Origin of the sequence: Paraburkholderia sp. UCT2, from assembly GCF_014397665.1 — a bacterium.
Lineage (GTDB): Bacteria > Pseudomonadota > Gammaproteobacteria > Burkholderiales > Burkholderiaceae > Paraburkholderia > Paraburkholderia tuberum.
In genome coordinates, this window is sequence record NZ_VZQO01000022.1 from 1 (window position 1) to 57,229 (window position 57,229).

The following is a 57,229-nucleotide window of genomic DNA, read 5'->3' on the forward strand; positions in this document are numbered from 1 at the left end:
TTAACCTGCCCACGCCGCTGAAGCCCACGCCATCAAAGGCTTCCCGCTTCTCCGCACCCCGGCGTCCGGAGCGCGAAAGAGCGGAATTCTAGTCGCCGACATCGGGACTTGCAAGCGATATTTTGACCGCTCGGCGCGCAACCTACCGCGACCCAAAACACCTCGACTCACGCAGTCGCATGCGCGCGCATCGCCCGTTCGACCACGGCCAGATAATGGTCGATCCCCGGCGTCGCGCGATCCTTCTCTTTCGCGCGATCGTCCCATCGGCGCAAACGCATCGCGTCTTTGGCGTACGGTTTCTGCATAAACGCCTGCGCCTCTTCCCTGCTGAAGACCCCGCCCTGCAATTGCAAGCTGCGCACCGAGTCGGCGGACAGCTGGCCAAAATAGGTAGCGTCGATCGCGCACAGGCAGCGCTTCGCGTCGACGTGCAGACGAATCGGCTCCAGCACCGCATCCGACAACACCGGCCGCAAAAACGGCAAGGCGAAATACTGATGCAGATCGTCGACACCCCGTTCCGTCGGCGTCTCCCCTTGCAGGTTCAGCAGATGGCCGAGGTCGTGCAAGAACGCCGCGGCGACGAGTTCGTCGCTCGCGCCTTCCGCCGCGGCGAGCGCGCCGCTCTGCAACGCGTGCTCGAGCTGCGTCACCGGCTCGCCGCTATACGCGAGGCTGCCGTGTCGCTCGAAGAGCACACGGATATCGTCGAGACTCAATGCCACCTGTTACTCCCAAGGTAATGAAAACGTCTTCAGATTGGTAAAGCTCTTCATCGCTTCCTGAACGCCTTCCTTGTAGCCTAGCCCCGAATCCTTGATGCCGCCGAACGGCGTCAGCTCGATCCGATAGGCTGGCACTTCCCACACGTTGACGGTGCCCTCGCGCAGCTCATTAATGAAACGCGTGATCGCGTCCTGCCGGTTCGTACACACGCCCGACGACAGCCCGAACGGTGTTCCGTTGCTGACGCGAATCGCATCGTCGAGCGTGTCGAACGCGATGACCGGCGATACCGGCCCGAAGGTTTCCTCGCGCACGAGCGTCATCGACGAATCGACGTTATCGAGCACGGTCGGCGCATACAACGCGCCGCGGCGCTCGTTGCCGAGGCGCAGGCGCGCGCCCGCGGCCACCGCCTCATTAGCGCGACCTGGTTCATCGGATGATTGAACGGCGTGATCGCGACGATCACGCCCGCGAGCGGCTCGCGCTGCGAGAACACGCGACGCCTTTTGCCATGCGGCGTCAGATCGCACGAGAAACTCTGACCGTCGTCGCGCAACGCCTCGAACGAGGCAAAGCGGAACACGTCGGCGACGCGGCCGATCTCGTAGCCCGAGTCCTGCTTCGACAGACCCGACTCGAGCGAAATCAGATCCGACGCCGGTTCGATCCGCTCACGCAGCAGCACCGCCGCGCGCTCGAGAATCTGCGAACGCTCGTAGCGCGACAGCGTCGGCCGATACGCGAGCGCGTAGTCGAACGCGGCGCGCACATCGTCGATGCTGGCGAAGGGCACCGTGCCGACGCGCATGCCGGTATAAGGATCGAACACGTCGAGCGTCCGGGCGCGCGTCGCGCGCTCGCCGCTCAGCCGCAGCGCTTCGGCGCGGAACTCAGGATGGTCCCGCGGCGCCGTGTTCACGATGTCGACACGCGATTGAGCGCGACGTCGAAGATATCGAAATTGCGCAGCCGTTTGCCTTCGCTGCCGGTGGCTGATGGCTGAACGCGCCGGTTGAACAGCAGTGGCACTTCCTGCTCGGAAATCCCGCCGTGCGAGCGCAACGGCACGGTGAGCCCGGACAGGTCGTGCTCGTCGCGCCGCGTGCCGAGCACCACATGCTTCGTGCCGATCACGACCAGATCGCCGATGCGATCCTCAGGCAGCCCGAAGCGCGCACACGCGGCGCGTCGATCGAGCACGACTTCGATTCCCGGCAGGCGGCCGATCCGCGCAATCACGGACGCAGCATCGACCTCGCGCGGCAAATAGACCGTCGCGAACGAACCCAGCGCGCCATGATGCACGACGTACGGATCGGTGATCGGCAGAATCACGCGCGCCGTCGACGCCTCGAGCCAGTCGTCGAGCAAGTCCTGCAGATAGATCACGTTCGGCTCGCCGGTCTGCGGATCGTGCTTCGCGTTCATGCCGTGATCGGCGGTGAGGCCGATCACCCAGCCGAGCGCGTCGAGCTTCGCGAGATAGCCGTCCATCATCGCGTAGAACGCGTTCGCGCCTTCGGTGCCGGGCGCCCATTTGTGCTGGATATAGTCGGTCGTCGACAGATACATGAGGTCGAGCTTGCGTGTCTGCGCGAGCCGCACGCCGGCCGCGAACACGAATTCCGACAACCCCGCGCTATACACGTCGGGCAATGGCAGGCCAACCAGATCGAGCACGTCGTCGATGCCGTTTTCCTCGCGCGTCACCTCGTCGGCTTTCTCCGCCGAAAAGCAGATGCCCTTCAACTGCGAGCCGAGCAGCCCGCGCAGTTTGTCCTTCGCGGTGACGACGGCGACCGCGGCGCCCGCGTCGGCGGCGGCCGCGAGCAGCGTGGGCGCGCGTAGGTAGGCGGGATCGTTCATCATCACCGCCGCGCCCGCGCCGTCGTTCGCGTGGGTGTCCCAGAAGTAGTTGCCGCAGATGCCATGCACGGACGGCAATACGCCGGTCACGATCGACAGGTTGTTCGGGTTCGTGAACGACGGGATCGCGCAGTCGCCGCGAAACGCCGCGCCGCCCTCGAGCATCGAACCGATGAACGGCGCGACGCCGGCCGCGGCCGCCGCTTCCAGGTACGCAAACTCGCAGCCGTCGACACAGACAACGACCGTCGGCTGCGAAGGCAGCCGGTAACTCCGGCCGTTGACTTCGATCGTGCGTTGCTCGGGGTGTGTCATCGCGTGGTTTTCCATTGCCGGGGTTGTCATTGCAAAGTCTTGATCGCCGGGTTGTCTGTTCGTGGGGCGAAGCTGCCGCGGCGTTTGCCGGTACGCTTGCCTCGGCTTCATCGCCGCGCCGTCATCGCCCGCGCGAGCCAGCCGCACCCGCGCCTGCCGGGAGGTGCTGCTCGTGCGCCGCATCGCCCGCCGCCTCGCAGGCCGCATGCGCGCGCTGCAACCCGCCCTGCACATGCGCGCGCATCAACTGCGCGGCCTGCTCCGCATCGCGCGACGCGAGCGCTGTCAGAATCGCGCGATGCTCGGCGAGCGAGCGCGCCATCGCGTCGGCCTGCCCGACTAGCGCCGCACGCCGAAACAGGCTCAGCTCGCTGACGAGCCTGCGATACGTGTCGTACAACTTCGTGTTGCCCGCCGCCGCGACCAGCACATCGTGAAACGCGACGTTCGCGCGCGCATACGCATCGTGATCGTGCGACGCGAGCGCCGCGCGCATCGCGTCGACCCAGTCGCGCAGCACCGCGAGTTTGCCCGCATCGATGCTCGACGCGAGCATCCGGCACGCCCCCTCTTCGAGCACCGCGCGCACCGCGTAAATCTCGTCCGCCTCCGCGAGCAACACCGTCCGCACGAACACGCCGCGATTCTTCTCGGTGCGCACCAGACCCGCCTGCTCTAGCGCGCGAAACGCCTCCCGCACCGGCCCGCGCGACACCTGCAATCGCGCCGCCCAGTCGGCTTCGTTGAGCTTGTCGCCCGGCGCCAGCATGCCGCCGACGATCTGCCGCTCGATCTCGTCGCGCACCAGCGTCGTCAGCGAATGGCGGCGCAGGACCTCGATCGGATCGACGGAAGCAGAGTGCATATATTCGGTCATTTGGACAACTTTTGCCACATCTACATCGATGCTGACCGGTTCGCGCGCGTGCTTCAGATCAACGAAATCGCTCGCCGATCACTCGGATCACTCGGATCACTCGGATCACTCGGATCACTCGGATCACTCGGATCACTCGGATCACTCGGATCACTCGGATCAGTCGGCTCAGTCGGCTCAGTCGATCCGGCGCCGCGGAGCGCGCGCCGCGATCAGCAGCAGAGCGACCAGCGAGACCAGCAGCAGAATCAGCGACAGCGCGGAAGCCGGCAGGTAATAGCCGCGTTCCACCTGCCCGACGACGACGATCGGCACCGTCGCGAAGCCTGGCGGATATACGGTCAGCGTCGCGCCGAGTTCGCCGAGCGACAGCGCAAAGCCGAGCGCGAGACTCGCGCGTATCGCCGGCACCAGTTGCGGCAACACGACGCGGCGCAGCACCATCGACGGCGGCGCTCCGAGGCTCGCGGCCGCTTCGCGCAACACGGTCAGCTCCGGGCGCAGCGCGGCGGCCGCGCAGCGGTAGCAGAACGGCAGTACCAGCGCGAGCTGCACGAACACCACGATCGCCGCCGAGCTCGACAGATCGAGCGGCCGTTTGTGATACGCGATCAGCACCGCGAGGCCGAGCACGACGCTCGGCACGCCGTTGGGCATCATCGCGATCGTGTCGATGACGGCGCCGAGGCCGCGCCGGTCGCGTCCTTCGAGCGCGAGCGCGAGCCACAAACCGAGGATCGTGCCGAGCACCGCGACGCCCATGCCGACTTCGAGGCTGGTGGTCAGCGCGTCGAAGTCGCTCGAACCGAGACGCTCGAACCAGCGCATGCTGAAGCCGTCGGGCAGGATCGTGCCGGACCAGTGCGACGCGACGCTCGATAGCGCGACGACCAACACCGGCAGCACGAACAGCCAGAAGCACAGCAGCGCGGCAAAGCCGAGAAACAGACCGCCGAGCAGTCGCACCGCGAGGCTGTGCCGCACCGGCCGGCCCTTCTTGTGCATGACCGGCAGCACGGTCGGATCGAGTTCAACGGCCATGACCGGCTCCTTTCACCTTGCGACGATTGACACGCCGGTACAACGCGTACAACGACAACGACATCAGCAGCATCACGACCGCGCCGGCGGCGGCGGTCGGCAGGTCGAGATCGACGGTGGCGGCGCTGTAGATCGCGACCGGCAGCGTGATCAGATGGGCGCTGCCGAGCACCAGCAGAATGCCGAACTCGTTGAGCGTCAGCAGAAAACACAGGATCGTGCCGGCCGCGATGCCCGGCCACGCGAGCGGCAGGATCACCTTGAACGCGACCATCAGGCCGTTCGCGCCGAGGCTGCGCGCGGCTTCGATCAGTCGCTGGTCGAGCAGCGCGAACGATGCCAACGTCGGACGCACGACGAACGGCGTATAGAACACGACTTCCGCGAGAATCACGCCGCCGATGCCGAACAGAAAATCGAGCGGCGGCGCCTGCAGATTGAACAGCCGCTGCAGCCCGATGCTGACCGAGCCTTGCGAGCCGTACAGAAAGATCAGCGTGAACGCGACCAGAAACGACGGGAACGCGACGAACAGTTCGAGAAAGCGCGTGACCATGCGCGCGCCCGGAAACGGCTTGAAGAACAGCAGCGACGCGAGCGCCACGCCGAGCAGTGACGCCAGGCTCGCGCTCGCGAACAGGATGCCGAGCGTGGTGCCGATCACGCCGCGCGTTTCGGGGTTACCGAAGAACGTTACGTACGCGTGGCCAGACAGGCCATGCGCGCCGGTCAGACTCAGCATCACGAGCCGCACCAGCGGATAGATGACGAGAGGTCCGAGCACCACGACTGCAATGAACAGCAGATGCCATTGCGCGAGGCGCTCGCGCCGCTTGACGGCGGCCGCGTGCGCCGCCGCGCTCGCGAGACGGCGCGCGGCGGCGGCTTCGGCCTCGGCTTGCGCGGCTAGGTCGAGTGGGTTGGACGTATCAGGGCTTGATAAGGACGACATCGCCAGCCTCGTAACGCAGGGAAACACGCGCGCCCTTCTCCGGCGTCATGCCGAGACCACGCTGCAGCGTGACGAGCAGGGGGTCGTTCGGCAGCGCATCGAGCACGACCGATACCGACAAGGCCGCGCCGTACCACTCGACCGACGCGATCGCGCCGTGCAACTGCCCCTCTCCGAGCGGCACGATGCGCAGCGCCTCCGGACGCAGACACGCGACACGTTCGCGCTCGTTGTAGCGCGCGTCGTCCATGCCGAACGCGACCTGCGGCGGCAGCAGATTGGCCGCGCCGAGGTAGCGCGCGACGAAGCCGTCGGCCGGCGAGTCGTACAGCTGCTGCGGCGTGCCGAGCTGCGCGATATGGCCATCGCGCATCAGCAGCGTGCGATCGGACAGCACGAGCGCGTCGTCCTGATCGTGCGTCACGCAGACGATCGTCAGATTCGGCAGGCGTTCATGCAGCGCCTTCAGTTCGGAGCGCACCGACGCGCGCAGATTGGCATCGAGCGCGGACAGCGGTTCGTCGAGCAGCAGCACGTCGGGCTCGATCACAAGCGCGCGAGCGAGCGCCACGCGCTGCTGCATGCCGCCCGACAGTTGCGCGGGCATCACGTGACCGGCATCGCCGAGCTGCACGAGCTTCAGCACCTCGGCGACGCGGCGCGCGACGTCGCGCGCCGGAATACGCCGCGCGCGCAACCCGAACGCGACGTTCTCGAATACCGTCAGATGCGGAAACAGCGCGTAGCTCTGGAACAGCAGTCCGAGGTTGCGCTTGTGCGGCGGCATGTGCGTCAGATCGCGGCCGGCCACCGTCAGCGTGCCGGCCAGACCGTCGGCCTCGATGAAGCCCGCGATGAAGCGCAGCAAGGTCGTCTTGCCGCAGCCGCTGCGGCCGAGCACGGTGAGCAACTCGCCGCGCCGGATGGTCAACGACAGATCGTCGAGCACCGTGCGCGCGCCGAAGCGCACCGTCAGGTGATCGATCTGCACGCCGCCCGGCGCGTCCGAACGCGCGGCGTCGAGCGCATCCAGCGGAGCGCCAGGCGCAGTGGGGTGAGCGAGACTGGCCGTATTCACCGGAGTCGTCCTCCAACAGGATTAATGCTGATGCGGCGCCGCGCATTACGTGCGAAGCGCCGCCTGAATCGACTTACTTCGGCTTGACCACTTCGATCTCTTTGCCCGACGAACCGATCACGTCGCTCTTCCAGCGCGCGGTCCAGTCGGCCTTCTTCGCCATCACGTGGTTCCAGTCGACCGGAATCAGCTTGACGCCGCTGATCGCCTGCTTGACCGCTTCGCCGTTCTTGCCCGCGAGCGGCACGTCGCTGCGACCCGGAATGCCGAAGATGTCCGGCACCTTCGACTGCACTTGCGTCGACATCAGATAGTCGATCAGCTTCTTGCCCTCGGCCTGGTTCGGACCGTTCTTGATCAGCGCGATCGCGTACGGCAGCTGGAACGTGGTCGGCTGACCGCCGGGCGTGGCGGCGAGGAACACCGGTTTCAGCGACAGGCCGCCGTTGGCCGCGTCGTCGAGATCCATCTGCAGATCGCCGTTGGCGACCGCGATCTCGTTACGCGACAGCAGCACGTCGAGATAGCCCGTGCCCTTGGTGTGGAACTTGGCGCTCTGCTCAAGCTTCTTCAGATAGTCGAACGCCTGGTCTTCGCCCATCAGCGACGAGGTCAGGATGATCACCGCCATGCCGTCGCCGGCGGTCGCCGGATTCGAATACGCGACCTTCCCGGTGAAGTCCGGGTGCAGCAGGTCCGCGAACGTCTTCGGCTGGGTTTTCGTGACTTCGGGGTTGATCGCGAACGAGAAGTAGTTGTTCACGAAGGTCGCCCACGCGCCGTTCGGCGCCTTCGCGATGGCCGGCACGTTCTTGTAGTTGGCGCTCTGGTACGCCTGCAGCAGGCCGCTCTGGTCGGCCTGCTGAATGAACGGCGGCAGGGTGACGAGCACGTCGGCCTTCGGCTGATCCTTCTCGATGGTCGCGCGGTTCACGACTTCGCCGCTACCCGCCGTGACGATATTGACCTTCACGCCCTCCTTCTTTTCGAAGGCCGGCAGCACATCCTTGTACAGATTTTCGAGGCCGTCGGCCGTGTACAGCACGACGGCATCAGCCGCATGAGCCTGCATCGCGGCACCGCCGAACGCGGCCGCGGCGACCAGCGCCGGCAGCAGTTTGCGCGCGAGGCCGGCCGCGGCGTGAAGGGAATTCGTCTTTTTCATGTCGCTCTCTCCGAAGCTAAAAACCAGACGGTCGGGATAACCCATACCTGTAGTGATTGAACGGCGGCACGCGCCGCTTGCGTGTTGCCCGCTGCGGTTGCCGCGCCGGTCTGTCGTGGATTGCAGATTGCCGACAACTTTGCCGCTTCTCGCCCAGCCTGACTGACAGCCCCCTACCACACCCGCGCTGCCTGCCGCGCCTGAGCGGGCACGGCAAGAATCACAGGTTTCGATGACAAGGCCATGACGACTGTGCTGAATTCCAAAAAAAGACACAAATTGCCAACTCAGGCCAACCGATGGAATTCGTCGCGCCATCCAAAAACGGAGCCCCGCGCGCCGATCCCGTGTGGATCGTACATGGCGAAAATGACGATGTATGCACGGTGCGTCGGGAAAATGCGGAGGGGGCGGGTGGCTTTTTTGTATTTAGATTTTGGCGGGCGCGAAATGTCGCTCAGCGCGGGCGGCGTACGAACGCGGCGGGAACCGCCCCGCCAGCCCGTCTCAGGCGATCAGAATCTCCGGACCATGCGCGGTGATCGCCGTGCCAAGCGCGCGCTCGGGCGCCAGTTCGGTGACCAGATACCGCGCCGACTCGATCCCGTTGATGCGCACCGGCGTCACGCGTCCGAATTTCGAATGATCGGCGACGACGACCACCATGTCGGCCGCGGCGATCATGCGGCTGCGTACTTCGGCCGCCATGCGGCTGTAGTCGGTGAGATAGCCGTCCGGCGAAATTCCGCCCGCGCCAATGAACGCGAAATCGGCGTGGTACTGCGTGAGCTGCTGAACCGTGTCGAGGCCGAAGGTCGCGTCTTCGATATCGGACAGCTCGCCGCCGAGCAGCGTCACGCGATTGTCGTTGCGTCGGCCGAGCAGCAGCGCGATGCGCCAGTCGTTGGTGTAGACCGTCAGCCGATGCCGGTCGAGCAGCGCGCGCGCGACCGACTGCGTGGTGCTGCCCGAATCGATGATCAGCGACGCGCCGTCCGGCACGAACTCGGCCGCGCGCTCGCCGATCGCGCGCTTCGCGCCGGCGTTCTCGGCTTCGCGCGTATCGAGATCGGGCTCGCGCCGATCGCTCGACAACGCGCCGCCGTGTGTCGTCACGAGCAGGCCGCGGCCGGCCAGCGCGTTGAGGTCGCGACGGATCGTTTCGCGCGATACGTTCAGTTCGCGCACCAGTTCGGCGACCGACAGCGCGCCGTGCTTTGCGACCTGCGCGAGGATGTATTGATGACGTTGTTCTGCGAGCATCTGAGAAGGCCGGAAGCCGGCACGCTTGGGTTTCGCCGTGGTTGAGGAAGGCCGCCGTATTGTATTACGCGTATTGCGCGTCGTCGGTGCTGGCGTGCAGGTGGCGCTCAGGGTGGCGTGGCGGCGCGTTCACGGCGCGCTCGGCTTGCATCGAGCCGCCCTTGCGCGCGAACACGCCAGCCATCGCGCCGACCTGCTAACCTTGACGGCTGGACTCGCCGGCCATGCGGCGAACGCAACGCCGCCGCCCGGCCGAGTCCCGCGCACAACGCCTCGCCCGTCAACCGAACCGCCGATGCCGCCACTGTTTCGCCGTCTACTGCTGCTGTTCCATGCGCTGCGTTACGGGGCGCGCCTGATCTGGCTCGCCGCCCCGCCCGACCACAAGCTGCACTGGATGATCGAACTGATCGGCCGCGTGCATGCGTCGGAGCGCAGCGGCGCGCAGTTGCATGGTCTGCTGCCGGCGCTCGGTCCGCTCGCGAGCCGCTTCGCGCAGACGCTCGCCAGGCGCCCCGAGCTAGCGAGCGGCACGCTGCATGACGCGCTGGACGCCATCGATCACTTGGAAGTGCCGCTGTCGCCGGACGACTCCGCGCTGGCTTTGACTCGCGCGTTCGGCCGGCCGCTCGGCGAGCTGTTCAGCGCGGTCGACCTCGTGCCGGTACGCAGCGGCTTCGCCGAGCAGACCCATTTCGCGCGGCTCGCGATGCCGCTCAAAGGTCATCACGAAGTCGCCGTCAAGCTCGTGCGCGCGCAGCAGTTGCAGCAGATCGGCGATGAACTCGGCCTGTTGCGCTGGGTCGCGCGCTGGCTCGAAAAGCTGTCGCGCGTCGCGCGCCGGCTGCAGTTGCGCGCGCTCGCACAAACCTTCACCGACGACATCCTGCGCCGCTTCGACTTGCGCGCCGAAGCCGCGAATCTGAGCCAGACCGGCCACCATTTCGACGGCGACAAGCGCATCGTCGTGCCGGACGTGATCTGGGATCTGTGCACCGACCACACGCTGACGATGCAGCGCATCAACACGCTGCCCGCGAGCGACCTGCCCGGTCTGCACGCGCACGGCATCAAGCTGGCGCCGCTCGCCGCGCATATCGTCGAGGTCGTCACCGAGCAGGCATTCGAGCATGGCTTCTTCCACGCGACGCTCGATGCGCGCCGCGTGCGCGTCAGCATCGAGCCGGACACGCTCGGGCGCCTCGTGCTCGCGGAGTTCTCGATCATGGCGACGCTGTCGAGCGACGAGCGCGAATTTTTCGTGCACGGCGCGACCGCGTTGTTCGACCAGGACTACGGGCGGCTCGCCGACATGCATCGCGAGGCCGGCCACGTGCCGGACGACACCCGCGCCGAGCTGCTCGAAGCCGAGTTGCGCACGCGCGCCGAAGCGCACTTCGCGGCGGCGCCCGAGGATCGCTCGGCGGGTTCGCTGTTTCACCATCTGCTGCACGGCGTGCAACCGTTCGACGGCCACGTGCCGGGCGCGCTCGCGACCGCGCAGCGCTCGTTCCAGCAGGCGGAGATGCTCGCGCGGGCGCTGCATCCGGGCATCGATACATGGAACATCGCGCGCGGCGTGCTCGCCGATATCGCGCGACGAGATCTCGATCATCGGGGCTGGCTCAAGCGACTGTCACACGAGCTGCCGCATCTCGCGCATATGCTGCCGCGCGTGCCGCAACTGGCGGTGCGCTATCTGCAGCAGCACGATCGCACCGTCACCCCGCAGCAGAACGCGCAACTGCTCGCGGATCTCGCGCGCGAATACCGGCGCACGCGCTGGCTGCTGTGGGCATGCGTCGTCTGTGGCGGCGTGCTCGGAGCGGGGATGACGCTGCTCGCGTGGTGACGGTCCCGCGCGCGCGTTGCAGCTTTGAACAAGACGCGCGCCGCCCGTGCCGCCAACATGGCGGCTTTTTCACCCCTCCCGCCTCGATGCTCGCTTCTTTTCTTGCCGCCGTCTTCGTCGTGCTGTGGTCGACCGGTTTCGTGGTCGCCCGCGCGATCACGCCTTATGCCGATCCCAATCTGTTTCTGCTTGCCCGCTTCGGCGGCACCGCGCTGGTCTTCGCGCTGGCCGCGCTGGTCGCGCGCGCAGCCTGGCCAACCGGACGCGACTTCGGCAAGCACCTGGCCGCGGGCGCACTGCTGCAAGGCGTCTATCTCGGCGCCGGCTACTGGGCCGTCGCGCAAGGTCTGAGCGCGGGCGTGATGGCCTTGCTCGGCGCGCTGCAGCCGCTCGCGACGGCCGCCGTCGCCGCGCCGCTGTTCGGCGAGCGCTTGTCGCGGCGCGGCTGGAGCGGCATGGCGCTCGGCCTCGCCGGCGTCGTGCTGGTGCTCGCGCCGAAGCTCGCTGCCGCGACGCCGCCCACGCACGGCAACGCACCCGCGTGGCTGGTCGTGCTGATATCGATCGTCGCGGTGGGGGCGATCACGGCGGGCACTCTGTTTCAGAAGACCTCGCTCGCAAAGGCCGATATTCGCAGCGCGAGCGCCGTGCAGAACGTCGGCGCGGCGATCGTCGCGGGAGTGCTGGCGCTGGCGCTCGGTGAGCATCGCTGGATCGCGTCGCCGACGCTGTGGGCATCGCTCGCGTGGGGCATCGTGATGCTGTCCGGCATCAGCGTCACGTTGCTCGTCTGGATGGTCCGGCGCGGCGATGCGGCGCGCGCGACTGCCCTGCTGTTTCTTGCGCCGCCGCTTGCCGCGCTCGAAGGCTATCTGGGGTTCGGCGAAACGCTGCTGCCAGTGCAGATCGCCGGATTTGCGGTCGCGCTGGCCGGCGTGTTGTTGGCGAGGTCGTGAGGGGCGCCGCGCGCCAGTATTGCCACCAAGCGCCCGTCAGTCGGCCGTATCCGCGCGCGCGGGCATTTTCGCTCGCGCAACCGCGCCCGGTGCTGGCGACCACGCCGGCCGACTCTTGCGCTGCGAATCGACCACGACGATAAAACGCCCCGCCCACGGCATGATCTGCCGGTCGCTTTTCAGCACCCACAGCGATTGGCCGGAATCGACGAGCTGCGCATAGGCTGCGTCGAGAATCCCGTAGTGATCGAGAAACGTGTTCAGCGATGCGGGAATCCGCACGCAGCCCTTCGAATGACGAATGCCGAGCAGCGGTTCGAGCCGCTCGGGGTCGGTCGCGTGCATCTGGAAGCGCATCTGCGACATGCCGCCCTTGCCCCAGCCGCGTTCACCCTGCGCCCAGCCGAGGTCGAAGATGCGCATATCGCGCCGTCCGTAGCCACGAATATGGTTTTCGTTCTGCGTGCCCTCGGAGCGGAAATCCATGTTGTCGGGCGTATGTTCGAACACGCCGAGCGGCGTGATGAAGTGGTCGTACTCGCCGGGCCGTCCCGTGGATACCGGCGATGCGCCGATCATCTGCCAGTTGTCGGCGGGCGCCGGCCGGAAGTAAATCAGGAGCGCCTGCACGTTCGCATTGCGATCGACGAGCGCCACGTACTCGCCCGACAGATTGCCAAGCTCGTTCTCATTGAGCGCCGTCTCCAGACGGTCGGCGTACGCTCGCTGCGCCGCGACGGGCAGTCTGAGCCGGCGCGTCACGTCCCGCGCAAATACGTCGCGCAGCAGGAACGCGCGGCGCGGATCGACGACGCCAGCCGCGTCGGGCGCGGCGATGGTGGCGGCGTCGATCGTGGGCAACGGCCGGCTCGCGCCATTCCATGCGTTGGCCGGATTGGCCAGATTCACCGTATGCGCCGCTGATGTCGCGGATGCAGGTGACTGAGCGCTACCGGGCGCCGCCGCATGAACCGGCGCCGCCATCGCACCGGCACTCGAGACGACGGCTGCGCAAACCCACGCGCAAATCCTCAGGCGGTTCAATCCAGGCTGGCCAGGCCGATCTGGGTATCTCATCGCGTCTTGGAGCAAACATGATTATTATTGATCGCACGCCGGGTCCCTGCGGCGTTCGGCACGACCGATGTTACTCAGCGAAGCGAGGCGTGTCGATGAAAATACCTTCTAACCTGCGAACTCTTCAAAAATGATCGGCTATTTTTCGACGATCGACATGCCAGCGAAAATGCAATTAATACGCAATTAAATCGGTCATCGGAAAATCAAACCCCAAAAGGCAATATACGATTTCGTTCGACGAAAGGTAGACCGAAGACGGCGGCACGTGCGGATACTCACGCCGTTTTTCAACCTGCTTGCAATCTGTTTCAAGCCACTTCAATCGCTTTTTCTCTCGCGAGGACAACAACGATCATGGCTCAATCCGATCCAGCCGCGCGCCAGGCCCGCATCGCGACCGAAATGCACGTCGCCGCCGAATTCGACGCAAGCCGCGAAATCGAGCGCCGGGTCGATTTTCTGGCGAACTATCTGCGCAACAGCCACCTGAGAACTTATGTGCTCGGCATTAGCGGCGGCGTCGATTCGACTACGGCCGGGCGTCTCGCGCAACTCGCGGTCGAGCGTTTGCGGGCGAACCATTACGACGCGAGTTTCGTCGCCGTCCGTCTGCCTTACGGCAAACAACGCGATGAAGCGGATGCGCTCGATGCATTACGCTTCATTCGCGCCGACGAAAATCTGACTATCGATATCAAACCCGCAGCCGATGCGATGCTCGAATCGCTCGATAAAAGCGGCGTGTCGTTCAAGGACGAATCCCAGCGGGATTTGGTGCACGGCAATATCAAGGCGCGCCAGCGGATGATCGCGCAATACGCGGTGGCTGGCGCGCGCTCGGGCGTCGTGATCGGAACGGACCACGCGGCCGAATCGGTGATGGGCTTTTTCACGAAGTTCGGCGACGGCGGCGCCGACGTGCTGCCGCTCGCCGGGCTCAGCAAGCGCCGCGTGCGTGCGGTCGCGAATACGCTCGGCGCGCCCGACGCGTTGGCGCATAAGGTGCCGACCGCCGACCTCGAGATGCTGCGGCCGCTTCGTCCCGACGAAGAAGCGTATGGCATCCCATACGACGCGATCGACGATTTTCTCGAAGGCAAGCCGGTCAGCGATACCGTGCGTGACGTGGTCCTGCAGTTTTACAACGCGACGCGTCACAAGCGGGCGCTGCCGTATACGCCGTTCGATTGGCCGGCGTCGCCGGATGAGCAATGATGCGCCCGCGAACGGCGCTCTCAAACGAATAAAGGCGGTGGACATGCGCGCGTCGTCGCGCCTGTCCACCGCCTTCGAAAACAATTGAGCTTACTGCGCCACCCGCGGCGCTTACTGCTCGGGCGGCGGTTCGTCGCTGAACAGATCGGCGCTCGCTTCGAGCGGCTGGCCACCCAGTTGCTTGCCGTGAATCTGCCGCGCGATCACGTCGCCGACATACGGCACGCTCGCGTCGAGTTCGACCGTCGCGTAGGCGCCGGGCTTGCCGGCGTCCACCACCTCGACGTGTTTCGCGTAACGGCCGAGTTCGCGCTTCAGAAATTCCCGCACGTCCTGCTCGCTGCACGATTCGGCGATATTGCGCACGGTCAGGTTCATGCGGCCTACCCTCGCCGCGCCTGGCGGTCCGTCCGTCGGTCAGCGCTTGCGATACGCACCGGTCGCAGCGCGGCACGCTGCTTCGTCTGAGTCGCGCCGAGTGCGCGAAGTGCGACGACGCCGGTCGCGCCGGCCAACCCCATAGCGAGCCATGACAAGTAGAAGGCCATCGTTCAAATCTCCTGTGCGAATTGCATCCTGTTGTCAGGATAGCCCGCTTCGACAGCGAACACACTGTGACGCAGTGTCGTAGGCAATGGCGAAACGTCCCCTTCGATGCACTGTACCTGAATCGGTCGCGCCAATCCGGGGAAGACATCGGCTGCCTCAGCACCTTGCATGCCTGGCCAGCCCCGGCCCGGCACGCAGACCTATCGTCGAAGGCAGCGTGCGGGGGACATGGGCAAAGGCGGACTGATCGCGCCGATCAGTCCGCCGCTTGCACGTTCGCCGCGCTCACCCACCAGGCATTCTTACCTTGCGGCAGACGGACCAGCACCGCGGAAGGATCCTCGACGCCGTCGTCGGCGACCTGGCATACCGGCAGGCCGTCGGGCAGACGCTTCACTTCGCCTGCGGCCTCGAACAGCGCGATTCGCTGCGCATCCAGCGGGCGCAGTTGCCGATACACGTCGAAGCTGAGCGCCGCGGGCACGTCGCCGCGAATCTCGAGCTCATTGGCGCGCGCGCAATGCGCGGGCGCGACGGCAACCGCGGCGGCGCTGCCGCTCAGGCAGCCGATCGTCAGCGCGACGGCGGCGAGACGGGAATGGGTCATCGTGTTTCTCCGAAAAAAGTGAGGGGCAGCGAACCGTGGTTCCGCGAGGAATGCGCAAGCGTGCGGACGCGCGGCGCGCTCAACGCTGGCGGGCATGCGCGTCGCCGCGTCGGCTGTCTTCGCTGTCGACGCCATCGTCGTCGCGAGTCGCGAACTCGAGCCGGCTCACGTCGCAGGACGCCTGGCCAAAGCCCGCATACACCGCCGACCAGTTGCCGACGATCACCGCTTGCGCCTGCGCGAGACTCAGCTTGCCTTCGCAGACGCAACGCTTGAGCAGCGCCGCCGCGCGTGCCTTGCGGCGCTCGCCCTGCGGGCCGGACCACGGCAACAGATCGAGATTGGCCGGCGCATCGGGCGATCCGCCGAGCATGATCGGCACACGCCGGTCGAGCGCGAACGCGGCGACGTCATCCGCATCGATGCCGCGTGCGGCAAGCATGCGATCCTTGTGCGCCATCAGTTCGTCGAACGGCGGCGCGACGGTTTCCGCATAACCGGGGCGGCAAATCGTCTGGCCGATCGACTGCTGGGTCACGCGTTCGTCGAGCACGGCGCTCGGTTGCGCGGCGGCATCTCCGATGCGCAGCGCGAGCAGTGCGCCAACGGTGACGAGCAGCGCACGGTGCGTGATGCGCACGCGCGGACGAAGGACGCGCGTGCGTCCGAGCCGCGGCGCGTTGGCCGCGTCATTGCTGCTGGTCGTGTCGCGGGAAAGACCGCGCCGATGGGTGTCTGCGATGCCTGCGTTCATTCGTCGGCGCGCCGGCGGCGGCACGCGGTAGTTCAATTCGCAAGGCAATTAAAACACATTCAATATGGATGAGTACAAAAGCCGGACATGAGGGCGCGGCGTTTGCTGGCTCGCGGCAGCCGCCGCGAGCCAGCGCAGACCAACCCAGCGCGACGTCGCGATGAGTGGGGCGCCCCGCCGCCTCTACTTCGCCACCCGCGCCTGCAACGCGCGGATCCGCCCGAGCGCCTGCGCGTTCGACACCGTCTCTTCGTACATCTTTGCGAGGTCGGCTTTCAGCGCGGTGCGCGAACCGCCATCGAGATACACCATATGCCCCGATGGATAGAACCGTGCCGACAGGTTCTGCCGCACCTGCTGACTGACCAGCGGCATCTGCTGCAGATCGAGCACGGTTTGATAGAACGGCGTGACGAAATCGAAAAAGCCATTCGCCGACAGCACCTTGAGGTCGGGATTGAGCGCCATCACGGCGGCAAGGTCGCCGGCCGTGTACAGAATGATGTTGCCTGTCGAGTCGAGACCCTTCTGCGCGCCGGTTGGATCGATATGGCCGAAATCCCAGTACTTGAACGCCTGATCGTTGAGGTCGGTGAACGACGAGTTCGACGTGTACTTCAACTGCTCGTTCAGATAGACGTTCCACATCGTCGTGTAGACGCCGGTGACCGCGGTCATCGTCGGATCGTTGCCGCCGGAGTTCGGGTCGATCTTGCCGGCGATGCCGGTGTCGATCGCGGTCACGCGGCCGTCGTAGGCGCCGAGCGCGAGGCCTTGCGACTTCAGCAACGTGGTCAGGAACAGCGAATTGCCGCGGCTGTCGTAGCCCGCGATGTCGAGGCTCCACGCGAGCAGCGTCGTTTTGTCGATGCCGGTGTATTCGCTGAGCTTTTCGGTGGTCGCGGAATCTGTGGTCGGGAACTTGCGCAGCGCGGCCAGGTAGTCGGTGCGCGCGAACTGCGCGACCTCCTCGGCGAACGCGCCGAGATCGGTCGGCCGCGGCGCGACGCCGAGCTTCTTGTGATACCACGCGTCAGCGGCCGCCGTGGGCAGCGCGCCGACCGGATTGCCCGATTGCGTGTAATCGAGAATCGACGATTGCAGCGTAATGCCGTTCAGATCGACCCCATCCTCGTGCAGCCGGTACGCGAGCACGCAGCTACGCGCCGTGCCGTAGGACTCGCCGAATAGATACTTCGGCGAATTCCAGCGGCTGTTCTTCGTCAGAAAACGCTTGATGAACTGCTTGATCGAATCCGCGTCCTGATCGACGCCCCAGAAGTCGCGATTCTTCTTCGGCGCGATCGCCGCCGAATAGCCGGTGCCGACCGGATTGATGAACACCAGGTCGCTCTTGTCGAGCAGACTGTCCGGATTGTCTTCGAGTGAATAAGGCGCAGGCGGCGTGAACCCCGGCATCGACGTCTTGATGCGGCGCGGCGCGAACGAGCCGAGCAGCACGAATACCGACGACGACCCCGGCCCGCCGTTATAGAAAAACGTGACCGGCCGCGTTTCTTCCTTCTGATGGTCCTGCGTGAACGCGACGTAGAACATCCTCGCCGACGGTTGCGAGCTGCTCGGATCGACGATCACCAGATGGCCCGCGGTCGCCGTGTAGTCGATCTTGTGGCCGCCGATCGTCACCGAATGATGCGTGATCGCGGCCGTCTCGACTGTATCGGTAACCGAATCGTCCGGGCCGTTGCCATAGGCGACCGGGTCGAAGAGCGGCTGGTCGCCGGCCTTGTGCGGCGTGCTCGTGGCGGTGGACGCGCCTGCCGAGGCCGTGGCATGCGTGTTGTGCGGCGAATGCTGGCTACCGGAAGCTGATTCTGTATTCGTCATGATCGCTCCAAGGGTTCGTTTTACTTGCCATGCGTCCTCGTTCTTACGTCTCGTTGTTGTGTTATGCGCTGTGTTGCAGACTATAGTGCGCCCGCCACCTTCCCGCCATTGGGGCTGCCCAGTCCCGTGCAGGCGTCCCACCCCTTCGACGCCGCGAAGCTGCCGTTGTTGCCCTGCGTGATGTCGTTGCAGACGCCCGGCGCCTTGTACAGCTTAGCGTTGACGAAGCCGGCCGGCTGTCCCTTCGCCGCGTTGATGCGCGCGATCAGCGCCGCCCACAGCGGCGCGACCGCGCTGGTGCCCCCCACCACCGTTTGCATTCCGTCGACCAGCACGTCGTAGCCGGTCAACGGCGAGGCATCGCCCGCGACATCCGGCACGCCGCGCCCGCCGAGCGGCTGGCCGCCGCCGCCCGTCGCCGTGACCGACAAACCCTGCTGCCACGCCGGCACCGGAAACGCGCTGCTCACCCCGCCGCCGCTGGCCCCGCCCTGCTCGCCGTCGTTCCACACGACCTCGCGCGTGATCGCCGAACCGGACGAGCTCAGGTGCGTGCCGCCGCAGGCGAGCACATACGGGCTCGACGCCGGGAAGTCGACCGCGTCGCCGCCGCCCGAGCCGTCGCTCGACCCGCTGTCGCCCGAGGCCGCGCAGATGGTCACGCCGAGCGCCGCCGCCGATTGCAGTACGCTGTTGAGCGCCTGCATCGACTGGCTGGTCCACACTGATTCCGGCGCCCCCCAACTGATCGAGATCACCGACGGCTTGTTAGTTGTGTCGTGCACCGCGCGGCTCACCGCGTCGATGAAGCCGGCGTCGCTGTTCTGCGTGAAGTACACGGCGATGGCCGCGCCCGGCACGATTGCGCCGACGATCTCGATGTCGAGCGTGACCTCGCCGTCCGGCCCGTTCGGATCGCCGCTCGGCTCGTTGCCAGCCTGATCGACGCCGACCGGGGTCACGGTCGGCTCGCTTACACCGAGGCTCGAGAAATAGGTCTTGAGGTCCGACGTGTTGTAGCCGCCGCCGAGCTCGATGATGCCGACACACTGACCGCCGCCGTCGCCTTGCGGAAACTGGTAGAGCGAGGCGAGCTGCGGCGGCGAGTACGACGTCTGCCCGGCGCGCGCCGGCACGAACGGCGGCCGGATGCGAAAGTGCGGACGCGCCTGCGGCCGGTTGTCGAGTCCGAGCACCGCCTCCACGACGCCATGCAGATCGTCCGGCACGCTGAGCGTGCCGGTGCGGCCACGGAACTGGCCGGCCGTGTGATGCTGGTAGAGCTCGAGCTTGACCTCGAACGCGCTCTGGAATTGCGCGATCGTGCCGCTCAGCAGCACCGAGCGCGCCGCCGGATCCTCGCGCGCGACGGTGAGCCCATGCGCGGCCGCGAACGCGCGGACCTTCGCGATGTCATCGGGCGCGGCGCCGTAGTCCTGGGCGAGCGCCTCGCGCGACAACGGCTTCACGCTCGCGTCGCCGGCTTCGATGCGTTTCATCAAGGCGTCGAACTGCGCCTGCTGCTGGCGGCGCAGCATCACGAAGACCTCGATCCGCTCGGCGGGATCGCATTGCCCGATGACCGTCGTGCCCTGCGCGACCTTTCGCTCGCTGCCCGGCAATGGATGCTTGGTGACCATGGTATCGACTCTCCTGTTAGCGTGGCTTCGCACGCGGTCATGCACGACCGCGCGGCCCGGCGGCGGCCAGGCACGCCACGCGCCTGCATGAAGCGCATCGTGGCGATACGCGGCAGGGGTTGTTCAAGAACTTCGAACACGCGTCCGACCAAAGCATTCGAACACAGTTCCGGCCAGCGCGACAGTCGTCCGCATGGCCAGGGTCTAATGCGCGGCGTGGATGCGACACGCTATGATGCTGAAGCGGCATTCCCGCCGTTTCATTGCCGCGCGCGCCGCCTGCGCGCACGATCGAGAAATCAGAGGAACCCATGTCAATTTCGATGTATCAAGCATCACTGCCTGTGCTGATTCGCGGCCTCACGAACCTGCAGGCCATCCTGGGCAAGGCCGAAGCGCACGCGGCCGCAAAGCAGATCGAACCGTCGGTGTTCACGAATGCCCGGCTCGCGCCGGACATGCTGCCGTTCGTGCGCCAGGTGTATATCGCGAGCGATACCGCGAAGGGTTGCGCGGCGCGCCTCGCCGGCGTCGAGCCGCCGAAGTTCGACGACGTCGAGCAGACTTTCGATGAACTGCAGGCCCGTATCCAGAAAACGATCGATTACCTGAAGGAATTCAACGCGGCGCAGATCGACGGTTCGGAAAGCCGCACCATCACGATGAAACTGCGGACAGGTCCGATCGAGTTCACCGGAGCGTCATATCTGTTCGGTTTCGTGCTGCCGAACTTCTATTTCCACGTGACGACCGCGTATGACATCCTGCGTCATAACGGTGTCGAGCTCGGTAAGCTCGACTATCTGGGCGGGATGCAGCAGTAAACGGAGCAGGCGGGTCGTCGATCGCGCGGCCGCCCTCACGTGTGCAGGCGCGGCTGGAATGCGATCTCCGCCATGCCGGCCAGCGTCAGCGCGACGCCTGCCGCGTCCCACAGCGTGGGCCGCACCTCGTCCACGACCCACAGCCACGCAAGCCAGCGCCACGGCAGGTAACAGCCGGGAATCTCGGCGACAGCGGTCACGACATACAGCAGGAAGGTTTGCATCGATGAGCGTGAGAAGGTGGTTGTGTCGCCGCGCGTGCGCGCGGCCGGCTGCGCTATCGGCTTTATTAACACAATCACCTGGCACCGCGGCCTTTGCATCGGCTGTACGCGCACGCGCGACGAATGCAAAAGCCAGCTCCGAGTTTCAATCCAGCGAAAGCCGCAGCGCGAAGCCGATCAACGCAGCCGAGAAGGTCCACCGTTGTACGGTCTGCGCCAAAGGATGGACGCGCATCCAGTTGGCGATGCGCGCAGCGCCGATCGCATACAACGCGTCGAAGCATGCGCCGATCACGAGCAGCACGACACCAAGCTCGATCATCTGCCACGCTACCGGCCCCGCTTCCGGCCGCACGAATTGCGGCAACAGCACCGAGCAGAACAGTAGCGCCTTCGGGTTGAGCAGGTTCGTCAGCAGACCTTTGACGAACGCGGTCCGCAACGGCCGCACCGCATTGCCCGCATCGCTCGACGCAGTGGATTCCACTCGCGGGGCGCCGGCCGCTTGCCTGTCGCGCGACCCGGCCGGCAATGCGAACCCGGGCGAGCGGAAGATTTGAATCCCCACCCACGCGAGATAGACCGCGCCGGCATAGCGCACCGCGTCGTACAGCCACGGCGCGTTGCGCAGCAGCGCCGCCATGCCGCACGCCGACAGCGTCACGTGCGTCGCGCGCGATACGCCAAGCCCCACCGCGGCCGCGAAGCCGCTGCGCACGCCGCGCGCGATGCTGGTTTGCAGGATCAGCGCCATGTCCGGCCCAGGCACCGCATAAACGACAATCAATGCCGCCACGTAGACGGCCAGCAGGTGAGCGGAAATCATCGGAGCCTCCTTGTTGTTCGAGGCTCCATGTTGCTATCGGATGCGGAGCGTTTGCTGGCGATTTTCATTCCTCTGCATTCAAAAAATAGCGGAATGCGCTAATATTTCGACATCTGGCGACGCCTTCCACCACCCTGCAGCCCCCCCCTCCTTACCATGTCCACGGACGATCTCGACAAAACCGATCGCGCGATTCTCGCCGCGCTGCAAAACGACGGCCGCATGTCGAATGCGCGTCTCGCCGAGATGGTCGGCCTCAGCGAGACGCCTTGCGCGCGGCGTCTGAAACGTCTGGAGAACGATGGTTACATCGACTGCTACCGCGCGGTGCTGTCGCGCGCCGGGCTCGGTCTGGGCGTGATCGCGTTCGTGCTCGTGCGCTTCGCGGTGCACGACCGCGTGGTGGCCACGCGCTTCGAGCGCGAGGTGCAGGCGATCCCGCGGATCCTGTCGTGCCACAACGTGTCGGGCAGCGCGGACTACATCCTGCAGATCGTCGCGCGCGACCTCGACGACTACGGCACGTTCATGCGCGACGAACTGCGCGGCCTGCCGGGCGTGACGTCGGTGGAATCGGCGTTATCGTTGCGCGAAGTGAAAGCGTTTGGCGGTCTGCCGCTGTCCTGAGCGCGAACGTGGCATAGTCCCCCCTTTAGTCCCCTTTTGAAGCGGCACGAGCCGTTCCGACGCAACCCGACGACCCCGGAGTTCTCATGGATCACGACAAGGCGCGAGCCGAAGAAACCGCCGCAATGGAACGCGTGTTGACCGCCACCAAGCGGGTGCAGACGGCGTTCGCGTCGTTGCAATCGCAATTCCCGCCGGCAGGCAGCGGCAAGCCCTCGCAATTTGCGTTGCAGACTTTCGACGCCGCGCTGCAGGAACTCGAAGACGCACAAGCCGAGTTCGACGAACTGCTCGGCGATCTGCTCGACGGCAATCGTTGAGCGCTAGCGAGCGTCTGGCCGGCGCCCCGCTCGCCAGCCGGCTCGCACGCTTCGCGCCGCCGCATACGCGTTAACGCGCGTCCGTCTCCACCACCGGCTCGCAGAGAATCGGAAAATTGACGGAGTTCGCGACGTAGCACTTCTGATGCGCGACGTGATGCAGATGCGTGGCCAGTTCGACATCGCCGCTCGCGCGGATCGTCACGCGCGGGCGCAGCACGATCTGCGAAAAGCGGCCTTCCTGCGCGGTATCGAGCATCGTGCCTTCGGCGTCGTCGCGATAGTCGAGCACGACGATGCCCGCCTCCGAGCACAGATGCAGATACCACAGCTTGTGACACGCGCTCGCCGACGCGACCAGCAGGTCCTCGGGATTCCAGCGCGTCGCGTCGCCGAGAAACGCCGGATCCGACGAGCCCGGAATGTCGGGCTTGCCGCCGGAAGAAATCACGTGATCGCGGTCGTAGTCGCGGTAGCCGGAGGTGCCGCTGCCGCGGTTGCCGGTCCATTTCACCGATACGTGGTACTTGTGCTCGCCGTGCGCCATTCGCTTCCCCTTTGGTCGGATCGGACCTGCATTCTATCCGCGCGACACTAGCGCGGCGGCGCCGCGCGGCCGGTCACGTTCGGCGCGCGTGGGTCGGGATTCATATAGAGCGCCGTGCCGTTCGCGCGCATGTTGTTGGGCGCGGCGCCCGAGCCGGTCGCGCCACCCGAGCCGAGCCCATACGAGCCGCCCGCCGACATGCCGGGCCCCGGTATGGCACTCGGACTGACGCCGGTACCGATGCCCATCGCGCCGCCGACATCCGCATTGCCGCTGCCCCCGCTGGTGCCCGCGTTCGTGCCCGCATGAGTGCCGTTCTGGCTGCCGCCAGGATTGCCCGGTTGCTGGGCCTCTACCGTTGCAGCGGCCCCCACCGTCAACAGCGCCGCAAGCAACGCCGACCACACGATCCCACCTGTTGCTGTCTTCATAGCTACCCTCCAACCGCATCGATCCGCCGAGCACGATATCTATTCTGAGCCGATCGCGCGATCGATGCAGCGGCGCCGCTCCCGCCCGCGCCCACGGCATGTCCGTGCGCGTTATGATCGATCGTTACGCCCGAACGGCCGATCGCGCACGATGGAGCACGCCTACATCCACCTTTTGCATCTGCTCGCCGGCCACTCGACGTGGATGCTCGCGGTCGTTTTCCTCGCCGCTTTTTTCGAAGCGATCGCCGTCATCGGCACCTTCGTCCCCGGCAGCACCGCGATGTTCCTCGCCGGCGCGCTGACGGGCACCGGCTCGCTGAGCCTTGCCTGGGTCTTCGTGTGGGCGATCGTCGGCGCGGTCGCCGGCGACGGCGCCAGCTTCTGGCTCGGCGTTCGCTACAAGGAGCGCATCGTCACGCTGTGGCCGTTCCGCGCACACCCCGGCGTACTCGACGCGGGCCAGCGCTTCTTTCTGAAGCATGGCGCCAAGAGCGTCGTGCTCGCCCGCTTCATCGGCCCGCTGCGGGCGATCGTGCCGGTCGTCGCGGGCATGATGGGCATGCGGCCGCTGCGCTTCCTCTCGATCAACGTGCTCTCCGCGTTGCTGTGGGCGCCCGCGCACATCCTGCCCGGCGTCGTGTTCGGCGCGTCGGTGCTGCTCGCGGGGGCGGTGTCGTTCCGGCTCGTCGTGATCATCGCGATGCTGGCGTGCATCGTGTGGCTCAGCTTTCGCGGCGCTGGGTTTCTGGTATCACACGCGAATGCCTGGTCGAGCGCGGCAGGCCGCCATCTCGGCAGCTGGGCATGCCACCATCCGGGTCCGCTCGGCCGCATCGCGCGCCGCATGCTCGACCCCGACACGCCCGATGCGACCCACCTGCTCGCGACGTCGCTGATCGTGCTGGTGGCCGGCGCGCTTTTCTTCGGGATCCTCGACGACGTCGTCAGCGGCGATCCGCTGACGACCATCGACCTGTCCGTTTATCACTTTCTGCAATCGATACGCACGCCGTGGGGCGACACGTTGCTCGCGGCGCTCGCGACACTCGGCAGCGGCATCACACTGTTCGCGCTGGTCGTCACGGTTGCCCTGTGGATGGTGTGGGAGCGGCGCTGGCGCACGATCGTCTACTGGCTCGCGGCGGTCGTGTTTTCGCAGCTGCTGATTCTCGGCCTGCAACTCGCGATGCGCCGCGCCCCGCCCAACGAACTCATGAGTGGCCACTTCGTGTTTCCGAGCAATCACGTCGCCGCGACGGTGATCATCTACGGCTTTCTCGCGTTTCTGCTCGCGCGCCGGATCGGCAAGCTCGGAGGCGTGCTGGTTGCCGCCGCCAGCATCATCGTCGTGATCGTGGTCGCGCTCGCGGGCGTCTACTTCGGCCGCTACTGGGTGTCCGACGCGATCGGCGGCGCGGCGCTCGCGTGTGTGTGGGTCGCGCTGATTGCGCTGACGGCGATCTGGCGGCATCCGCGGCCGCCGCCGCCGCGCCGTTTCATGCCGCTCGTGGTGCTCGCGGTCGTAGCGCTCAGTGTCGGCCTGCAGCTCGGCCTCGCAATGCCGACGCCGCCGGACGGCGCGCCGCAACCACCCCCCGTGCAGTTCACGCAGACGCAGTGGAAGCTCTCCGGGTGGAAGCGGCTGCCGTGCTTTCGCTCCGACATGGGCGGCGATCGCAAGGAGCCGCTGACGCTGCAATGGGTCTCCGAGCCCGCTTCGATACGCGAGCAGTTGCGCGCGCAGGGCTGGGTCGAGGGCACCGACGTATCCGCGCACAGCCTGCTGTCGCTCGCTTCGCCCGACGTCGCGGCGGTGTCGCTGCCGGTGCTGCCGAAGCTGAACAATGGCGTGCCGTCGTCGCTGGTCTTCATGCGACCGGGCAATTCGCGCGAGGAACGCTACGTGCTTCGCTTCTGGCCGAGCGGCTACGCGGTCGACAACGGCACCTCCGCGGCGCCGCTTTGGGTCGGCGCGTTCGCGCACGAGCGGCTGACGCGGCCCTCCTGGCCGCTGAACATTCTGCACATCGATCACGACGCGAGCCCGTTCGACGCGCCCACCAGGTCGGGCGCCGAGCTCGGCGCGACGGTTCTCGCGGAGGTCGATTGTCACGGCGTGCCGGTGTCGCTGCTGGTCTCGCCGAGGCAATGAGCTGCACATCCAGGCACATCCAGGCAACTTCAGGTATCTCAGGCATCCCCAACTCGACGATTCGATAAAGGAGACAACCGTGGGCCGCTTCGGAAGTCCACATCGACGTACCCGGCGCCGTCTATCAGCAATTGGCGCCACGGGCGAAACGCCTGCTGCGCCATATGCCGCGCGTGAGCGAACTCGACAATGCAAGCGCGCCGGAGCAATACCGGAAATTCGCCTATTGAAGAAAGCATTCAGTCGCCGCATTGGCCGCGCAACGAATTGTCACGAAAGCGAATCGCCAATTGACGCGCAATTGCCATAACGGAAATGACTGAGGCGAACGCGGGGATACACCGGGTCGCGAATGACAATCGATTTGACATTTAAGCCTTCGTTGCGCAAATGCAACGACACACCGGCATTATCCCCACTTCCCCCCGCTATTTGCACCGATAGCGCTCCTAATTCATTTTTCCACTCACGCAATCCGTAATCGCACTGGCAGAATGAGCAGAATGCCAGATAGCGGGAACCGGCACGCGTCGCCATTTCCGCAATCAAACACGGCGGCCGCGATTTTCTACCCAATTGCACGCATTAACGCTATCGTCTCTTTGCGACCTGAACTCTCGTAGACCACCAGGAGCTTCGTGTGCGGAATCGATCGATGTCTCGCGTGAAGAAAGACCGCCAGTCCGCCGTTCGCAGCCACCGCTCGCGTGTTTCCCGATTATCTTCAAGTCCGCTTTCCGGCTCGGTTTCCAGCTCGCTTTCCAGGCTTCTCCCCTGGTTATCGCTTTGCATGACTGCGCTGGTGCTCGGCAGTTACTCCGCGTATAGCGTCGCCGGCGTTTCCGTATTGCGTCCGCCGCGCGAAGCGCTATCGAGCAGTCCACTCGAAGTGACGATCGTCTATGCCGGCGATCAACCCGGTGGCACCGAAGTCGACGTGCCGGCGCAATTGAATATCGCGATCAGCAATACCGACGTGGTACCGCATCGGCTCGCGCTCACGCGCGAAAGCGGCGCACCCGAGCATCTGAAGCTCGCCGCCGGCGAACTGAAGGCAGTGCGCTATACCGGCACGTGGCCCGAATGGGCGCGCGGCGCGATGCAGATCGACGTGCCGGATCTCGACGTGTCGCCATCGTACGTGCTGCTGACGCGTCCGCCGCGCTCCGGCAAGGACGCGGCGCTCGCGTCGGCCGGGAGCGCCAATGGAGCAACGGCGGCGGGCACCGCGAGCGGCGCACCGTCGTCGACGAGCCTGATCGCGTCGTCGCCCGCGCCATCACGACCGGATGCGCCGGTGCCGCAAATCAACACTTTCCTGAGCCGCTTCTCCGCCTTCGAACCGACGTATTTCGCCGATGGCGGCGGTAGCGAGTCCCTCGCGAAATTCCAGCTCAGCTTCAAGTTCCGCCTCGTCGTTCCGGACGACCCGCGCTCGCGTGGTTTCGCGGACAACCTGTACTTCGCCTATACGCAAACCTCGCTGTGGGATATCAAGAAGTACTCGGCGCCGTTCCGCGACACCAGCTATATGCCGGCACTCTTTTATTACCTCGAAGACACCGGCTGGAAGAGCAAGTGGTGGAGCAGAATGGGCGTGATGGCCGGCTACGAACACGAATCGAATGGACGCGACGGTCCGGAATCGCGCGGCGTCGACTATGTGTTCCTCAAGCCGATCTGGGATTTCGGCGACATCCACAGCTACCATCTGACCATCGAGCCGAAGATTTATTACTATACGCACATCGCCGGCGAGAACCACGACATCGCCGACTACCGCGGCTATGTGGACCTGCGGTTCATCTACGGCAGCCCCGACGGAGCGCAATTGGACACGACGCTGCGCAAAGGAACGCAAGGCGGCAAAGGCAGCGTCGATACGCAGTTCACCTATCCATTGGCGAAGCTGATCAATAGCCGCTGGGGCGGTTATCTGTGGCTCGGCTTCTTCAGTGGTTATGGCGAGGACATTCTCGACTACAACCAGCATCGCTGGATCGCGCGAATCGGCTATAGCATCACACGCTAATCCGGAATTCGCCTGGCATGCAAGCAAAGGGCCGCCGAGCGGCCCTTTTCCATTCGATGACGGTCCACGACGCGCCGTAATACATCGAAACTTCTGCCGTAATCCTTTCAAGAGTTTGCCCAAAGCCGACCCCCACCCGGCGGGCAACCCGTCATGGACCGCTCGTGAATGCTGTGTGCACGAACAGACGGGCATATCGGTGTGGATTTCTCTAGAGTTGAAGGGTCGCCGGTCCAACCGGCTGGCCACGCCGCGCGCTGACTTTTCCAGCGTCTAATCAAAACCACGGAAAAACCAATGAAAACCGCTCTCCTTAAAGACGTGTCGCCTGTTTCAAACGAGCCAACCGGACTTCTTTTGCATCGGAATAGTGCACCGCTTGCGCTCAAGCACGAAATTCACCCGGAACAGATCCGGGATAGCCTGCCGGCCCGTCAGGGGGGAGTCGGCTTTCTGTTCCACGCGACCGATTGGGAAACCCTTTCATTTTCTTTTCACAACGTTCGCGAACGAAGCGAATCGTTCGAAGAGGAGTTGTGGAAAACCAGGCCTTTCATCGCATCGCCGATCTATTCGGGCGCGCAGGTGATCGGCGCGAATATCGCCTGCCCGGTGCCGCTCGAAATGTGGCTCGGCAGCCCGCGCGGCATCAAGCGCTTTCGCGAGACGCAATTCTTTCCGGCGCTCGAACTCGCCCGAAAGGCGGGCTTGAACATGGTCGCGATGGGCGCGTCGACGCCCTACGCGTGCAACTACGGCGCGCTGCCCCGGCCGGTCAAGCCGCCTCACATCACGACGGGCCACGCGGCGACCGCGGCGATGCTGAAGGACTGGGCGATCCATTGCTGCGAACAGCTCGACCTCGAGCTCGGCAACACGAAGCTCGCGCTGTTCGGCGCGGCCGGCCGGCTCGGCACGACGGTCGCGAAGTATCTGCTCTACAAGGATGCGCCGAAGGAGCTGGTGCTGATCGATCTGCCCGACAAGATCAACCTGCTGATCGATCAGGCGAACGAGCTGCTCGCGTCGGACCTGCTCGGAAAATCGAAAGTATCGGTGCATACGTTCAGCCCGGACACGCCGCTGCCGGACTTCGACGGTGCGATTCTCGCGAGCAGCACGAGCGTGCCTTACCTGAGCGCGGCCGATCTCAAACGCGCGCAATTCTGGATCGACGACTCGCATCCGCGCGCGGCAAGCGTCGAAGCGGAACTCGCTTCTCGCGGTCATACGCTCTATATTGAATGCTTCGCGCGCGGGCCCGCCGGACTCGACACCGCGTTCCCGTTCAGGCTGCCATCCACCCGCGACTGCTATACCTGCTTCGCCGAAGGCTATTCGGCATGGCAGGAAGGTATCGCCTCCGATTTCATCATTGGCAGCCCGCCCGTGTGGTCGGTCTCTTATACTCATGGTCTCCTGAAGAAGTATGGCTTTTCGGTCGGACCGTTTCACGGCAAGAACGGCGATTCGCTCGCCGAAGGCGTCGAATCACAGCAATTCAATACGCATGAAATGATGGGTTCCTGATGAACTCGGAGGCCTGATGGCGATACCGCGCGAAAGCATGCGGGATATGCTGGAACGAAGCAGGTTCGCAATTCGATGGGGAGGCGCACTCGGCCTCCTGTGTCACCCCATCTATTACGTCGTCTGGACCTACATCCTTCCGCAGCCTTACGACAACCTGCTGCTGCGGCTCAGCGCGGCGGCCGTCTGCGTTCCCCTGCTGTTCCAGGCGCGCTGGCCGAGGCGCTACAACCCCGCGCTGCTGATCTACTGGCATTGCTGTCTGATTTACGTGCTGCCGTTCGTCTGCACGTTCCTGACCGTCAGAAACGGTTTCTCCACGATGTGGATGATGACCGAGGTCATGATGATCTTCATTCTGGCGCTGTGTATCGACAACCCCCTGCTACTGATAACCTGCATCGGTATTGGCGTGTTTTCCGGCGGGCTCGCCGGCGTATTGAGCGCGCCGACGCCGGTCGTTCTGAGCGCGCAGGACAAGTCCAATCTCGCGTTGCTGCCAGTGGTCGTGCTGTGCAGCATGGCGTTCAGTCATGCGATCAGCAAGGGACGCATCTTCGTCGAAAAGAACCGCGCGTTGCAGGCGCTCGCGGGTTCCATCGCGCACGAGATGCGCAATCCGCTGAGCCAGTTGCGGCACGTGCTCGACCGCGTCGAGGAAGCGCTGCCCGCGGCGACCGAAGCGGGCGCGGCGCCGACGCTGACCGACGGCACGGCCTCGCTGATGTACAACCACCTCGCGCAGGGGCAATTGTCGATCGAGCGCGGCCTGCGCATCATCGCGATGACGCTCGACGAAGTCGCCGCGAAATCGATCCGCCCGGATAGTCTCAGCTACCTCCATGCTGGCGCGACCACGCGCAAGGCGCTCGCCGAATACGGCTTCGACAACGACAAGGAACGCGCGAAGGTGAGCGTCGTCGTCAGGCGCGACTTCGTGTTCAAGGTCGACGAGACGGTCTATCTGTTCACGTTGTTCAACCTGATCAAGAACGCGCTGCATCACATCGTCGCGGATCCGCAGGCGACGCTCACATTGACCGTCGACCGCGACTCGGTGATCGTACGCGACACCGGCCCCGGCATCGCGCCGGAGATCCTGCAGCATTTGTTCGAGCCGTTTCGCACGGCCGGCAACTCGGGCGGCACCGGGCTCGGGCTCGCGTACTGCCAGCGCGCGATGCGCGCGTTCGGCGGCAGCATCGACTGCGAATCGGGACTCGGCAAGTTCACCGCGTTCACGCTGCGCTTTCCACCGGTAGCGGCCGACGAGGTCGAGGAGCACGAGCGGCGCCTGTTCGAACGGGCGATGCCGGCGTTCAAGGGCAAGCGCGTGCTCGTCGTCGACGACGACGACACGCTGCGCGCCCGCACCCGCCGCGTGCTGACGAAGGCCGGCGCCTATGTCAGCGAGGCGTCGGGCGGCGAGCTTGCGCTCGCCACGTTGCGACGCGCGCCGCTCTACGACCTCGTGTTGATGGACATCAGCATGCCCGCGATGGACGGCTACACGACGACCGAGCGCCTCCGCGGCGACAGAGACTGCCCGAACCGCAACGTGCTGATCGCCGCCTATACCGCCGAACCGGGCATCGCGGTGCGGCTGCGCGCGCGGCGCGCCGGCATGGACGAGATCATCAGCAAGACGTCGAGTGTGCAGGAACTGCTCACCGCGTTGCAGACCCTCTTCGACAACGGTACGCATCGTCAGCCGGGCGAACTGCCCGATGTCTTCGCCGGCAGAACCTTTGTGATCGCCGACGACGACACCTACAGCCGGCTTGTCGCGAAGGCGTATCTGGAGCGCTGCGGCGCGAGCGTCGTCGAGGCCGACCACGGTCAGGCGGTGCTGACCAAACTGCACGAAGACGGCTTCATCGACGCGATCCTGATGGACGTGAACATGCCGGGCATGAACGGCATCGAGACGACGAAGTCGATTCGCGCGCGCACCGATGCCTACGCGACGCTGCCTATCATTGCGCTGACCAGTCACACCGATGCCGAAGCGGTGCAGGCCTGCGTTGCCGCCGGGATCAACGAGGTGTTGATCAAGCCGGTGCAGGCCGGCTCGCTGTACGCATGTCTCGCGCGGCAGTTCGGCACACGCGGCGCGCTGGTTGCGGACGCTCCACAACGAATCACGGAAACCGCGGGCGGAGCCGCGCAAACGGATTTTGCGGCGACGCCGGTGGCATTGCCCCCCACTGCGAACGCGCCCGCGGCCGCCACCATCGCTGAAGAAAGCCTGCTCGACGAAGCGCACCTCAAGGAACTGGTCTCGCTCGATCTGCTTGACGAATCGTTCCTGAACGGCATCGAACAGATTCGCTCGCTCGTCGTGCGCCTCGCAGGCAACAGCGCGGCCGTCGATATCAAGGCGACGCACGCGAGCTTGCATGCGTTGCTTGGCGTCAGCGGCAACATCGGCGCGAAGGCACTGCATCGCTACGCGCGGCAGATCTATCCAAGCGTGATCGCCGGTGAGTGGCCAGTGGAAACCGACTGGCACGCCCAGATCCGCGCGTTGAGCGCGCGCTCGACCGACGCCTTGCAGCGGTATTACGCGTCGGCGAAAGGCCGGCGCGATCATCGCGATGCACTGAGCGATTGAGAGGGCGGCCTCGGTCGCCCTCTTTGCAGCGTGAAGTCAGAACTTGTGCAGCACGCCGACCGCAACAGCGAGCTGGTTCGCGCCGGTCTTCACGGTCGTCGTCGCGACCGAAGTCGCCCACCCCGTCGCACTCAGCGCGGCCTTCGAGCTGTTGATCACATACGTGATGTCGGTGTACAGCGCCGTGCGCTTCGACAGCCAGTAGTCCGCGTTGACACCGGTGCTCAATGCGTGCGCGTCGACCTGGCGATACGCGTGGTAGTAAGTCGCGGCTGCGAGGTCCAGCGCCGGCGCCACCCTGTAGCGCACGCCCGCGAACGCCATCGACTGCGGCGGCGATGCCGCGAGCGTCGACCGGACGTCGTTCAGCAGCAATTCGTAGCCGCCGTACAGCGTCGCCTTGCCGATCTGATACGAACCGCCGGCCACGTAGCGGCGCTCGCTGTCGCCCGATGAAGCGATGGCCGAGCCTTGCCGCTGCTCGTACACGAACGTCAGATTCAGCGGCCCCTGCACATAGCGTCCGCCGATGTCGTACTGCTTGCCGACGCGGAACGAGCCCGCCACCGGCACGTTGTAGGTGACTGCGTCATAGCCGAGGCTGTAGAGCGCATTCAGCTCGAATGGTCCCACGTGGCCAAGATACGACACCGCGTTATCCGCGCGACCGACGAACTGCGCGTCCTGCGCGGAAAGGCCGTAACTCGAATAACCGAGCGGGTCGAGCGCGAGGAAGTAGCGATACATCGGCGTCATCTGCCGGCCGAGCATCATCGCGCCGTAGCGGTCCGATTCGAGTCCGACGAACGCCTGCCGGCCGAACAGCCGCCCTCCTTGCTGCAGGGCACCGGTGTTCATCGACATGCCCGATTCGAGCGTGAAAATCGCCCGTAGTCCGCCGCCGAGATCTTCCTTGCCCGTGAAACCCCAACGCGAATTCAGCCGGTTGCCGGTGCCGAGAGCGACCTGCGTGCCCGACGATCCCTGCGGCGTGACAGCGTGAGTCACGTAGGTCACCCCCGAGTCGACGATGCCATAGAGCGTGACCGACGACTGCGCATGCGCCGCGCCGCTGATGCCGATACCAATACCACATGCAAAAAGGACCTTCGACGGCCTGGCGAGAGGCTTGTGCTTCACCATGTGTCTCCTGCTGGAAAGTGAGTTGTTTTGTGATGCGGATTAGTTATCGTCCGACCTCTGTCGTCGCGGTAGCCGGCGCGGGGCCGCGTCGGCTACCGGAGAATCGGTCATTCGCGTGCGATGTGCGGGTTGACGAAGAACATCGCGATGACCGCGATAGCGGGTCCGATCGCGAGTGTGAGGAGCGCGAGCATGAACGAATGGCTCGCGCCATACAGCGAGCCGACCACCATCGGCGACACCGCGCTGCCGGACTGCCAGATAGCATTGGTCCAGCCGGCGCTCGCGCCCGCGAGACGCTTGCCCGATGCGTCGCTGACCTGAGCCATCAGCACCGGCAGATAGCCGAACGAGAACGCACCGAGAATCGGCGCGACCAGATAGAACTGATGCACCGTCGAGCAGTAGCCGAACACCAGCAGCGCGATCGCGAAGGCGATCAGGCAGCCGATCGACATCATCCGCCGCGACACACCAGGCAGGTCGGAGATCCAGCCGAGCGTCGGCTTGGCGATCACCGCGCCGATGCCGAACGAGGCGACGATCGATCCGGCGACGATCGGCGCAATGCCGTATTGGCGCGTCATCAGTGCGTTGCCCCATGCACCGAAGCCGACGGTCGCCCACAACCCGCCGCATCCCGCGATCGACAGCGCGATCAGGTTACGGTTGCGCAACAGGCCGAGCATTTCCTGGAGGCTGTTGCGCGCGGGCTTCGCTTCGTTCGACGGCCGGTTCTTCAGCAGCAGCAACGTGACGATGCCCCACGCGAACGTGACGATGCCGAGCATATGGAATGCGTTCGACCAGCCGTGCCGCGCGGAGAACGACGGCACGACCGCATTCGCGATCACGACGGCGAGCGACGTCGCGGTCGTGTAGAGGCCCATTGCGCGGCCACGGTCGCGCGTGAACCATGCGGGAATGATCTTCATGCCGGCCGAGTAGTCGGCGCCCGCCGCGAAACCCATCGCGGCCTGAATCACGATGCCGAATGCGAGCGAATGCGTATAGCCGAACGTGAACGTGAGCACGCCGAGCGGCAGCAGCGCAAGCGTGAGCATCGCGCGACCGCCGAGCAGATCGGTCAGCATGCCGCCAACCACGTTCGCGATCACATAGCCCGCGTAAAACGCGGTCACGAACGCACCGAGCATCGACACGCCAATGCCGAGCGACGCGCCGACCGGCGCGGCCACCGTACTCCACGCGACGCGGACCACATAGCTGAGCAGAAACGCGGCCCAGACGATGAACAGCGCGACCCAGCGATACGGGCTCGTGTCGGCGCTACTCGCCGCCCTCGCACCGTTTTCGGTCCAGACGCTCGCGGGCATACCCTCCGACGACGACGCCAGATTCTTCTCCATGACTCCTCCGATGCCGGGCGTGCCAGCGGCCGCCCGTTTTCTTTCTGATGGATGGCGCCGACCGCGCCTGGCGGCCGGGCCGGCGATTACGGTTACAGATCGAGCACGAGCACCCTCGACTTCGCGCGTGAACAGCACGGCAGGAACTGATCGTTGCGGGCCTGCTCTTCTGGCGACAGGAACAGGTCGCGGTGGTCAGGTTCGCCTTCGAGCACCCGCGTGACGCAGGTGCCGCAAATGCCCTGCTCGCACGACACCGGCACGTCGACGCCCGCCGCCGCGAGCGCCTGGGTGACAGTGCAATCGGCCGCAATCGACACGACGCGGCCCGAGCGCGCGAGCCGCACGTCGAACGACGCGCCATCACCCGACGGCTGCGCCGCCGCGAAGTATTCGTAACGCAGACGATCGTCACTCCAGCCGAGCGAGCGGGCCGTGTCGAGCACCGCGTTCATGAAGCCCTGCGGACCGCACACATATAGATGCCGGTCCGCGCCGGCGTCCGTCAGCAGTGCGTTCAGATCGAGCGTGCCGTGCGCGTCGTCGAAGTGGTATTGCACGTTGTCCGCCCACGACGACGCGGCGATTCGCTCGACGAACGCCGCACGGCTCTTCGAGCGCGCGCAGTAATGCATTTCGAACGCCGCGCCCATTGCCGCGAGTTGCTCCGCCATGCAGAGAATCGGCGTCACGCCAATGCCGGCCGCGAGCAATAGCGGCTTCGCGTCATGCCGGGCGAGCGGAAAGTGATTGCGTGGCACGCCGATGCGAATCGCGTCGCCTTCGTTCACCGCGTCGTGCATGCGCTGCGATCCGCCGCGCGAATCGGCGGCGCGCAACACCGCGATCTGATACCGGTGACGCTCGCGAGACGCGTTGCACAGCGAGTACTGCCGCACCGGCCCACCGGGCACGTAGACGTCGATGTGCGCGCCCGCCTCGAACGGCGGCAGGTCGCGGCCGTCGATGTCGACGAACTCGAAGCCGGCAATCCCGTCGGCTTCGTCGCGCCGTGCGGCGACACGCACCATCAGCGTGGAATCGGTCATGTTCATGCCACCTCCTCCGCTCACATCGCCGACAGGCCGCCGTCGACCATCAGTGTCGTGCCGGTTATGTACGAAGCCTCGTCGCTCGCGAACCACAGGATCGGCCATGCGATCTCTTCGGGCGACGCCCAACGGCCGATCAACGACGTGTCCTGGCGTTGCGTCTTCAGCACTTCGACGCTTTTGCCCGATGCAATGGCCCGGCTCATGTGGAATTCGGTCAGCGTCGAACCCGGGCACACCGCGTTCACGCGCACGCCGTTCGCGGTCTCCTCGAACGCGAGTGTGCGGGTCATCGCGAGCATGCCGGCCTTGGTCGCGTCGTACAGGCCCATGCCCTTGCGGCCGGTCACCGCGTAGCACGACGACACGTTGACGATGCTCGCGCGGCCCGCGCGACGCAGGAACGGCAGCGCTGCCCTGCAATAGTTGGATGTGCCGACCAGATTGACCGACACCATCGCCTGCCACTCGGCCGGCGTCGCGTCGGCGAGCGCGCTGTAGTTGCGCATCGCCGCGTTGTTCACCAGCACGTCGAGCCGGCCGAACGAATCGGCGGCGAGTCGCGCCGCGCGCACCGCATCGGCGTCGTGCGACACGTCGGCCGCGAACGTCTCGACACGCGCGGACGGATCAGCCGCCTTTAGTTCGTCGGCGACACGCGTGAGCGCCTCCGGGTTCGCATCGACCAGCACCACCGCGGCGCCCTCCGCGCAGAACACGCGCGCGGTCGCGGCACCGATGCCGCCTCCGCCGCCGGTGATCAGCGCGACCTTGTCCTCGAGTCTTTTACGTTGCTGCATTGCATGCCGGCGCGCAGCCGGCCTCCTTTTGCGGAATGGGCAGAAGGTCCAGTCGGACCAGACGACGACACGCGCAGCCGGACCGAAGTCCGGCTCCGCGGTGCATCAGATCGAGTAGATCGGCTGGTCCTTGCCGTCGTGCAGATGGATCACCGCCCATTCCTGCGGCTTCTGATCGCGCGGCAGCAGCACGCCGGCAGCACGTACGCGCTGCTGGTCGGCGTCGATCGCGGGCGGATCGGTGTCGGGCACCAGCGCCGTTGCCGCCTCGTACATCATGCGGCGCGCCATCACGATCGCGCGGTCGGTCGGCAGCAGCTTTTCCTTGCTGTGATCCTGGATCGGACCCATGCTTTCCTGCAGCGACGCGTCCTGCATCGCGAAGCCGAACACGCCCGAGTACGCGCGCTTTTCCTTCTGAGCCTGGCGGTCGATCAGGTAGTCGTTGTCCTTGTTCGCTTTCGGCCGGAACGTGCCACCCTCCTCGTACTCACAATGAATGCCCTTGCCGGCGTTCAGGTCGGCCAGTTCCTGCTCGTCGAGCGGACGGTCCGGGCGGAAGTTGATGCTCCACGCCCAGCAGGTGTGATCGTCGATCGGCACCCATACGTGGCCCGCGAGCGAGTGATCGCCGAACGGCGGGATCAGCGTGTACCACGGGAACAGCCACTGCGTGACGCGCCAGTAGTACGAATCCGGCTCGCCGTTGCGGCGGCCGAACAGCGTGAGGCCGAACGGCTGCTTCTCGATCTCGAAGATCACGTTGCCGTCCGCCTTGATGTAGTCGAGTGCCTTCGTGCCCTGGTGCATCGGGTCCTCGTCGACTTCGTAGCGGTGTACATACGACACGTGACTCGTGTCGATGCCGCCTTCCATCGCCTGCAGGTAGTTCGATTCCTGCAGCCGCTTCGAGACGAACACGTGGCTCTCCGGCAGATTGCACCACTCGAGATCCGGCGGCGCCGGCTGGCGGTCCTTCGGCCCCATGTACGCCCACACGATGCCCGCGCGTTCGATGCACGGATACGCGGTGATGCCCATGTGCTTGCACGCCTGCGGCGCGGACGGCACTTCCACGCAGTTGCCGTTGCGGTCGAATTTCAGACCGTGATACGAACAGCGGATGCCGTTCTCTTCATTGCGGCCGAAGTACAGCGACACGCCGCGGTGCGAGCAGAACTCGTCGATCAGCGCCGGCTGGCCGTCGGAATCGCGAAAAGCGAGCAGCTTTTCGCCGAGGATCTGCACGCGCACCGGCGGGCAATCAGGCTCTGCGATTTCGCTGGCGAGGAGCACCGGCACCCAGTAGCGGCGCATCAGATCGCCCATCGCCGTGCCTGGGCCAGTGCGAACCAGAGTTTCCGACATGTTCTTGTCCATCATTCCTCCGAATCCGGTTGTCCGTTGTGTGAGAATATCGTCTCATTGTACGGACAGATTGATCGACGTCAAGTTCTTGCGGCTAGGGACTTTCACTACAATGTGCAATCGACGCGGACCGCCGCAGAAAGGAAATTTCAAATGGAAGAAAAAAAGCCGCACGAAAATGTGCGGGCAGTCGAACGGGCGCTAGAAATTCTTCTGGCGTACCGACCCGGGGACAAAGAATTGACCGTCGCGGAGCTGCTGACCCGCGTGGACCTGAGCCGACCGACGCTGTACCGCCTGCTGAATACGCTCGAACAGAACGGCTTTCTCGCCTCGTCGGGCGAGCCGCAACGCTTCAGGCTCGGCAGTTCGGTCGCGCAACTCGCGCACGCGTGGATGGCGAGCAATACGATCGCGCAGCTCGCGCAGCCGATGCTGCGTGAGCTTTGGGAAGCGACATCGGAGACGGTCGCGTTGTTCGTGCCGGAGGGGACGTACCGGATCTGCGTGGCCGAACTGGAAAGTCCGCAGCCGCTGAGTTTCCGGCGCGGGGTCGGCTATCGCGAGAAGCTCGTGCTCGGCGCGAGCGGCCGCACGATTCTTTCGCAGATGCCGCTGTCGAAGGACGATCTGCGGCGCTATCTGACCGATCCGGATCAGGACGTCGCGGCGCTAGCCGCCGATCTCGACGCGGTCCGCGCACGAGGCTTCGGCACCAGCCATCACGAGCTGATCGCCGGCGCAGTCGCGGTAGCCGCGCCGTTCTTCAACGGCGCGAACCAGGTGGCAGGTTCGGTGTGCATCTTCGGGCCGAGCGTGCGCGTAACCGATGAGCGCGTCGCGCAGTTCGCGGAGTTGCTCAAGCGCGAGGTGGGCAATCTGTCGCGTGCGCTTGGGCATCAAGGGGAAACTGGACGGCCGCCGGGTACGGCACGTCGGTGAAATCGGCCTCAAAGGCGCTGGCCAACGCTGGGAGCGTCGTCAGAGCTGGTCGCTAGAGTTGTTGACCGGCTGTACGCCCTGTGCGCCATCGGACACGCGCACGATACGGGCAACCGCGCCCGTCGTGATCCGTCCGAATGGCGAGACACAGCAGAATCATCTCCAATGAGCAGTGAGACGCTTCTCTACCCTCCAAAGCCGGCGCGATGCCCGGCGTTCTCGTCACGTATGACCTGAACATTCATAACGAACTGTGCCACGCAAGGCCTTCGCTGCCACTGGCATCATGTGGCAATCCTCAAGTCGATAGGATTGGGTTCCGATGCACTATGTAATGCGATAGGGTCAAATTCGGCCGTAGCAGTCGTCCAGGCGCACAATATCGTCCTCGCCGAGATAACTGCCCGATTGAACCTCGATGATTTCGAGCTGCACTTTGCCCGGATTCTCCAACCGATGCTGCACGCCGAGCGGAATGAAGGTCGATTGGTTTTCTGAAAGAAGAAACTGGTCCTCGCCCCGTGTCACGAGCGCGGTGCCGCGCACGACGACCCAGTGCTCGGCGCGATGGTGGTGCATCTGCAATGACAGGCGAGCGCCTGGCGCAACCACGATGCGCTTCACCTGAAACCGCTCGCCGCGCTCGATCGCATCATAGAAGCCCCACGGACGGCGCACCTTCCGGTGCGTCTCGGCTTCAGGCGCGCGCTGCTCGCGAAAGCGCGCCACCAGCGTCTTGATGTCCTGCGCGTGTGAGCGGTCGGCGACGAGCACCGCGTCGTCCGTGTCGACGACGACTACGTTGGAGGTGCCAACGCATGCAACCAGCCGCCCGCCCTCGGCGCGCACATAGCTCGAGGTCGCGCCTTCGAAAACGACACGCCCGCTCGCGACGTTGCCGAGCCCGTCCTTCTCCATCGCTTCCCACACGGCATCCCAGGATCCGAGGTCCGACCATCCCGCCGCCAATGGCACGACCACGCCTTTGCAAGGCGAGCCGGCCGCGCCAATGTGCTCCATTACCGCATAGTCGATGGAATCCGCCGGCACACGGCCGAACTGAAACGGGCAAGGACGAATGAAGTTGTCGTCCGCCTTGCCTTCCGCGAACGCCGCGGTGCAGGCCGCATGCATGTCGCCGTTGAGCTTGGCTAGCGCTTCGAGCCACACGCCCGCTCGCACGATGAAGATGCCGCTGTTCCACCAGTAGGTGCCTGCAGCAACGTACTGCGCGGCGAGTTCGGTCGTGGGCTTTTCGACGAAGCGGTCGATCAGATGTGCGCCGTTTTCGAGGGCGTCGCCGATTCGGATGTAGCCAAAGCCGGTATCCGGCCGTGTGGGCGCAACGCCAAACGTCACGATCATGGAGCGTTCGGCATATTCAGCGGCAATTGCGATCGCACGATGCAGCGCCGGAATGTCTGAGATGGAATGGTCAGACGGCATCACCACCATGATCGCGTCGTCATCCTGATTAACGGCTGCGAGCGCCGCGAGCGTGAGCGCCGGCGCCGTATCGCGCCGCTCAGGCTCGACGATAATCTTCGCGGAGACGCCGCACGCCCGCACCTGCTCTTCTGTCTGGAACCGGTGTTCCTCCCCACACACGATAATCGGCTGAGTGTCGACGTCGAAGCCGCCGACGAAACCCTCCATCCGTGTGACGGTAGCCTGCAGCAATGAATCCCGTCCGACCACATCGATCAATTGCTTTGGAAACTGCTCACGCGACATCGGCCAGAGGCGCGTGCCCGATCCGCCTGCGAGAATGACCGGGACGATGCGCCGACAGGAGTGCCCGAGCGACGCTTCTGCCTTCGCCGCTGCCATTGCGTCTTCAGAACTCACCGCGTCTTCCATCATCCACCCCTCTGGTCTTGCGTCGAACACGTACTTCCCGGCATCGCCAATTCGATTCATCGGTTATCGGTTCGCCGTGAAGCGCACTTTCTCCTGCTCTCCCACATAGGGGCTCTGCTTGACTTCGATGAAAGATACGTCGTCGATGACCTCGAACCCGTGCCCACCTGACGCCGGCAAGATGACATCACCCGCGCACAGCACGCGGCTCGTCAGGAATTTTCGATCGGCCGTATAGAGCTTGACCATCACGCGGCCCCGCTTGATGAAGAGAGAACGACCCCACGCGTCTGCAAGCATAGGAGCAGTTCCAGGGTCACTAGACGGGTTGACCGAATATGCCATGACGTTGGCTGAAGCCAGTTTCGCGGTACCAGGTGGTCTCACACGCACCTCCTGATCTCCTCTTCTTTGGTTCATCATGCACTTATCCAAAGTGTTGCCCGCAGCCCATAAAGGAAGAGTACCTGCACGAGCAGCTTCGAGCATACCAACGAAGCCTACGCTATCGCGAACGTCGCCGGGCTCAAGCTTTGCGAGCGGTATAACCGACAGCACGGAACGCGGTACATATCGGTGATGTCCGAACGACAACGATGATTTGCAGAACGGGCATGTGCTGGCTGCGCTCATCCGTACGGCACACGAGGCAAAGCTCAACGGGGTGCTGATTATCGAACAGGGCATGATCGGCGCGGGCAGCACGTCACAGTCGTCCGGCCTGTTGCGCACGCACTATTCGGTGCACCAGAACGTGGAACTCGCGCGCGCTTCGTGGTGGGCGTTCAATAATTTCGCTGACTATCTCGGCGACGACGAAGCGTCCTGTGGTTTCGTCGGCCAGAGGGCCGGGGTTCCAACGTTGCACACCGACTCCCCGCGATGCTTTCCCTACGGGCTGACGCGCCCGCGTCGCGGGCTTGCCTTGCATTGAGATATACAACCCTGAAAAACCATCCCCGAAACCCTGACCTTTCCCGCAATCCGGCTCGGTTTATTTGTTGAGCGGCTTCATGCTGTTGCTGTGAATATCTACGAAATGGCATGACCGCCAAGCGCACTGCTGGTGGCAACCGTGAAGGCATTGGACGAGGCGTTCGGTCTCGGCGTAGTGCGATTCGGACGCGAACACGCAGAGGCCCAACCGGACGACTCCCGCGCTGTTGTCCAATTCGCCGTGGGCGTTGGGTTATTCGATTGGTTCTTCAATGCGCGAACTGGATATCGCGCACATTTTCGAGGGTGCTATAAGCGTGGGTTAGAGTTCAATAAACAGATCATCGAAGCGCTGCGCCGTTGCCTCGATGCGAAACTACCTGATATTGTCATTGGTCGGGAACTGGATAAAAACTTCGAGGACTGCGGCGAGACAGAGATTCCGAGAAGCCTTTTAATGGACTCGCTTGTGCCTCACCTGTCAAAGGTATGGTTCTGTACCAAGCTTACCCGACCGTCTCAGCAACGTGATAGTGCCGTCAGTACCCTTGGGCAGATACTGCCGCAGCAGCCCGTTGGTGTTCCCGCAGGTACCGCGTTGCCATGAACCGTGCGGATCGCAGAAGTACACACGCACGCCGGTGGCGGCGCTGAGCTCCTGATGCCGGGTCATTTCCTTACCCTGGTCGTAAGTGAAGCTCTGGCGCAGTGGGGCGGCGATCGAATTCAGTTTGGCAGTGAAGCCCGCCAGTGCCGAAGCGGCGGTGGCGTCTTCCATCTTCGCCAGCAGCACCAGTCGACTGGTGCGCTCAACCAGCACGCCGACGGAAGACTGATTGCCGGCGTCGGCTCGTGCTGAGCGACTCCGCCGGGGCAGACGCATAGCCCACGACAGAACACGTGTTTCTGGTCAGCTCGCGGCTCACAGTTCGGGCCATGGCCGAACACTCGAACCCTGCTGCTTCATGCTTGCAATGGTCATGCGCTCTTCAGGCTGAAGCTGCTGATACGTTCTTCTTTTTTGCATGTGCGCACCTTACACGAGGAAGGTGTTGCAGTTCAGATTTGATCGCGCCGTCTGTTTCACATTGCTATTGCAAACGCGCCGCGTCGTCGGCCAACTACTTGCCATTATCCGCCAGTACCGGCGGCTGAACCTGAAGTTACATTAAGATTTCGCTACCAAGATATCGCTAACGAAGCCGATTTTTCTGCATAGCCCGGCCTATAGCAGAAGACGACCTACGGAAAGTCGATTCGAGGCGACAAACGAATGCGGAGACCACCATGCCGAACCCGCCCGCCCCGCGAGCGCTGATCTGTTTTTGGGAAGAGTACATCGGGGCGGCCCCGAGCATCATCAATGCGATCCGTCGGTTGGCTGAAAATGGCTATCGAGTCGACGTAGTCGTGCGAGATCTTGGTGCGGATTATCCGGACGCGCCCGGGTTCCCAGCGGGTGTGACGATCATAGCTCTGCAGAAAAAGAACCGGGGCCTAGAAAGCCAACGATGGTGCCCGGCGTGGATACGAAGCGCATTGAATTGTGCAGCATTGGCGGTTAGCGTACATGATTTCGCGTTCGGAGCGGTAGACGAGCTGCGGGGACGATCCTACGACGTCGCATTCGGTGTTGACCTATTTGGTTTGATAGCGGCAAACGCGGTGGCTCGTAAATCAAAGGTTCGTCGCCTGGCTTACTGGTCACTCGAAATATATCTACTCAGCACTATCCGAAACCCAGTCATACGCTGGGCGAAGAAGCGCGAGATCTCGCTGAGTCGTGGAGCAGACCTCGTCATAGCTCAAGACGAAGAGCGGGCGCGTTCGCTAGCTCTCGAGAACGGATTCACTGAGCAGCGCATAGCATATGTGCCTAATTCCCCTATGGGTCGTCCAGGCGGTGTCGACACTGCTTTTCTTCATCGCCGATTTTCACTGCCGCCCAATATCAGGATCGTCTTACATGCAGGCATGATTTCTCGAGAAATGCAATCCATTGAACTGGCTCGCGCCGCAGCTTCGTGGCCAGACCCCTATCGATTGCTATTTCATGAACGGCGCCGCCGTACCATCGATGATCCGTACATCCGCGAAGTTTCGAACGCGAGCCAGAATCGGGCTATCTTGTCACTTGATCCAGTTCCTTATGACCAGCTCGATAGCATCTACGCATCCGCATGGGCAGGGGTGGTTTATTACGCGGACGATATAGGGCCAAACTTTCACCAGATGGCAGCGGCATCTGGGAAGTTGGCATTTTGCCTGCGAAACGGGATCCCGGTCGTAGTGCGAAATCTGCCTTCGCTACAGCGGATGATGGATGTCAGCGGATGCGGAATCGCTGTCAGTCAGCCCTCCGAGATACTGGATGCGCTCTCTCGCATCGCAGAAGATTACGAAGGTTACCGAAGGCGCGCACTTAGTTGCTTTGACAACTCTCTTGACTTTCGGCCGTTGTTTGACGAGGCACTGGAGCGCCTCGTATCCAACCAGGCTATAGCTTGATCTGCTGTTTATGAAAGAACGAGCAAGAATCGTGAAATCGTGGCAAAGTCGCCGCGAACGAATCGACGCAACCCAGCCGCACCGGCATCTTGCCCGTATGCGAGGCATCGCCGATGCGGGCTCTGACCATCTGCGCATGCTCGATCAATGGCCCCGCCAACTCCACCAACGCGCGCCCCGTTACATTCGGGCCGCGCTCTGGCTCAGGCCGAGCTGCTTCGCGGCACGTCATCGAGCCGCTTTCGCACACGGCGACGAATGCCTGTAGCGCGCGCAGATCGATCGGGGTCGGGGTTCGTCTCTTGAAATGCTCCGCTCGCATGGGTGACTTGCCGGTCATCCTGTGCGGCACGACAGCATGGTGCCGGGGTTCACAGGGTTGGTGTGCAGGATGAGTAATTGCATTGGCTCGGCATAAGTTTGCCTAATACAAAATTGGTGCGCGCATCCGCCATGCTGTCGGGCCGAGCCAGATCGACCAGCAGTCCCGCGTCGCCGACTTGCTCGCGCAGCGCCTCGAGGTCCGGGTAAAGGACCGGTACACCCAGACTGAACGCCTCGAGTGGCGCTCTGTTTGAATTTAGATTGCGCGAGCTTGCTGGCGCCGTTCGTGACTGATTAAGGCAGGTATTTGGCCGGTCCGACGGCTTCCTGAGAAAAGCCCTTGTGCAAGGCTCATATGACGCTCATGCGACCCTCGGACATCGAGCTTCCGAGGCGAACAGATGCGTGAAGATCTGTTTCTCCTCGAAACCTGGCCAGTTCCTAAGCGGACCTCTCCACAGGATCGGCCGTGGCGCCGCTTTTCTTTCGACAGCGGTATTCCGTCGCCGACATCGAGAATTGCCTCCTGAACACTTTCGAAAGCCGCTCGCCATTCGTCAGTCCAACCCTGCGAGCGATCTTGTCTATCGGCAAGTCGCTTCTGACCAACAGTTCACAACTGAGATCGAGGCGCGCTCGCAAAAGATATTCCGACGGTGTCACTCCCATCTCGCGCTTGAACAGACGCAGGAAGTTCCGCTCGCTCATCGCCACCGTACGAGCCGCGTCGCCTATTGAAACCGGGCGTCCGCAATTTCGTTCGAGCCAGCGCGCGGATTCCTGTGCCTTTTCCGCCTGCGTGTTCGTTCCCATGGTGCTCAGCATGGTCGCCAAATTCTGATCTTTGGAGACGGTGAAGTGATCGGCAACCGCTGTCGCGATGTCGTATCCGAGGTCCCGCTTCACGAGCGCGAGCGAGTTGATCAGCGCATCGCCGCCTTCGGTCGACGCCGCGACGTTAGACGTCTCCGGACTCCAGATGCCCGGATCGACCGAAGCCCAATCGCGGCGAGAAATGCCCGCTGCCGCCAACAGCAAGTCGCCGTTGCCGAGAGGGTTGACGACGCCGGTCTGCGAACATGCTATGGTCAATAACCCAATGAGCACCTCGTCGGCGGCTGCACGCTTTGCGCCGGGTCCGCCCGCAATATACAGTGCGTCGAAGCCTTGGAACCGCTGGCCGCCCAGGCGCTCGGTCCAAACGCAAACGGATGACGAACAGGCTATCATCCCACCGCAGGCAGAGACTAGACGGACGCTGTAAGTTGCGTTTCTTCTCAGACTGCGAGACTGAATCTCGTTGGCGATATGAAGCACCTCGGCAAGGGTGCCCGCTTCCAGCAGCGAAAAACCGTCGTACAACAAAATTCCTATGAGCTTGACCGCGCGTTCTTTAAATCGGTGGAAAATACCGTTATCTCCTGCATCGCCTAAGCTGGTAGCGTGGGACATGCCGTTACCTCCATTTTGCTTCGGTTCTGGATCGCTGCTCTGGCTTGCGTTGGAACGCTGTGGAAAGCGTATGACCTCGTGAGCTTAGTGCCATATTCGATCCACCATTGCCGCGCTGTCCGCCAAAAGCATGTTTCTGGCCGAGAACGTCGCTCCCAGTATCAACAAGACCAAAACATCGTCTGATTTCTTCAGCGCTGAAAGTGAAAACCATAAAGCCGCTCATCAGGGTTTCCCGACCCACTGGACTTGCTGAGCGATAGACCGATCAGACGGCGAATGCTTCAGCAAGGAAACGACCCGTCAACACCTTGCTGAAAACGGTCATGCATGTAGTCTGAAAATCCCCGCTAGATACCCTTTCTCATGAGCACCCTGAGCTTTGGCTTTGGTTGCCTTCGAATAAACAAGAGCCCGTTCGCGTCACGCGTGACTTCGCCACCACCATACGACCAGACATGGAGTCGCTTCATGAGCTTCAGCACGAGATATTCGCAATACTATGATCTTTTCTATGATGACAAGAACTACAAGGCGGAAGCGTCGTTTGTCACCGGATTGCTCGGGCGGTACGGAATAGTTGGAGGTCACGTGATGGATCTAGGTTGCGGCACCGGACGCCACGCGGCGGAATTCGCAGCCGCGGGATTTTGTGTTTCTGGCGTTGACATGAGCGCCGATATGCTTGCCCGAGCCGCTGCCAGGTGTACCACTCTGCCAGGCGCAGTAGCGAAGCGACTGACGTTTCAGCAAGGCGACGCGCGGATCGTCCGCACGAATGAACTCTACGACGCAGTCGTCTCGCTCTTCCATGTTGCGAGCTATCAAACGACCAACTCCGATTTCATGGCGATGTGTCACACCGCTGCGATGCACCTGCGGCCATCAGGACTGTTCGTGTTCGATTGCTGGTACGGTCCCGCGGTCCTCGCCGCTCCGCCCGACGTACGCATCAAACGCGCCTCCAGCGAAGAAACCGCCGTGATACAAATCGCCGAGCCCACGATGCGTCCTCATGACAATACTGTCGCGTTCAACTACACCGTCCTGCTAACGGATTTGAAAACGCTGTCGATCGAGACCGTCCTCGAGACGCATGTGATGCGCTACATGTTCAAGCCCGAGATCGAACTGATGCTGGACCTCAGCGGATTCGAGGTCCTGGACAGTTTGAAGTGCATGGGCGGCGAGTTGGGTGCTACCGATCTCTCAGCGACATTCGTCGCGAGAAAACGGTGATGCTCGGAAACAGCCCGAGCGAGAAAACGTCGGAAAAAGCAACGAATGGCATGTCATAGCCAGCCTCGTCGATGAGTCGAGGCTGAACCGCCAGGCAGTCCCGCGCTGGCTAAGCGCATCGCGTCAAAGCGGCTCGCCGAAAGCCGCGTGCCACCACCTGCCACCCGGATCAAGTGTTTGTTCCGTTGCGTGACGGGCCATATTTGCTGCGGCGAGCAGTCGGTCAGCACCGCGCTGAACTTGACCTGCTGTTGCAGAAATTTCGCGAAAAGGCGGTGGCCAGCATGTCGCGCACCACGCCCACCGTGTAGTCCTGCTGTGCTTCGGTAAGCGCGAGACCACTCGGCAGATACAATCCCCTTCGACTCATGCGTTCCGCAATCGGGAAATTCTCTCCCTTGAACATCCCTTGCTTGAGAAAAACCGGCTGTTCGTGCATCGGCCAGAAGAACGGCCGCGCGCTGACACCTGCCTCCGCCAGCATGGACCGGAGCTCGTCGGCATCAAAGGGCAAGCTGTCGTCCAATACCATACCGAAGACCCAATAGATATTCTCGGCATATGGCAATGCCACCGGCGCCATCCCGATTCCCGGCACTCCCCGCAAAAGGCTTTCGTAGCGGCGGCCCAACTCGCGCTTTCGCGCGATGTGCGCATCTAGCTTCTCGAATTGCGCTAGCCCGACAGCCGCCTGGAGGTTGCTCATCCGATAATTCCAGCCAAGCTCTTCGTGGACGAATCGCCTCTCAGGCTTGAAACACAGGTTTCGCAAACTTCTCGCGCGCGTAGCCAGCTCGTCGTCGTCGCAGACGATCATGCCCCCTTCCCCCGTCGTGATGTGCTTGTTGGCGTAGAAGCTGAAGCACGATATATCGCCGAAACTGCCGCACTTCGCTTCGTTATAGGATTGTCCGATTGCCTGCGCAGCATCTTCGATCACAACGAGGCCGTATTTCCTTGCGATATCCAGCAACGGAGCCATGTCCACCGGCAGACCGAAAGTGTGCACGGCCATGATCGCCCGCGTCCGGCTCGTGATAGCGCTTTCGATCTTCGTCACGTCCATGTTCCACGTATCCGGACTTGAGTCGACCAGTCTCAAGCGGGCACCGGTGCGAACAATGGCCGATGCGCACGATATGATCGTGTGCGTGGGGATGATAACTTCGTCGTCGGGACCGAGCCGTAGAGCCACCGCCGCCACGTCCAACGCAGCGCTGCCGTTCGCGACGGCAATCGCGTGTCTGCGGCCGACGTAACCCGCCATCGCACGTTCGAAACGCTCGACGAACGCCCCGTCCGAAGAAATCCACCCGCTTTCAATGCATTCGTTCAGATAGACGCGCTCCTTTCCGTCGAGCAGGGGTTCGTTGACCGGAATCATCGCGCGCCGTCCTTAACTTCAAGCTCGACGCCTGGGCCGTTACTCGCTTCACTGCATCGGCTCAGGTGTGCGGACGCGAAGCGCAATTTTTCCTGCTCTCCCATATAGGGCCCTTGTTTGACTTCGAAGAAAGACGCGTCCTCAAGCATCTCGAAGCCGTGACCGCCCGACGCCAGCAAGATGACATCGCCCGCGTACAATACACGGCTCGACAGGTAGTCCTTATCGGGCGTATAGAACTTCACCAGGACACGGCCACGCTTGACGAAGAGCACCTCTTGCGTCCATTCGATCTGCCGCACCAACTTGCAGTGAAGATGCGCGTCGATCACTTTTCCGGCGGGATGTTCCATGTACGCGAGTTGCTGAGGAAACTCCTTCGGAGTAAAGAAACTCACACCACTTCTCGAGAACGAATCCCGGATGATCATGGCGAGCGTTTCACCTTCGAACGAGACTACTTCGAAATTCGATTCATGAACGACCTCTGCGTTGCCCGTTATCGATAGAGCTTCCATTTTTGTTCCTCGAAGAGAGCCCGTAGTATCCCGACACACCGAACCTTCCGGGAGCAAGGCCGCTTACGATATAAATTGGCCCACGGAGGTCCTTCATGCGTCCCCCCCGAAGCTTAGGATCGGTTCGGCGGCCACACGGTCAGATGGCCGAATACGGAATGAAGTTGGCTGACCGGGGTATTACGTTGCAGCGTCACCTCGCGCATCTTTATATCCTCGGCAACGACCGCGGAGAGGTACACACGGACCGCGCCAATATATTGGCACCGTCCGCCATGACCTTGAATGGTCCATATGCGTTGCTAAGCTGATGAAACCGCACGTCGTAGCCCTTTGAATCAAGTGGCGGGGCAACTCACGTTCCGACCGACGTGTCTCTCTCGACTATTGGCCATTCACATGAACAAAAACTCTCGCATCTATGTCGCCGGACATAAGGGAATGGTCGGCTCGGCTCTCCTTCGGCGCCTTGCCAGCTCCGGATATGATCACGTGATCACGGCCTCGAGACAGTCGCTCGACTTGCTGGATCAGCGCGCCGTGATGGATTTTTTCGCTCGAGAGCATATAGACGTCGTCCTCCTGGCCGCAGCCAAAGTCGGCGGAATTCATGCCAATTCGACTCAGCCGGCTTCATTTCTCTACGAGAACCTCGTCATCGAAACCAATGTGATTCATGCAGCATTCAAGAGTCACACGCAGAAGCTCGTCTTCTTCGGTTCATCGTGCATCTATCCAAAGATTTGCCCTCAGCCCATAAAAGAGGATTACCTGCTCACGAGCGCTCTCGAACAAACCAACGAAGCCTATGCCATCTCAAAGATCGCGGGTCACAAGCTTTGTGAAGCGTATAACAAGCAATACGGAACGCGCTTCATATCGGTGATGCCCACGAATCTCTATGGCCCCAACGACAACTATGATCTTCAAGGCAGCCATGTGCTGGCCGCGCTCATCCGCAAGGCGCACGAGGCAAAGCTGAACGGACTCGAATCGCTCCCGGTATGGGGCTCCGGATTGCCGCGACGGGAATTCCTTCATGTAGACGATCTGGCGTCCGCGGTTCTCGTCCTGCTGAGCAACGACCTGGTCGAGGGCATGTTTAATGTCGGATATGGAAAGGACATAGCGATTGCCGACCTCGCACGACTGATCTGCGATGTCGTCGGTTTTTCTGGATCGCTGAGATTCGACTCGTCGAAGCCCGATGGGACGCCGCGAAAGTTGCTCGACGTATCGAAGCTCGCCGCTCTAGGTTGGTCGCCCACAATTACGCTCAGAGAGGGCATCGCCTCAACCTACGCCGACTTCGAGAATGACGTGCAGCGTACCGGGCTCGCCAGCGCCTGACGAATTCACGCGGCGTGCGCGATCCTGCACCACGGATTGAAGTTCCGCCCCTGGTATCCAGGGTACCCGTCTGCCGACTGCGGTTCCTGTCCCTCAATGCCAGCAAATCATGTCACTTTCAAGGCCACGACAGGTCATTCCGGTTAGAGCGGCTTGATCGACGCATCGGCCTGGTCCGTTGAACCGGATGAATTGCACCGGATTCGCCGCGATGGATCGGAGTACTTCCATTTCAATGGGCGCGCCTGCTTGTTGTATTGACAGATATAACGCATGAGCTTTTTGTTGAGATCCTTGGTGCTGGTGACTACGCCACGCGCAATGTCGTCGCGCTGGATGCGTGCAAACCAGTTCTCGACCTGATTCAGCCATAACGAATACGTCGGGGTGTAATGTATCGACACTTTCGGATGGTCAACCAGAAATGTTTGAACGGCGTTGGTTTTGTGGCTGCTCACGTTGTCGCAGATCACGTGAATCTCCTTTCCGCGCGGCTGTGCCCATACCACCTCCGTGAGGAACGCAACAAACTGGGCACTGGTATGGCGTGGCGCGGTTTTGCCCAGCACCTCACCGGTGGCAACATTCAATGCGGCGAACAGGCTCAGGGTGCCGTTGCGTTTGTATTTAAAGCCATGGCTCTCGGCGCGTCCAGGCGAGAGCGGCAACATCAGGTCCTTGCGATCCAGCGCCTGGATGGCTGTCTTCCCGTCCACGCAGAACACCACCGCATGCAACGGCGGATTGAGGTACAGCCCGATCACGTCGGCTACCTTCGCCTCAAAGTCGGGATCGTTGGACACCATGTGGGTATCGAGGCGATGTGGCCGAATGTCGTGCTTGCGCCAGATACGCTGCACCGTCATGAAGGCCATGCCCAACTGTGCCGCCAGTTTGCGGCTGCTCCAGTGTGTCGAGCCGTCGGCCGGCTTACGTCGCAGTGTGAACTCGAGCACCCTCGCTTCAAGAACCGCCAGGTCAGGTCGTGGTGCCCGGCCTGGATGTCTGCCGTACAACCCAGCCAAACGCTCACTGGTGAAACGCATTTGCCACGTTGTAATGAAACGCGAATCGCAACGCAATTCCGCCATGATCGCCGCACGCGAGGCTCCTTCGTCGAGCAGCAAGATCAACCGCGCACGCCTCACCTGGCCAACGGCCATCGTGCGGCTGCGCTGCATCGACATCAGCTCTTCGCGCTCGGTTTCGCTCAGATTCATTTTGCCCATGCACTATTAGCTCAGTGCAATTTCATTGGTTCAATGGACTAGTCCTTGATTCGACTGCTCAAAGCCCTGGATATCGACCTTTCTAGCGCGTCTCGCGTCAGAAGTTGGGCGGCTGCTTTCATTGCCCGCTCGATGCTCATGCGTTTGCGGCGATACGTCTGCTCTGCGTTTGCCAACGCATCGGCGATGGACCTTGCATCCGCGGAAACAAAGCATATGGCGTCGTGAATCTCCTTCATGCTCATCGGGGGAAGTTCGGTGGAAATGACCAATCTTCCCGACGCGACATATTCGACAACCTTGAAAGGAAAGACCCCGTTACCCATTTTCTCTATCGAAACATGCGGGTTCACCAGCACGTCACAGTCGGAAATCAATTTGAACAAGACTTTTTCGTCCACCCGACCGTGGAAGTGCACCGGGTAATCTTCGGCGGACAGCCTGACGAACTCGCGTGCCAGCGGACCCGTTCCGCAGACGTGAAACATGAGGCGTCCGCCGGACTTCCGGATCAGGTCGAGAACCACGTCAGCTCCCTTCTCGACGCTCAGCCCACCGAAATAGCCAACCATCGTTCTAGCATCTGCCGTTCGCGAGAATGGACGCCGCTGTCCACAAGCTTCAATGAGATCGTCCGACACCACGCCCGGACACAGCACCACGGGACAACCGCTGCGTTGATGTTCGCGTGTCGATAAGTGATCGTTAACCGCAAGACATAACGATGGAGCGGGTAACACGTATCGCCATGCGATAAAGTCGAGCAACGGCTTCGGATGCCAGCGGCGACGAGAAAGCAGCCAATCTTCGAACTGGAGGATCAGACGCGCACCGAACCGGTGCGTCAGCACGCGAGCGAGCATCGACTCGAACGCGTACGCGTTATAGATCCATACGGCTTCGGGCTTGCCGACCTTCGCTATCTCATCGCTCAGCGCCAAGACTTCGAAGAGGTTCAGCAGCTTGCCGATGGGCCTTACAGGGTAGCAGCGAAGCGAAATCTCCCGAATGCGTTGCGTGCCGATGACGGAATCCCGAAATTTTCTACGTGACCATCCTGCCTCTATGTGGCCCGTATTGATCAAAAGAACATCCTCAGAAAGTTGCGATGCCAACGCCAGAAAAAACTCCACCTTGCGTGCGGCGCCCAGATTCACATTCGCCCCACGATTAGAGGCGCTGTAAGGCGCTATGAAAACAAGCATTTCTGCTGCTCCACGTCAGCGACTCCTGCTTCAGTGCCACGCAAGTCAACTTCAGTGCCACGCAAGTCAACGCCACGTGATCGACGCGTGGACAAATACGCGCCGAGAGAGCACCCGTAGATGTCCCCAAAGCAGAGCATCAGAGTCGTCACCAGTGGATACTGCTCGAATAGGTTGATGTCCATGCAGGCTGCAATCGTGATCCCAACGAACACCACATATCGAACTGACTGACGCCTCGAATGACGCGGACGGATGCGCCAGAAAAACGCCGTCGCACCCGTCGCGAAAATTAGCATACCCACAATTCCGATTTGAAACTGCATCGTCACGAAGGCGTTATCGATGAGCAGATTGAACCGGTATTGCTCAGGGTCGACGCCCGAACGCTGGAGGAGCATGACGGCTGTGTTCGTGCCTACGCCGAGGCCCCGCCCCAAAAAGAGTTCTCCCGGAGTTGCCTCTGACAACTGCTCCGCTATCTTCCCGAGGTTGGATAAACGACCGCCTTCGTCGAGTTGATCAGTCAGCACATCACCGCGGCCGACCGCTTCCACCATGTGAGAATAGCCAACGATTGCGAGCAAAATAGCAATCGGTAGCGCAGTCACCACCAGCAGCATCCGATCATTACGGCTCAGCCGTCCCCCAAGCGTTTCCCAAACTACTACGCCGACGATGGACGCGATACTGAGCATAGCGAATCGCGTTCCCGAAGAGACGGCAATCGCGACTGCGAGGGAGAGCAATATAAGCCGATACAACAGCCGGGCGCGGTCCAGAATGAGCACCATGCTTGCAAGCGAAATCGCATACATACCTGCTAGCGCCGCGTTACTGAACAGGCCCGTGTACCGATCCTGCATAAATAGAACTTGCTGTATTTGTCCGAGTTGTATCCATTGTCGCAGGACAACGTAAAAGTCCAATGCGGCAAGCGCGAGCAATGCGAGGACGAGGGCCGTTTGTCCCTGCTTCTCGGCCGGCAGCAAACTCGCGAACAAAAACAGACCGAATGACGCATGAATCAGCAGAACCCAGCGCAATCCCGCAGGTAGGAAGAACAATGGCGTCCAACCTGCGATGAACGGCACGAGTCCCACCGATACGATGCAAAGAATCCACGTGAAGAACATCAGAATAAACGTACGCATTCCCCCCCGAAAGCGATTCAAACCGAGCGCAAGAGGCCACCCGACTCCGATCAAGGCGATGCTCGCGTCCTTCACGTACTTGACAGCACCTGCGTCATCCATGGCGGCCGAATTTAAGTTCCAGACGTTGATTGCTCCGGTGCCGAGCGCGCCAAGCGCCTGATCCGCGTATTGAGCCAAGCCTGCCGCGAAGACCGTAAAGACTGCGAGTGAAAATACGAAACGCGGCGACATTCCACACGCTCCTGAGTTACATGCCGACTCGGCCAAACTTCGTCCTTACTCGTGATGCTCCAACGCCCTGTAGCCAGCCAGCGTGATCAGCGCATCCCGCTTGGCGATCTGATAGTCGGACAACACCATTTCCCTGACAAGAGCGCCGAACGTCACGGTCGGTGCCCATCCGAGCTTCGCGTGGGCTTTCGACGGATCGCCGAGCAAGGTCTCGACCTCTGTCGGTCGAAAATAGCGAGGATCCACTCGCACGATGACCGTCCCGGGCGCGACCCGGCATTCCCGGCCGCTCACACTTTCGACGATCCCGACTTCATCGACTCCGCTTCCGTCAAACCGAAGCTTGATGCCGAGTTCGCACGCCGCCTGCTGAACGAATTCGCGCACGCTGTATTGCACGCCAGATGCAATGACAAAGTCTTCCGGCTCGTCCTGTTGCAACATGAGCCATTGCATCTGGACGTAATCGCGCGCGTGTCCCCAGTCGCGTTTCGCCGACAAATTGCCAAGGTAAAGGCAATTCTGCGAACCGATTGCAATACGTGCGATGGCGCGCGTAATTTTGCGCGTAACGAACGTCTCGCCCCGAACGGGTGATTCATGATTGAACAGAATGCCGTTGCAAGCGTATATGCCATACGCCTCGCGATAGTTGACCGTGATCCAGTACGCGTACATCTTCGCTACCGCATACGGACTGCGCGGATAAAAGGGCGTGCCCTCACGTTGCGGCACTTCCTGCACGAGTCCGAACAACTCCGATGTCGACGCCTGATAGAACCGGGCCGTCTTCTCGAAGCCCAGAATTCGCACGGCTTCTAGCATGCGCAGCGCACCCAGGCCGTCCGCGTTCGCCGTGTACTCAGGCTCTTCAAACGAAACCGCAACATGGCTTTGCGCGGCGAGGTTATAGATCTCATCCGGTTGCACCCGCTGAATAATTCGCAAGATGCTCGACGAGTCGGTCAGATCACCATGGTGAAGATGAAAGCGGCGCTGCGATGCATGGTCGTCCTCATATAAATGGTCGATGCGATCCGTGTTGAAGAGCGAGGTGCGCCGCTTGACGCCATGCACTTCATATCCTTTGTCGAGCAGGAATTGAGCAAGATAAGAGCCATCCTGGCCTGTGATACCGGTGACCAGTGCAACCTTGTTCGACATGGTTCCTTCTCCTTGTTTTGATACTTCGCTGTGCGTGATACTTCTTGTGATTCGTTTAGGCTGTCCTGACATTGGACTCGCCGTCGCTTTTGCCGTACCCGTCGTACCTGCCGTAGCCTGAACCGTATCGCGCCTTGTCGAGCGGAACATCGGTAAAGAGAGTTCCTGCCACGTTCACGCCACTACTGCGCAACCGGTTGAGCGCCTCATACAGTTCGTCCACCGGATGCCGACCGTGCCGAACGACCAGCAGCGTTGTACCGGCCTGCCGGCCGATCAGCGTTGCATCGGTGACAGCAAGCACAGGCGGCGTATCGACGACGACAGCGTCATACCGCCGCGATGCAACATCGAGTATCTCGCTCAGTCTCCGAGTCGTGAGCAAGTCCGCGGCGTTTGGCGTCTCGCCCCCGCGCGGGATCAGGTCGACGCCATTCATGACATCGCGGACGACCACGTCGTCAAACGCCGCACCTTTTAGCAACTCGGTCAAGCCGGGGCCGCCAGCCGGGTTGAAGGATCTGTGTATGTCGCCCATGCGCATGTCGGCATCGATCAGGAGCACCTTTTTCCCGCCTGTCGCCAACACGATTGCAAGATTGGCCGCGACAAACGACTTTCCTACCCCGGCACGGGAACTTGTGATCATCACGACATTGTTCCTGACTTCCGATCCGATCGATTGCAACGCTGTTCGCAAGCTTCGCACGCCTTCGACCGCGACATCCCCTGGCCATACCGCAGCAAGCACATGTATGCCCGGAGCCTTGCGGCGCATTGCCTCCTGCAAACGAATTTGCCGTTCGCTGTGCGGCACGACAGCGCAAACGGGTATTCCAAGGGCTGCCTCGATCTCGGCGCTTCGCTCGATTCCACCAGACAACGCCTTGCGAAGGAACGCGGTGACGATTCCCAGTACAAGCCCAAGCACGGCAGACAACGACAATAGTACCTGCCAGTTAGGCTTGCTCGACTTCTCGGGGGGCACCGCGAGATCGACAATGCGCACGTTGCCTACGTTGCCCGCCTTGACGACACGAAGCTGTTGCGCACTGTTCAGGAGATTCGTATAGAGGTCTGTGTCGACCTGAACGTTGCGCATCAGTCGCACTGCGTTTTGCTCCTTGTCCGGCAAACTGGCAACACGCTGGCTCAGCGCTTCGCGGTCTTGTTGCAATCGGGCGATCTTCGAGTCCACCGCCGTAAGTAGCGGGTAACCCTCCTTGTAATGCTGCGAGATGTCGTCGCGCTGCTGCAAGAGTCCGCGCAAGGCGGTATCGAGATCGACAACCTGTTGCAGCAACAACCGGCTTTCCACACTCAGATCGACGGTTCCATTGCTATTACGAAAAGCGTTGTACTTATCCTCTGCTTGCTGTAATTCGTCCCGCAGCTTCGGCAATTGACCCTCGAGGAAGAGAAGCGAGTGTTCGGCCTCGGACGTACGCCTTGCAAGATCCTGAGCGAGATACTGCTGAGCAACCGCATTGACGATGTCCGCAGTGCGCACCGGGTCGGGTCCCTCCAGGGCAACACCGATCATGCCGGTTTGCGACTTTCTTTCTGAAATGACCAAAGCATCTTTCAGCGCGAGGATCGTGGCCTCTATCGAACTTGACTTCAGTGTAAATTCACCGCCGGGAGAAGCGGATAACTTATTGACGAGAAGATGCACCTTGCCGTCGCCGAAAGGCACCACCAGCTCGTGGCCGACTTCTCCTTTTCCGAGCGCTTTGCCGTCAGGCGAAATCAACTTGAAGTACGGGGCCTGTCTCGCCTTTACGATGAATTCGTGGCCGATTGCAGCATGAGGAACATCGAATTTCGATACTTCGATCGACTCGTCGCTCCAGGCGAACTGCCGCAGTCCAAACAGGGGTTTCATGCTGGCGGATCCGCTGCGGAGTCGCGCGATCCAACGGCCAATAAGTGGGAAGTACCGAGGTTGCGCCGTAGTTTGGAGATTCAGTTGCTGCACCGCCTCGCCGACCACCAGGCGTGAGCGAATGAGTTCCATCTCGGCGTCTGCACTGGCTTTCACCCTCGAATCGAATATCGAGGCAAGCCGGCCCAACGC

The 57,229-nt window shown here is 62.8% G+C and carries 48 protein-coding genes and 4 pseudogenes (1 of these 52 cut by a window edge); 16 read left to right on the top strand and 36 right to left on the bottom strand.

Annotated elements, in window-relative coordinates; genetic code table 11:
* Positions 1–167 precede the first annotated feature (167 nt).
* The 9 genes and pseudogenes from F6X39_RS19250 to F6X39_RS19290 form a co-directional block, all read right to left on the bottom strand.
* Positions 168–728, bottom strand: a complete 561-nt coding sequence (locus tag F6X39_RS19250) for a phosphonate degradation HD-domain oxygenase (protein WP_187617735.1) — start codon at positions 726–728, stop codon at positions 168–170.
* Between the two features lie 3 nt (positions 729–731).
* Positions 732–1,651, bottom strand: a pseudogene (locus F6X39_RS19255) (aldehyde dehydrogenase family protein).
* Entirely contained in the window at positions 1,648–2,913 is a 1,266-nt protein-coding gene (gene phnA, locus F6X39_RS19260) for a phosphonoacetate hydrolase (protein ID WP_262414747.1), read from the bottom strand. The pseudogene F6X39_RS19255 and the gene phnA overlap by 4 nt, the downstream one beginning before the upstream one ends.
* A gap of 121 nt (positions 2,914–3,034) precedes the next feature.
* Positions 3,035–3,790 (bottom strand): phosphonate utilization associated transcriptional regulator, encoded by a 756-nt coding sequence (locus F6X39_RS19265; RefSeq protein WP_187617736.1) that lies wholly within the window; start codon positions 3,788–3,790, stop codon positions 3,035–3,037.
* A gap of 177 nt (positions 3,791–3,967) precedes the next feature.
* Positions 3,968–4,831, bottom strand: coding sequence for a 2-aminoethylphosphonate ABC transport system, membrane component PhnV (phnV, locus tag F6X39_RS19270; protein WP_184068119.1), 864 nt, complete (start codon positions 4,829–4,831; stop codon positions 3,968–3,970).
* The gene (locus F6X39_RS19275; RefSeq protein ID WP_184071353.1) at positions 4,821–5,783 is read right to left on the bottom strand and encodes a 2-aminoethylphosphonate ABC transporter permease subunit; all 963 of its coding nucleotides are present in this window, start codon (positions 5,781–5,783) and stop codon (positions 4,821–4,823) included. Before F6X39_RS19275 ends, phnV begins: the two co-directional genes overlap by 11 nt.
* Positions 5,761–6,861 carry a 2-aminoethylphosphonate ABC transport system ATP-binding subunit PhnT gene (gene phnT, locus F6X39_RS19280; RefSeq protein ID WP_187617737.1) on the bottom strand — a complete coding sequence of 367 codons (1,101 nt, stop codon included), beginning with the start codon at positions 6,859–6,861 and terminating at the stop codon, positions 5,761–5,763. Before phnT ends, F6X39_RS19275 begins: the two co-directional genes overlap by 23 nt.
* A 73-nt stretch (positions 6,862–6,934) precedes the next feature.
* On the bottom strand, positions 6,935–8,026 hold the full coding sequence (gene phnS, locus F6X39_RS19285) for a 2-aminoethylphosphonate ABC transporter substrate-binding protein (protein WP_187617738.1): 1,092 nt from the start codon (positions 8,024–8,026) through the stop codon (positions 6,935–6,937).
* 507 nt (positions 8,027–8,533) lie between these two features.
* Positions 8,534–9,289 carry a DeoR/GlpR family DNA-binding transcription regulator gene (locus F6X39_RS19290; protein ID WP_090806218.1) on the bottom strand — a complete coding sequence of 252 codons (756 nt, stop codon included), beginning with the start codon at positions 9,287–9,289 and terminating at the stop codon, positions 8,534–8,536.
* A gap of 295 nt (positions 9,290–9,584) precedes the next feature.
* Between F6X39_RS19290 and F6X39_RS19295 the strand changes: the two genes are divergently transcribed.
* A complete protein-coding gene (locus F6X39_RS19295) occupies positions 9,585–11,141 on the top strand; it encodes an ABC1 kinase family protein (RefSeq protein WP_187617739.1) in 1,557 nt (518 codons plus the stop codon).
* Positions 11,142–11,227: 86 nt separating this feature from the next.
* The gene (locus F6X39_RS19300) at positions 11,228–12,097 is read left to right on the top strand and encodes a DMT family transporter (protein WP_187617740.1); all 870 of its coding nucleotides are present in this window, start codon (positions 11,228–11,230) and stop codon (positions 12,095–12,097) included.
* A gap of 36 nt (positions 12,098–12,133) precedes the next feature.
* Here the strand turns inward: F6X39_RS19300 and F6X39_RS19305 are convergent, their stop codons facing one another.
* Complete coding sequence (locus tag F6X39_RS19305) at positions 12,134–13,081, bottom strand: L,D-transpeptidase (protein ID WP_187617741.1); 948 nt, start codon at positions 13,079–13,081, stop codon at positions 12,134–12,136.
* Between the two features lie 450 nt (positions 13,082–13,531).
* Here F6X39_RS19305 and nadE point away from each other — a divergent pair, with 450 nt between their 5' ends.
* Complete coding sequence (nadE, locus tag F6X39_RS19310) at positions 13,532–14,392, top strand: ammonia-dependent NAD(+) synthetase (RefSeq protein ID WP_187617742.1); 861 nt, start codon at positions 13,532–13,534, stop codon at positions 14,390–14,392.
* A 111-nt stretch (positions 14,393–14,503) separates the two neighbouring features.
* On the opposite strand, the gene F6X39_RS19315 is transcribed toward nadE, so the two are convergent.
* The 5 genes from F6X39_RS19315 to F6X39_RS19335 all read right to left on the bottom strand — a co-directional run bounded on the left by F6X39_RS19315 (position 14,504) and on the right by F6X39_RS19335 (position 19,790).
* A complete protein-coding gene (locus F6X39_RS19315; protein ID WP_184036671.1) occupies positions 14,504–14,770 on the bottom strand; it encodes an RNA recognition motif domain-containing protein in 267 nt (88 codons plus the stop codon).
* A 427-nt stretch (positions 14,771–15,197) separates the two neighbouring features.
* Positions 15,198–15,548, bottom strand: coding sequence for a hypothetical protein (locus tag F6X39_RS19320; RefSeq protein WP_187617743.1), 351 nt, complete (start codon positions 15,546–15,548; stop codon positions 15,198–15,200).
* A 79-nt stretch (positions 15,549–15,627) separates the two neighbouring features.
* Complete coding sequence (locus F6X39_RS19325; protein ID WP_184068094.1) at positions 15,628–16,302, bottom strand: hypothetical protein; 675 nt, start codon at positions 16,300–16,302, stop codon at positions 15,628–15,630.
* A 183-nt stretch (positions 16,303–16,485) separates the two neighbouring features.
* On the bottom strand, positions 16,486–18,150 hold the full coding sequence (locus F6X39_RS19330) for a S10 family peptidase (RefSeq protein ID WP_187617744.1): 1,665 nt from the start codon (positions 18,148–18,150) through the stop codon (positions 16,486–16,488).
* Positions 18,151–18,230: 80 nt separating this feature from the next.
* Positions 18,231–19,790 carry a protease pro-enzyme activation domain-containing protein gene (locus tag F6X39_RS19335; RefSeq protein ID WP_187617745.1) on the bottom strand — a complete coding sequence of 520 codons (1,560 nt, stop codon included), beginning with the start codon at positions 19,788–19,790 and terminating at the stop codon, positions 18,231–18,233.
* 311 nt (positions 19,791–20,101) lie between these two features.
* Here F6X39_RS19335 and F6X39_RS19340 point away from each other — a divergent pair, with 311 nt between their 5' ends.
* Positions 20,102–20,614, top strand: a complete 513-nt coding sequence (locus tag F6X39_RS19340) for a DUF1993 family protein (protein WP_184036655.1) — start codon at positions 20,102–20,104, stop codon at positions 20,612–20,614.
* 35 nt (positions 20,615–20,649) lie between these two features.
* Here the strand turns inward: F6X39_RS19340 and F6X39_RS19345 are convergent, their stop codons facing one another.
* The gene (locus F6X39_RS19345) at positions 20,650–20,838 is read right to left on the bottom strand and encodes a hypothetical protein (RefSeq protein ID WP_187617746.1); all 189 of its coding nucleotides are present in this window, start codon (positions 20,836–20,838) and stop codon (positions 20,650–20,652) included.
* A gap of 145 nt (positions 20,839–20,983) precedes the next feature.
* Positions 20,984–21,664, bottom strand: coding sequence for a LysE family translocator (locus tag F6X39_RS19350; RefSeq protein ID WP_187617747.1), 681 nt, complete (start codon positions 21,662–21,664; stop codon positions 20,984–20,986).
* A gap of 156 nt (positions 21,665–21,820) precedes the next feature.
* On the opposite strand from F6X39_RS19350, the gene F6X39_RS19355 reads away from it, so the two are divergent.
* Positions 21,821–22,291: an Lrp/AsnC family transcriptional regulator gene (locus tag F6X39_RS19355; protein WP_184071377.1), complete on the top strand. Its 471-nt coding sequence runs from the start codon at positions 21,821–21,823 to the stop codon at positions 22,289–22,291.
* Positions 22,292–22,377: 86 nt separating this feature from the next.
* Positions 22,378–22,611, top strand: coding sequence for a hypothetical protein (locus F6X39_RS19360; protein ID WP_187617748.1), 234 nt, complete (start codon positions 22,378–22,380; stop codon positions 22,609–22,611).
* Between the two features lie 70 nt (positions 22,612–22,681).
* On the opposite strand, the gene F6X39_RS19365 is transcribed toward F6X39_RS19360, so the two are convergent.
* Both F6X39_RS19365 and F6X39_RS19370 read right to left on the bottom strand, forming a co-directional pair.
* A complete protein-coding gene (locus F6X39_RS19365) occupies positions 22,682–23,158 on the bottom strand; it encodes an OsmC family protein (protein WP_090806238.1) in 477 nt (158 codons plus the stop codon).
* A 47-nt stretch (positions 23,159–23,205) separates the two neighbouring features.
* The gene (locus F6X39_RS19370) at positions 23,206–23,589 is read right to left on the bottom strand and encodes a hypothetical protein (protein ID WP_187617749.1); all 384 of its coding nucleotides are present in this window, start codon (positions 23,587–23,589) and stop codon (positions 23,206–23,208) included.
* 151 nt (positions 23,590–23,740) lie between these two features.
* Here F6X39_RS19370 and F6X39_RS19375 point away from each other — a divergent pair, with 151 nt between their 5' ends.
* The 4 genes from F6X39_RS19375 to F6X39_RS19390 all read left to right on the top strand — a co-directional run bounded on the left by F6X39_RS19375 (position 23,741) and on the right by F6X39_RS19390 (position 31,920).
* Positions 23,741–25,744: a bifunctional DedA family/phosphatase PAP2 family protein gene (locus F6X39_RS19375; protein WP_187617750.1), complete on the top strand. Its 2,004-nt coding sequence runs from the start codon at positions 23,741–23,743 to the stop codon at positions 25,742–25,744.
* Positions 25,745–26,534: 790 nt separating this feature from the next.
* Positions 26,535–27,776, top strand: coding sequence for a phospholipase A (locus F6X39_RS19380; protein WP_187617751.1), 1,242 nt, complete (start codon positions 26,535–26,537; stop codon positions 27,774–27,776).
* A gap of 297 nt (positions 27,777–28,073) precedes the next feature.
* The gene (locus tag F6X39_RS19385) at positions 28,074–29,306 is read left to right on the top strand and encodes a hypothetical protein (protein ID WP_184036638.1); all 1,233 of its coding nucleotides are present in this window, start codon (positions 28,074–28,076) and stop codon (positions 29,304–29,306) included.
* Positions 29,307–29,322: 16 nt separating this feature from the next.
* Positions 29,323–31,920: a hybrid sensor histidine kinase/response regulator gene (locus F6X39_RS19390; RefSeq protein ID WP_187617752.1), complete on the top strand. Its 2,598-nt coding sequence runs from the start codon at positions 29,323–29,325 to the stop codon at positions 31,918–31,920.
* Between the two features lie 36 nt (positions 31,921–31,956).
* Here F6X39_RS19390 and F6X39_RS19395 read toward each other — a convergent pair whose 3' ends face one another.
* From F6X39_RS19395 to F6X39_RS19415, 5 genes are all read right to left on the bottom strand, one after another.
* Positions 31,957–33,063 (bottom strand): porin, encoded by a 1,107-nt coding sequence (locus tag F6X39_RS19395; protein WP_187617753.1) that lies wholly within the window; start codon positions 33,061–33,063, stop codon positions 31,957–31,959.
* Positions 33,064–33,170: 107 nt separating this feature from the next.
* Positions 33,171–34,433, bottom strand: coding sequence for an MFS transporter (locus F6X39_RS19400; RefSeq protein WP_187617754.1), 1,263 nt, complete (start codon positions 34,431–34,433; stop codon positions 33,171–33,173).
* A gap of 92 nt (positions 34,434–34,525) precedes the next feature.
* Positions 34,526–35,488 carry a PDR/VanB family oxidoreductase gene (locus F6X39_RS19405; protein ID WP_187617755.1) on the bottom strand — a complete coding sequence of 321 codons (963 nt, stop codon included), beginning with the start codon at positions 35,486–35,488 and terminating at the stop codon, positions 34,526–34,528.
* Positions 35,489–35,502: 14 nt separating this feature from the next.
* Entirely contained in the window at positions 35,503–36,285 is a 783-nt protein-coding gene (locus F6X39_RS19410; protein ID WP_187617756.1) for an SDR family NAD(P)-dependent oxidoreductase, read from the bottom strand.
* A 105-nt stretch (positions 36,286–36,390) separates the two neighbouring features.
* Positions 36,391–37,665, bottom strand: a complete 1,275-nt coding sequence (locus F6X39_RS19415; RefSeq protein WP_184071569.1) for an aromatic ring-hydroxylating dioxygenase subunit alpha — start codon at positions 37,663–37,665, stop codon at positions 36,391–36,393.
* A 141-nt stretch (positions 37,666–37,806) separates the two neighbouring features.
* On the opposite strand from F6X39_RS19415, the gene F6X39_RS19420 reads away from it, so the two are divergent.
* Positions 37,807–38,595 (top strand): IclR family transcriptional regulator, encoded by a 789-nt coding sequence (locus F6X39_RS19420; RefSeq protein WP_187617757.1) that lies wholly within the window; start codon positions 37,807–37,809, stop codon positions 38,593–38,595.
* A gap of 345 nt (positions 38,596–38,940) precedes the next feature.
* Here F6X39_RS19420 and F6X39_RS19425 read toward each other — a convergent pair whose 3' ends face one another.
* On the bottom strand, positions 38,941–40,425 hold the full coding sequence (locus F6X39_RS19425) for a mannose-1-phosphate guanylyltransferase/mannose-6-phosphate isomerase (protein WP_187617817.1): 1,485 nt from the start codon (positions 40,423–40,425) through the stop codon (positions 38,941–38,943).
* Between the two features lie 93 nt (positions 40,426–40,518).
* On the bottom strand, positions 40,519–40,755 hold the full coding sequence (locus F6X39_RS19430; protein ID WP_262414748.1) for a hypothetical protein: 237 nt from the start codon (positions 40,753–40,755) through the stop codon (positions 40,519–40,521).
* Positions 40,756–40,856: 101 nt separating this feature from the next.
* Here F6X39_RS19430 and F6X39_RS19435 point away from each other — a divergent pair.
* Both F6X39_RS19435 and F6X39_RS19440 read left to right on the top strand, forming a co-directional pair.
* Positions 40,857–41,119 (top strand): annotated as a pseudogene (locus tag F6X39_RS19435) (NAD-dependent epimerase/dehydratase family protein); the annotation flags it as partial.
* Positions 41,120–41,137: 18 nt separating this feature from the next.
* A pseudogene (locus F6X39_RS19440) lies at positions 41,138–41,293 on the top strand (FAD-binding oxidoreductase); the annotation flags it as partial.
* Between the two features lie 636 nt (positions 41,294–41,929).
* Here the strand turns inward: F6X39_RS19440 and F6X39_RS19445 are convergent.
* Positions 41,930–42,229, bottom strand: a pseudogene (locus F6X39_RS19445) (IS30 family transposase); the annotation flags it as partial.
* Between the two features lie 449 nt (positions 42,230–42,678).
* Here F6X39_RS19445 and F6X39_RS19450 point away from each other — a divergent pair.
* Entirely contained in the window at positions 42,679–43,899 is a 1,221-nt protein-coding gene (locus tag F6X39_RS19450; protein WP_187617758.1) for a glycosyltransferase, read from the top strand.
* Here F6X39_RS19450 and F6X39_RS19455 read toward each other — a convergent pair.
* Both F6X39_RS19455 and F6X39_RS19460 read right to left on the bottom strand, forming a co-directional pair.
* On the bottom strand, positions 43,889–44,239 hold the full coding sequence (locus tag F6X39_RS19455) for a hypothetical protein (RefSeq protein WP_260335190.1): 351 nt from the start codon (positions 44,237–44,239) through the stop codon (positions 43,889–43,891). The two genes, F6X39_RS19450 and F6X39_RS19455, sit on opposite strands and share 11 nt — an antisense overlap.
* A 425-nt stretch (positions 44,240–44,664) precedes the next feature.
* Positions 44,665–45,675, bottom strand: coding sequence for a GlxA family transcriptional regulator (locus F6X39_RS19460; RefSeq protein ID WP_187617759.1), 1,011 nt, complete (start codon positions 45,673–45,675; stop codon positions 44,665–44,667).
* 471 nt (positions 45,676–46,146) lie between these two features.
* Here F6X39_RS19460 and F6X39_RS19465 point away from each other — a divergent pair, with 471 nt between their 5' ends.
* The gene (locus F6X39_RS19465; RefSeq protein WP_187617760.1) at positions 46,147–46,914 is read left to right on the top strand and encodes a class I SAM-dependent DNA methyltransferase; all 768 of its coding nucleotides are present in this window, start codon (positions 46,147–46,149) and stop codon (positions 46,912–46,914) included.
* A 223-nt stretch (positions 46,915–47,137) separates the two neighbouring features.
* On the opposite strand, the gene F6X39_RS19470 is transcribed toward F6X39_RS19465, so the two are convergent.
* Both F6X39_RS19470 and F6X39_RS19475 read right to left on the bottom strand, forming a co-directional pair.
* On the bottom strand, positions 47,138–48,298 hold the full coding sequence (locus F6X39_RS19470) for a DegT/DnrJ/EryC1/StrS family aminotransferase (protein WP_187617761.1): 1,161 nt from the start codon (positions 48,296–48,298) through the stop codon (positions 47,138–47,140).
* The gene (locus F6X39_RS19475; RefSeq protein WP_187617762.1) at positions 48,295–48,816 is read right to left on the bottom strand and encodes a hypothetical protein; all 522 of its coding nucleotides are present in this window, start codon (positions 48,814–48,816) and stop codon (positions 48,295–48,297) included. The genes F6X39_RS19470 and F6X39_RS19475 overlap by 4 nt, the downstream gene beginning before the upstream one ends.
* A 399-nt stretch (positions 48,817–49,215) precedes the next feature.
* Between F6X39_RS19475 and F6X39_RS19480 the strand changes: the two genes are divergently transcribed.
* Positions 49,216–50,166: a GDP-L-fucose synthase family protein gene (locus tag F6X39_RS19480; protein ID WP_187617763.1), complete on the top strand. Its 951-nt coding sequence runs from the start codon at positions 49,216–49,218 to the stop codon at positions 50,164–50,166.
* Between the two features lie 143 nt (positions 50,167–50,309).
* Here F6X39_RS19480 and F6X39_RS19485 read toward each other — a convergent pair whose 3' ends face one another.
* The 5 genes in view from F6X39_RS19485 to F6X39_RS19505 are tightly spaced (at most 55 nt apart) and all read right to left on the bottom strand, a layout consistent with a single transcriptional unit that may run on beyond the window.
* Complete coding sequence (locus tag F6X39_RS19485; protein WP_187617764.1) at positions 50,310–51,395, bottom strand: IS630 family transposase; 1,086 nt, start codon at positions 51,393–51,395, stop codon at positions 50,310–50,312.
* A gap of 38 nt (positions 51,396–51,433) precedes the next feature.
* A complete protein-coding gene (locus F6X39_RS19490; RefSeq protein WP_187617765.1) occupies positions 51,434–52,600 on the bottom strand; it encodes a glycosyltransferase in 1,167 nt (388 codons plus the stop codon).
* On the bottom strand, positions 52,585–53,988 hold the full coding sequence (locus F6X39_RS19495) for a hypothetical protein (protein ID WP_187617766.1): 1,404 nt from the start codon (positions 53,986–53,988) through the stop codon (positions 52,585–52,587). Before F6X39_RS19495 ends, F6X39_RS19490 begins: the two co-directional genes overlap by 16 nt.
* A 45-nt stretch (positions 53,989–54,033) precedes the next feature.
* Positions 54,034–55,152, bottom strand: a complete 1,119-nt coding sequence (gmd, locus tag F6X39_RS19500) for a GDP-mannose 4,6-dehydratase (RefSeq protein WP_184036592.1) — start codon at positions 55,150–55,152, stop codon at positions 54,034–54,036.
* A gap of 55 nt (positions 55,153–55,207) precedes the next feature.
* Positions 55,208–57,229, bottom strand: partial view of a polysaccharide biosynthesis tyrosine autokinase gene (locus F6X39_RS19505; protein ID WP_187617767.1) — the 3' portion only. Its footprint extends 225 nt past the window's final position; 2,022 of the gene's 2,247 nt are visible here — the last part of the coding sequence; the start codon falls outside the window, past its right edge — the gene reads right to left on this strand; its stop codon occupies positions 55,208–55,210.

What these genes read in the sequence shown, in the direction of transcription:
- phnA (WP_262414747.1), bottom strand. Translation starts at nt 2,913, where the DNA reads ATGACACACCCCGAGCAACGCACGATCGAAGTCAACGGCCGGAGTTAC.
- F6X39_RS19265 (WP_187617736.1), bottom strand. Translation starts at nt 3,790, where the DNA reads ATGACCGAATATATGCACTCTGCTTCCGTCGATCCGATCGAGGTCCTG.
- phnV (WP_184068119.1), bottom strand. Translation starts at nt 4,831, where the DNA reads ATGGCCGTTGAACTCGATCCGACCGTGCTGCCGGTCATGCACAAGAAG.
- F6X39_RS19275 (WP_184071353.1), bottom strand. Translation starts at nt 5,783, where the DNA reads ATGTCGTCCTTATCAAGCCCTGATACGTCCAACCCACTCGACCTAGCC.
- phnS (WP_187617738.1), bottom strand. Translation starts at nt 8,026, where the DNA reads ATGAAAAAGACGAATTCCCTTCACGCCGCGGCCGGCCTCGCGCGCAAA.
- F6X39_RS19290 (WP_090806218.1), bottom strand. Translation starts at nt 9,289, where the DNA reads ATGCTCGCAGAACAACGTCATCAATACATCCTCGCGCAGGTCGCAAAG.
- F6X39_RS19295 (WP_187617739.1), top strand. Translation starts at nt 9,585, where the DNA reads ATGCCGCCACTGTTTCGCCGTCTACTGCTGCTGTTCCATGCGCTGCGT.
- F6X39_RS19300 (WP_187617740.1), top strand. Translation starts at nt 11,228, where the DNA reads ATGCTCGCTTCTTTTCTTGCCGCCGTCTTCGTCGTGCTGTGGTCGACC.
- F6X39_RS19305 (WP_187617741.1), bottom strand. Translation starts at nt 13,081, where the DNA reads ATGGCGGCGCCGGTTCATGCGGCGGCGCCCGGTAGCGCTCAGTCACCT.
- nadE (WP_187617742.1), top strand. Translation starts at nt 13,532, where the DNA reads ATGGCTCAATCCGATCCAGCCGCGCGCCAGGCCCGCATCGCGACCGAA.
- F6X39_RS19315 (WP_184036671.1), bottom strand. Translation starts at nt 14,770, where the DNA reads ATGAACCTGACCGTGCGCAATATCGCCGAATCGTGCAGCGAGCAGGAC.
- F6X39_RS19320 (WP_187617743.1), bottom strand. Translation starts at nt 15,548, where the DNA reads ATGACCCATTCCCGTCTCGCCGCCGTCGCGCTGACGATCGGCTGCCTG.
- F6X39_RS19325 (WP_184068094.1), bottom strand. Translation starts at nt 16,302, where the DNA reads ATGAACGCAGGCATCGCAGACACCCATCGGCGCGGTCTTTCCCGCGAC.
- F6X39_RS19330 (WP_187617744.1), bottom strand. Translation starts at nt 18,150, where the DNA reads ATGACGAATACAGAATCAGCTTCCGGTAGCCAGCATTCGCCGCACAAC.
- F6X39_RS19335 (WP_187617745.1), bottom strand. Translation starts at nt 19,790, where the DNA reads ATGGTCACCAAGCATCCATTGCCGGGCAGCGAGCGAAAGGTCGCGCAG.
- F6X39_RS19340 (WP_184036655.1), top strand. Translation starts at nt 20,102, where the DNA reads ATGTCAATTTCGATGTATCAAGCATCACTGCCTGTGCTGATTCGCGGC.
- F6X39_RS19345 (WP_187617746.1), bottom strand. Translation starts at nt 20,838, where the DNA reads ATGCAAACCTTCCTGCTGTATGTCGTGACCGCTGTCGCCGAGATTCCC.
- F6X39_RS19350 (WP_187617747.1), bottom strand. Translation starts at nt 21,664, where the DNA reads ATGATTTCCGCTCACCTGCTGGCCGTCTACGTGGCGGCATTGATTGTC.
- F6X39_RS19355 (WP_184071377.1), top strand. Translation starts at nt 21,821, where the DNA reads ATGTCCACGGACGATCTCGACAAAACCGATCGCGCGATTCTCGCCGCG.
- F6X39_RS19360 (WP_187617748.1), top strand. Translation starts at nt 22,378, where the DNA reads ATGGATCACGACAAGGCGCGAGCCGAAGAAACCGCCGCAATGGAACGC.
- F6X39_RS19365 (WP_090806238.1), bottom strand. Translation starts at nt 23,158, where the DNA reads ATGGCGCACGGCGAGCACAAGTACCACGTATCGGTGAAATGGACCGGC.
- F6X39_RS19370 (WP_187617749.1), bottom strand. Translation starts at nt 23,589, where the DNA reads ATGAAGACAGCAACAGGTGGGATCGTGTGGTCGGCGTTGCTTGCGGCG.
- F6X39_RS19375 (WP_187617750.1), top strand. Translation starts at nt 23,741, where the DNA reads ATGGAGCACGCCTACATCCACCTTTTGCATCTGCTCGCCGGCCACTCG.
- F6X39_RS19380 (WP_187617751.1), top strand. Translation starts at nt 26,535, where the DNA reads ATGACTGCGCTGGTGCTCGGCAGTTACTCCGCGTATAGCGTCGCCGGC.
- F6X39_RS19385 (WP_184036638.1), top strand. Translation starts at nt 28,074, where the DNA reads ATGAAAACCGCTCTCCTTAAAGACGTGTCGCCTGTTTCAAACGAGCCA.
- F6X39_RS19390 (WP_187617752.1), top strand. Translation starts at nt 29,323, where the DNA reads ATGGCGATACCGCGCGAAAGCATGCGGGATATGCTGGAACGAAGCAGG.
- F6X39_RS19395 (WP_187617753.1), bottom strand. Translation starts at nt 33,063, where the DNA reads ATGGTGAAGCACAAGCCTCTCGCCAGGCCGTCGAAGGTCCTTTTTGCA.
- F6X39_RS19400 (WP_187617754.1), bottom strand. Translation starts at nt 34,433, where the DNA reads ATGGAGAAGAATCTGGCGTCGTCGTCGGAGGGTATGCCCGCGAGCGTC.
- F6X39_RS19405 (WP_187617755.1), bottom strand. Translation starts at nt 35,488, where the DNA reads ATGAACATGACCGATTCCACGCTGATGGTGCGTGTCGCCGCACGGCGC.
- F6X39_RS19410 (WP_187617756.1), bottom strand. Translation starts at nt 36,285, where the DNA reads ATGCAGCAACGTAAAAGACTCGAGGACAAGGTCGCGCTGATCACCGGC.
- F6X39_RS19415 (WP_184071569.1), bottom strand. Translation starts at nt 37,665, where the DNA reads ATGGACAAGAACATGTCGGAAACTCTGGTTCGCACTGGCCCAGGCACG.
- F6X39_RS19420 (WP_187617757.1), top strand. Translation starts at nt 37,807, where the DNA reads ATGGAAGAAAAAAAGCCGCACGAAAATGTGCGGGCAGTCGAACGGGCG.
- F6X39_RS19425 (WP_187617817.1), bottom strand. Translation starts at nt 40,425, where the DNA reads ATGGCAGCGGCGAAGGCAGAAGCGTCGCTCGGGCACTCCTGTCGGCGC.
- F6X39_RS19430 (WP_262414748.1), bottom strand. Translation starts at nt 40,755, where the DNA reads ATGCTTGCAGACGCGTGGGGTCGTTCTCTCTTCATCAAGCGGGGCCGC.
- F6X39_RS19450 (WP_187617758.1), top strand. Translation starts at nt 42,679, where the DNA reads ATGCCGAACCCGCCCGCCCCGCGAGCGCTGATCTGTTTTTGGGAAGAG.
- F6X39_RS19455 (WP_260335190.1), bottom strand. Translation starts at nt 44,239, where the DNA reads ATGACCGGCAAGTCACCCATGCGAGCGGAGCATTTCAAGAGACGAACC.
- F6X39_RS19460 (WP_187617759.1), bottom strand. Translation starts at nt 45,675, where the DNA reads ATGTCCCACGCTACCAGCTTAGGCGATGCAGGAGATAACGGTATTTTC.
- F6X39_RS19465 (WP_187617760.1), top strand. Translation starts at nt 46,147, where the DNA reads ATGAGCTTCAGCACGAGATATTCGCAATACTATGATCTTTTCTATGAT.
- F6X39_RS19470 (WP_187617761.1), bottom strand. Translation starts at nt 48,298, where the DNA reads ATGATTCCGGTCAACGAACCCCTGCTCGACGGAAAGGAGCGCGTCTAT.
- F6X39_RS19475 (WP_187617762.1), bottom strand. Translation starts at nt 48,816, where the DNA reads ATGGAAGCTCTATCGATAACGGGCAACGCAGAGGTCGTTCATGAATCG.
- F6X39_RS19480 (WP_187617763.1), top strand. Translation starts at nt 49,216, where the DNA reads ATGAACAAAAACTCTCGCATCTATGTCGCCGGACATAAGGGAATGGTC.
- F6X39_RS19485 (WP_187617764.1), bottom strand. Translation starts at nt 51,395, where the DNA reads ATGGGCAAAATGAATCTGAGCGAAACCGAGCGCGAAGAGCTGATGTCG.
- F6X39_RS19490 (WP_187617765.1), bottom strand. Translation starts at nt 52,600, where the DNA reads ATGCTTGTTTTCATAGCGCCTTACAGCGCCTCTAATCGTGGGGCGAAT.
- F6X39_RS19495 (WP_187617766.1), bottom strand. Translation starts at nt 53,988, where the DNA reads ATGTCGCCGCGTTTCGTATTTTCACTCGCAGTCTTTACGGTCTTCGCG.
- gmd (WP_184036592.1), bottom strand. Translation starts at nt 55,152, where the DNA reads ATGTCGAACAAGGTTGCACTGGTCACCGGTATCACAGGCCAGGATGGC.